General features: G+C 44.7%; 34 protein-coding genes, 1 pseudogene and 1 CRISPR repeat array. Of the genes and pseudogenes, 27 read left to right on the forward strand and 8 right to left on the reverse strand.

Annotated features, from left to right (window positions below):
- Both AAFP11_RS19535 and glcD read left to right on the forward strand, forming a co-directional pair.
- Nucleotides 1-240, forward strand: a pseudogene (locus tag AAFP11_RS19535) (hypothetical protein); the annotation flags it as partial.
- Nucleotides 241-332: 92 nt separating this feature from the next.
- Entirely contained in the window at nucleotides 333-1817 is a 1485-nt protein-coding gene (glcD, locus tag AAFP11_RS19540; protein ID WP_341738559.1) for a glycolate oxidase subunit GlcD, read from the forward strand.
- Between the two features lie 228 nt (nucleotides 1818-2045).
- Here the strand turns inward: glcD and AAFP11_RS19545 are convergent, their stop codons facing one another.
- Nucleotides 2046-3962 (reverse strand): PAS domain S-box protein, encoded by a 1917-nt coding sequence (locus AAFP11_RS19545; RefSeq protein ID WP_341738560.1) that lies wholly within the window; start codon nucleotides 3960-3962, stop codon nucleotides 2046-2048.
- Between the two features lie 405 nt (nucleotides 3963-4367).
- Here AAFP11_RS19545 and purH point away from each other — a divergent pair, with 405 nt between their 5' ends.
- A complete protein-coding gene (gene purH / locus AAFP11_RS19550; RefSeq protein WP_341738561.1) occupies nucleotides 4368-5912 on the forward strand; it encodes a bifunctional phosphoribosylaminoimidazolecarboxamide formyltransferase/IMP cyclohydrolase in 1545 nt (514 codons plus the stop codon).
- Between the two features lie 173 nt (nucleotides 5913-6085).
- On the opposite strand, the gene AAFP11_RS19555 is transcribed toward purH, so the two are convergent.
- The 3 genes from AAFP11_RS19555 to AAFP11_RS19565 form a co-directional block, all read right to left on the reverse strand.
- The gene (locus AAFP11_RS19555) at nucleotides 6086-8407 is read right to left on the reverse strand and encodes a DNA phosphorothioation-associated putative methyltransferase (protein WP_341738562.1); all 2322 of its coding nucleotides are present in this window, start codon (nucleotides 8405-8407) and stop codon (nucleotides 6086-6088) included.
- A gap of 80 nt (nucleotides 8408-8487) precedes the next feature.
- On the reverse strand, nucleotides 8488-11904 hold the full coding sequence (locus tag AAFP11_RS19560; protein ID WP_341738563.1) for a response regulator: 3417 nt from the start codon (nucleotides 11902-11904) through the stop codon (nucleotides 8488-8490).
- A 182-nt stretch (nucleotides 11905-12086) separates the two neighbouring features.
- Entirely contained in the window at nucleotides 12087-12515 is a 429-nt protein-coding gene (locus AAFP11_RS19565; protein ID WP_341738564.1) for a response regulator, read from the reverse strand.
- A 263-nt stretch (nucleotides 12516-12778) separates the two neighbouring features.
- On the opposite strand from AAFP11_RS19565, the gene purC reads away from it, so the two are divergent.
- From purC to AAFP11_RS19630, 13 genes are all read left to right on the forward strand, one after another.
- Nucleotides 12779-13507 (forward strand): phosphoribosylaminoimidazolesuccinocarboxamide synthase, encoded by a 729-nt coding sequence (purC, locus tag AAFP11_RS19570; protein ID WP_340518404.1) that lies wholly within the window; start codon nucleotides 12779-12781, stop codon nucleotides 13505-13507.
- 186 nt (nucleotides 13508-13693) lie between these two features.
- The gene (locus AAFP11_RS19575; RefSeq protein WP_341738565.1) at nucleotides 13694-16105 is read left to right on the forward strand and encodes a BamA/TamA family outer membrane protein; all 2412 of its coding nucleotides are present in this window, start codon (nucleotides 13694-13696) and stop codon (nucleotides 16103-16105) included.
- Between the two features lie 245 nt (nucleotides 16106-16350).
- The gene (gene lpxC / locus AAFP11_RS19580; protein ID WP_341738566.1) at nucleotides 16351-17193 is read left to right on the forward strand and encodes a UDP-3-O-acyl-N-acetylglucosamine deacetylase; all 843 of its coding nucleotides are present in this window, start codon (nucleotides 16351-16353) and stop codon (nucleotides 17191-17193) included.
- A 48-nt stretch (nucleotides 17194-17241) separates the two neighbouring features.
- Nucleotides 17242-17772 carry a 3-hydroxyacyl-ACP dehydratase FabZ gene (gene fabZ, locus AAFP11_RS19585; RefSeq protein ID WP_341738567.1) on the forward strand — a complete coding sequence of 177 codons (531 nt, stop codon included), beginning with the start codon at nucleotides 17242-17244 and terminating at the stop codon, nucleotides 17770-17772.
- A gap of 130 nt (nucleotides 17773-17902) precedes the next feature.
- Complete coding sequence (gene lpxA / locus AAFP11_RS19590) at nucleotides 17903-18697, forward strand: acyl-ACP--UDP-N-acetylglucosamine O-acyltransferase (RefSeq protein ID WP_341738568.1); 795 nt, start codon at nucleotides 17903-17905, stop codon at nucleotides 18695-18697.
- 94 nt (nucleotides 18698-18791) lie between these two features.
- A complete protein-coding gene (gene lpxB, locus AAFP11_RS19595; RefSeq protein ID WP_341738569.1) occupies nucleotides 18792-19964 on the forward strand; it encodes a lipid-A-disaccharide synthase in 1173 nt (390 codons plus the stop codon).
- A 23-nt stretch (nucleotides 19965-19987) separates the two neighbouring features.
- Nucleotides 19988-21271: a DNA cytosine methyltransferase gene (locus AAFP11_RS19600; RefSeq protein ID WP_341738570.1), complete on the forward strand. Its 1284-nt coding sequence runs from the start codon at nucleotides 19988-19990 to the stop codon at nucleotides 21269-21271.
- A gap of 196 nt (nucleotides 21272-21467) precedes the next feature.
- Complete coding sequence (locus AAFP11_RS19605; RefSeq protein ID WP_341738571.1) at nucleotides 21468-21812, forward strand: BON domain-containing protein; 345 nt, start codon at nucleotides 21468-21470, stop codon at nucleotides 21810-21812.
- Between the two features lie 284 nt (nucleotides 21813-22096).
- Nucleotides 22097-22495, forward strand: coding sequence for a DUF4278 domain-containing protein (locus AAFP11_RS19610; RefSeq protein ID WP_341738572.1), 399 nt, complete (start codon nucleotides 22097-22099; stop codon nucleotides 22493-22495).
- A gap of 367 nt (nucleotides 22496-22862) precedes the next feature.
- Complete coding sequence (locus tag AAFP11_RS19615) at nucleotides 22863-23171, forward strand: DUF4258 domain-containing protein (RefSeq protein WP_341738573.1); 309 nt, start codon at nucleotides 22863-22865, stop codon at nucleotides 23169-23171.
- A 2-nt stretch (nucleotides 23172-23173) separates the two neighbouring features.
- Nucleotides 23174-23404 carry a YgiT-type zinc finger protein gene (locus AAFP11_RS19620; protein ID WP_340518426.1) on the forward strand — a complete coding sequence of 77 codons (231 nt, stop codon included), beginning with the start codon at nucleotides 23174-23176 and terminating at the stop codon, nucleotides 23402-23404.
- A gap of 161 nt (nucleotides 23405-23565) precedes the next feature.
- Nucleotides 23566-23883, forward strand: a complete 318-nt coding sequence (locus AAFP11_RS19625) for a DUF433 domain-containing protein (RefSeq protein ID WP_340518427.1) — start codon at nucleotides 23566-23568, stop codon at nucleotides 23881-23883.
- Between the two features lie 14 nt (nucleotides 23884-23897).
- Complete coding sequence (locus tag AAFP11_RS19630; RefSeq protein WP_341738574.1) at nucleotides 23898-24227, forward strand: DUF5615 family PIN-like protein; 330 nt, start codon at nucleotides 23898-23900, stop codon at nucleotides 24225-24227.
- Between the two features lie 180 nt (nucleotides 24228-24407).
- On the opposite strand, the gene AAFP11_RS19635 is transcribed toward AAFP11_RS19630, so the two are convergent.
- The 3 genes from AAFP11_RS19635 to AAFP11_RS19645 form a co-directional block, all read right to left on the reverse strand.
- A complete protein-coding gene (locus AAFP11_RS19635; protein WP_341738575.1) occupies nucleotides 24408-26606 on the reverse strand; it encodes an RtcB family protein in 2199 nt (732 codons plus the stop codon).
- Nucleotides 26607-26870: 264 nt separating this feature from the next.
- Nucleotides 26871-30092, reverse strand: coding sequence for an efflux RND transporter permease subunit (locus tag AAFP11_RS19640; protein ID WP_341738576.1), 3222 nt, complete (start codon nucleotides 30090-30092; stop codon nucleotides 26871-26873).
- A 172-nt stretch (nucleotides 30093-30264) separates the two neighbouring features.
- Nucleotides 30265-31446, reverse strand: coding sequence for a WYL domain-containing protein (locus tag AAFP11_RS19645; RefSeq protein ID WP_341738577.1), 1182 nt, complete (start codon nucleotides 31444-31446; stop codon nucleotides 30265-30267).
- Nucleotides 31447-31637: 191 nt separating this feature from the next.
- On the opposite strand from AAFP11_RS19645, the gene cas10 reads away from it, so the two are divergent.
- The 9 genes from cas10 to cas2 all read left to right on the forward strand — a co-directional run bounded on the left by cas10 (nucleotide 31638) and on the right by cas2 (nucleotide 43006).
- Entirely contained in the window at nucleotides 31638-34757 is a 3120-nt protein-coding gene (gene cas10 / locus AAFP11_RS19650) for a type III-B CRISPR-associated protein Cas10/Cmr2 (protein WP_341738578.1), read from the forward strand.
- Nucleotides 34754-35926: a type III-B CRISPR module-associated Cmr3 family protein gene (locus AAFP11_RS19655; protein WP_341738579.1), complete on the forward strand. Its 1173-nt coding sequence runs from the start codon at nucleotides 34754-34756 to the stop codon at nucleotides 35924-35926. Before cas10 ends, AAFP11_RS19655 begins: the two co-directional genes overlap by 4 nt.
- The gene (gene cmr4, locus AAFP11_RS19660; RefSeq protein ID WP_341738580.1) at nucleotides 35923-36801 is read left to right on the forward strand and encodes a type III-B CRISPR module RAMP protein Cmr4; all 879 of its coding nucleotides are present in this window, start codon (nucleotides 35923-35925) and stop codon (nucleotides 36799-36801) included. The genes AAFP11_RS19655 and cmr4 overlap by 4 nt, the downstream gene beginning before the upstream one ends.
- Entirely contained in the window at nucleotides 36802-37194 is a 393-nt protein-coding gene (locus tag AAFP11_RS19665; RefSeq protein WP_341738581.1) for a hypothetical protein, read from the forward strand.
- Complete coding sequence (locus AAFP11_RS19670) at nucleotides 37191-39191, forward strand: RAMP superfamily CRISPR-associated protein (RefSeq protein WP_341738582.1); 2001 nt, start codon at nucleotides 37191-37193, stop codon at nucleotides 39189-39191. The genes AAFP11_RS19665 and AAFP11_RS19670 overlap by 4 nt, the downstream gene beginning before the upstream one ends.
- Before the next feature lie 97 nt (nucleotides 39192-39288).
- The gene (locus tag AAFP11_RS19675; RefSeq protein ID WP_341738583.1) at nucleotides 39289-40572 is read left to right on the forward strand and encodes a hypothetical protein; all 1284 of its coding nucleotides are present in this window, start codon (nucleotides 39289-39291) and stop codon (nucleotides 40570-40572) included.
- Nucleotides 40573-40895: 323 nt separating this feature from the next.
- Nucleotides 40896-41180: a CRISPR-associated protein Csx18 gene (gene csx18, locus AAFP11_RS19680; protein WP_341738584.1), complete on the forward strand. Its 285-nt coding sequence runs from the start codon at nucleotides 40896-40898 to the stop codon at nucleotides 41178-41180.
- A gap of 551 nt (nucleotides 41181-41731) precedes the next feature.
- Nucleotides 41732-42721 (forward strand): CRISPR-associated endonuclease Cas1, encoded by a 990-nt coding sequence (gene cas1 / locus AAFP11_RS19685; RefSeq protein ID WP_341738585.1) that lies wholly within the window; start codon nucleotides 41732-41734, stop codon nucleotides 42719-42721.
- 3 nt (nucleotides 42722-42724) lie between these two features.
- Entirely contained in the window at nucleotides 42725-43006 is a 282-nt protein-coding gene (gene cas2 / locus AAFP11_RS19690; protein WP_341735128.1) for a CRISPR-associated endonuclease Cas2, read from the forward strand.
- A 187-nt stretch (nucleotides 43007-43193) separates the two neighbouring features.
- Nucleotides 43194-45301: a CRISPR direct-repeat array (repeat unit 36 nt; unit sequence CTCCCCACTCGTTGGGGAAACTAATTGAATGGAAAC).
- 517 nt (nucleotides 45302-45818) lie between these two features.
- Here the strand turns inward: cas2 and AAFP11_RS19695 are convergent.
- Entirely contained in the window at nucleotides 45819-47873 is a 2055-nt protein-coding gene (locus tag AAFP11_RS19695) for a S8 family serine peptidase (RefSeq protein WP_341738586.1), read from the reverse strand.
- A gap of 105 nt (nucleotides 47874-47978) precedes the next feature.
- Between AAFP11_RS19695 and AAFP11_RS19700 the strand changes: the two genes are divergently transcribed.
- Both AAFP11_RS19700 and AAFP11_RS19705 read left to right on the forward strand, forming a co-directional pair.
- Nucleotides 47979-49028 carry a UPF0104 family protein gene (locus tag AAFP11_RS19700; RefSeq protein WP_341738587.1) on the forward strand — a complete coding sequence of 350 codons (1050 nt, stop codon included), beginning with the start codon at nucleotides 47979-47981 and terminating at the stop codon, nucleotides 49026-49028.
- A gap of 239 nt (nucleotides 49029-49267) precedes the next feature.
- On the forward strand, nucleotides 49268-52342 hold a 3075-nt coding region (locus AAFP11_RS19705), incomplete at its 3' end, for a DUF4347 domain-containing protein (RefSeq protein ID WP_341738588.1).

Here is a 52342-nt window from a genome sequence, read left to right on the forward strand (position 1 = left end):
TTCCGTTGGGACCGAGATTGGCCTGGTGCTTTTCAATTGCTGGCGGGAATTTGGGAAGCAATTTTTGTGTTATTTTTACTCAAAATTGTCGGTTTACCGGGCATACCTCCGCAGGATTTGGAATTGGGTGCTTTTGGTTTGCACTACAGTTTTGTCTGGCTAGCGATTTATTTGGCTTCCCAAACATTAATGCGGATTTTGTTTCCCTACTGGCGTTTTCGTGGCGGCCAGTGGCTGTGACTATCTAGGAACACGGGCAACTGCTATATTTGCACAAAACTCCTAAAATTTGCCACAATATGATAGAGAGCTACCTAATTTTATAATCACTAATGATCGCCATAGAAACAGAACGAACAGAACGCAACTGGAAACCCGTTATTCAAGAATTTGAGGCTATACTGGGCAAAAACGGCGTTGTCAAGCGCCGGGAAGAATTGCTGGTTTATGAGTGCGACGGACTCGCTAGCTACCGCCAGCGACCGGCCTTGGCGGTATTGCCGCGAACTACGGAGGAAGTGGCAAAGGTGGTCAAAATATGCGATCGCCACTCAATTCCCTGGGTAGCCAGAGGTGCTGGTACGGGGCTTTCTGGCGGTGCTTTACCAGTCGAAAACTGCGTGTTAATTGTCACCGCGCTGATGCGAAAAATCCTGAAAGTAGACTTAGAAAATCAGCAAGTAGTCGTACAACCAGGAGTAATTAATAACTGGGTAACTCAAGCAGTGAGCGGTGCCGGTTTCTACTATGCACCAGACCCTTCTAGTCAAATAGTTTGCTCCGTTGGCGGCAACGTTGCCGAAAATTCCGGTGGCGTTCATTGCCTCAAATACGGAGTCACAACTAATCACGTTTTAGGATTAAAATTGGTACTCCCCGATGGTTCCATTGTGGATGTGGGCGGCGAAATTCCTGAGATGCCCGGTTATGATTTAACTGGTGTATTTGTCGGTTCCGAAGGCACTTTGGGTATAGCCACAGAAGTTACTTTGAGAATTCTGAAAGCCCCGGAATCTATTTGCGTTCTTCTGGCTGATTTTTCCAGTATTGAAGCCGCGGGAGAATCGGTTTCAGATATTATCAGCGCTGGGATTATTCCGGGTGGTATGGAAATCATGGATAACATCAGCATCAATGCTGTAGAAGATGTTGTAGCTACAGGCTGCTACCCCCGTGACGCGGCGGCAATTTTGTTAGTAGAAATCGATGGTTTAGAGGTAGAAGTTGCAGCAAATAAACAGCGAATTACTGATATTTGCAAGCAGAATGGAGCGCGGGAAATCACCACAGCCCATGACCCAGAAACCCGGATAAAAATTTGGAAAGGACGGAAAGCTGCCTTTGCCGCCGCAGGTCATTTGAGTCCTGATTATTATGTACAAGATGGTGTAATTCCCCGCACACAAATGGCATTTGTTCTCAAGGAAATTGAGGGTTTAAGTGAAAAATACGGCTACCGGATTGCGAATGTTTTTCATGCGGGAGATGGGAATTTACACCCGCTGATTCTGTACGATAATTCCGTGGAAGGAGCGCTGGAAAAGGTGGAGGAATTGGGCGGAGAAATTCTGAAACTTTGTGTGAAAGTCGGAGGTAGTCTTTCGGGAGAACACGGTATTGGTGCTGATAAAAAGTGTTTTATGCCGGATATGTTTTCGGAGGTAGATTTGGAGACAATGCAGTGGGTACGCGAGGTGTTTAATCCGAAGGGTTTGGCGAATCCGGGAAAGATGTTTCCCACTCCTAAAAGTTGCGGAGAGGCGGCGAGGGCTAAGGTGGAAACTGTGAAGAATTTGGATGGTGTTGAGGTGTTTTAATATCAAATCCGTTGACATCGGAATTATTATTTCTCTCTTCTCTTTCTCTGTGTCCTCTGTGTCCTCTGTGGTTTAATAATTCCGATACAACCGGAATTAATATAAGTTGTGATTCCTGCTATTTGTAGTGAGGACTTTCGTCCTCTCTCTCGGTGTTGAATTACTCAGGACTAAACTCCTGAGTAAAAACCACTTTGACCATCGTAATTGTTTTTGGTCTTGCTTGATTTATTGTTTAATGGGAATGCTGATAATAAAGGTTGTTCCTTTCCCTAACTCGGAAATACAATCTAATTCTCCTTGGTGTTTTTCTACTACTATTTGATGGCTAATTGACAAACCCATGCCCGTGCCTTTCCCAATGGGTTTTGTAGTAAAAAAGCTATCAAATATGTGCTGTTTGACTTCTTCGCTCATTCCTGGGCCACTGTCGGTAATGGTGATTTCTGCAAAATTGGGTGCAGGGAAGCGATCGCCAACGGTATCCCTCAATTTTGTGCTAATCTTAATCTGGCTGGGATTGCCTCGGCTTTCTGCTAATCCTCGCTGTTGATTCCAATCATCTAATGCATCGATCGCATTACTGAGAATATTCATGAATACTTGGTTGATTGGTCCCGAAAAACATTCGACAGCGGGTAAATCTCCGTATTCTTTGATGATTTGAATCGGTGGTATTTCTCCTTTTCCTTTCAAGCGGTGATTGAGAATTAACAGCGTGCTGTCAATTCCTTCATGAAGATTAATCGGTTTCATTTCTGAATTGTCGTTTCGCGAGAAGTTTCGCAGGGATTGGACAATTTGGGAAATGCGCTCAACTCCCACATTCATGGAAGATAGTATTTGCGGTAAGTCTTCAGCTATAAAATCAAGTTCAATCGCCTCTGCTTCTGCTTGAATTTCTGCTGCGGGTTCGGGATATTGCTGCTGGTAAAGTTCGAGAATGTGTAGCAAGTCTTGAGTATAGTTATTCAGATGACCGAGATTGCATGAAATGAAGCTGATGGGGTTATTTATTTCGTGGGCGACACCAGCAATGAGCAATCCCAAACTCGACATTTTTTCGCTTTGTACTAATTGGGTGTGAGTTTCTTTTAGTTCCTGAAGTGCGGCGGCTAATTTAGTAGCTTGTTCTCTACTTTGTGCTTCAGAAATATGCAAATTTTCTTCGACTTTTTTGCGTTCTGTGATGTCTCTTTGCACACCAATAAAATGAGTTAGTTTCCCAGTGCGATCGCGCACTGGAGATATGGACAAAGCATTCCAAAAAGCCGTTCCATCTTTCCGATAATTTTTTAAAATTACTTGACATTCACTTTGGGTTTGTAAGGCTTGGCGAATTATTTCTAAGGCTGCTGGATCGGTATCAATTCCCTGCAAAAAACGGCAGTTTTTGCCCAGGATTTCCTGCCGTTGATAGCCTGTGATGCTTTCAAATGCGGGATTGCAATATACTATTGGATGTTCGGGTTTAGTCGCGTCAGAAATCACAATGCCGGTGCTAGTAGCCGCCATAGCCCGATCGTACAACCAGAGGATTTCTTGTGTGCGTTTGCGATCGGTAATATCCCGCAACGTAGCCAAATAAGCCATTTCCCCTTCCCATTCCGTTTCCACCACCCGCATTTCTACCACAGCATTTTCTTTGTCCTTGCGAATAGCTTTCACTTCTGTCTGCACGACACGCATTCCTGTGCGATCTGTATTTCCAACTTGGGGAATAATATCTGCCTCCATCTCAATATCGCACGCAGAACCTTCTACTACCAAAACACCAAAAAACTCTTTCCCTAAAAGTTCCTCCGCCTTGCAGTTAAACAGTGCTTCTGCTGATGGGTTGACAAAGGCAACAAGTCCTCGTTTATTGACAATTGCCATGCCATCTGCATTTTTTTCGATCGCATTCCTAAACCTAGATTCACTAGCTTTTAAATCTTGCTTTAATTGTTCCATTGCTTTTTCCATCTGCTGCAACTCGCACAAATTAAAACTATAAGCTTCTGACATTTGACTAGATACTGAAGTATTTCCTACACTTTTTGAAAGTAAATATTGGGAAGTCAAGTCGCTATTTTTAGGTACTGTGTTTGATAAAATGGCAACGTTATTGCTTGGATTTCCTTGTTCTATATCTTTAGAAAACATCTTTAATACCTCTCATTTTTTAAACTAAATTAAGCTTTTGACATTGCTTGCTGCTCAATATTCTTGATAAGTACAACAATGTAACATAGATGCTAACACACGGATTCGAGTAATCATCTAAAATTATTATTAAATAAAATTAAGGTGAAATTTTAACTTTGACGGTGTGCTCATTATCTATCATCACTCATTAGCTATTTTCCAGACTATTCAAAAAACTACTCAACATAAATTAATATAGTTTTATGAAGATCTTATGAAGATAAGTAGAAAGATGAGCAAGCTCAGCTTTACAAGATAAAAATAAAAAATAATCAGAAATTGGTAATGATTAAATTCTAGCGATGCAGCCAAAGTTGATCTAGAATGTAACCTGTCTATTTTTGCGATCGCAACTTCAAACCAATGGCACGTCTAGCACTTCTGAGCGTCTCCAACAAAACCGGGCTAATTGAGTTAGCACGGACTTTAGTAGCAGAATTTGAATTTGACATAATCAGCAGCGGCGGAACAGCAGCGGCTCTCAAAGCAGCAGGAATCCCCGTCACCAAAGTTGCAGAATATACCGGTTCTCCCGAAATTTTGGGAGGGCGAGTCAAAACCCTCCACCCACGCATCCACGGCGGTATTTTAGCACGTAGGGATGTATCAGAAGACCTCACAGATTTAACCGAAAATCAGATTCGCCCCATTGATTTAGTGGTTGTCAATCTGTATCCATTTGAACAGACAATTGCCAAGGATGGAGTTACCCTAGCAGAGGCCATTGAGCAGATAGATATCGGCGGACCAGCCATGCTGAGAGCATCGGCAAAAAACCACGCTCATCTCACAGTTTTGTGCAATCCAGACCAGTACAATACTTATTTAGAAGAACTGCGCCAAAACGGAGGCGCAGCTTCCTTAGAATTTAGGCAAAAATGCGCCCTAGAAACCTTTAAACATACAGCCAACTACGACAGCGCGATCGCCGCTTATTTCAGCAGTCAATCCCCTGAAAATTCCTCGCCAATCACCGAGTTTAATGTTTCAGGAAAAGAGCTGCAAACTCTGCGCTATGGCGAAAATCCCCACCAAGCCGCAAGCTGGTATCAAAGCGGAATTACACCCACAGGCTGGACTACTAGCACTATCCTACAAGGTAAAGAATTAAGCTACAATAACCTAGTAGATTTAGAAGCAGCAAGGAGACTAATTGTCGAATTTCCCAACAGTCCAGCGGCGGCCATTCTCAAACATACAAATCCCTGTGGTACAGCCTTGGGAACCACTATTTCTGAAGCTTATCAAAAAGCATTTGACACGGATTCAGTATCGGCTTTTGGTGGCATTGTGGCACTAAATCGCCCGATAGATGCAGCTACAGCCACAGCATTAACTCAGACATTTTTAGAATGTGTTGTCGCTCCTGGATGCGAACCGGAAGCCGAAGAAATTATCAAGAAAAAGGCAAAAGTGCGAGTGTTAATTTTGCCAGACTTGACCCAAGGACCTCCGCAAACTGTTAAAATAATTGCTGGTGGTTTGCTGGTGCAAGACTCCGATAATGTAGTAGAAAATACGAGTAAATGGCGCGTAGTTACTGAGAAACAGCCGACAGCACCAGAGTTAGCAGAATTGCTGTTTGCTTGGAAAGTCGCCAAACACGTTAAATCAAATGCGATCGTGGTGACGCGAAATTGCACGACAATCGGTGTTGGTGCGGGACAAATGAATCGTGTCGGTTCGGTGAAACTAGCTTTAGAACAAGCGGGAGAACAAGCTAAAGGAGCAGTTTTAGCTAGCGATGGTTTCTTCCCCTTCGATGATTCGGTAAAAACGGCGGCGGCTGCGGGAATAAGTGCGATCGTCCAACCGGGAGGAAGTATGCGCGATCGAGATTCGATCGACTGCGCCAACCAACTCGGAATCACAATGGTTTTCACCGACGTGCGCCACTTTTTGCATTAATATGGCAACCTCCAAGGCTGTTAAGACGCCAGTGATATCAATTTCGGTTGTATCGGAATGATTTAACCGCGAAGGCGCGTTCCCCGCAGGGGTTCCCGTAGGGTAGGACGCGAAGGAAGAGAAGAGAGGATTTTATATGATATCAATTTCAGTACCACCGGAATTGATATCAATCATTCTCTCTCTTCTTTCCCATCCTCTGTGCTCTCTGCGTCCTCTGTGGTTCCTTCCATCTTTCCCCCATCCACATCAACTTTGGATGAGTGACGTTGCGAGGCAGCTTTTTGCAACATTTTCAACTTTTCTGGGTCAGCATTCGATCGCCAAAACAAGCTATGACCCTTAATTTTTACACAATTTTCCTCCAAACACTTCTGCCATTCCTGATGCTTCTGAACTAAGCAACTATCCAGAATGCCTAATTTTTGTTCTTGGCGAGTCAGTTTATCGAACTTGGCGTAATGGGGATAATTAGGAGTGACAAAGGCTTCTTTTCTCACTAAAATAGGCGGGTTAGATAAATTATAAAATTTCTGATATTTTACCGAAAGGTCGCGTAAATCTATGTGCATGACAGTGTGCAATGCGGGATGGGGATTAGCATCAAAATCCGGATAAAATAAATAGGAAATCTGAGGTTTGTCAGCGTAAAATTTGATAATTGTAGCACCGTCCAACCGACCAATGGTACGGTTAGCTAAGCCTTCATAAAGTCGCAATAAAGGGTCTAGTTCTGCTAATGCAGAGACGTGAACTGAAAGGGAACCTGGTTGTTTGTAGCCGATCGCACTATCTTCGCAACAATCACCAATAATCTCACTTTTCCCCAAACTATATAGCATTAAATCTGCCAAAATGCAAGCTTTTTGATAATTATCAAATAAACCTTTGATGTCGTTACGAATTTGAGCGGGGAGTTGACGAAGAGAAGGTCGATCGCCCAAACCGTTGAGAGCGAGATATACTAACAAATCCTGGCGGCGTTTGTCGGCGATTGTCTCCCAATCATCCGCATCCGTAGCTTGCAAAATCACCCTCCAAGCCCGATTAAAACTGTGAAATTCCCCCTTAATCGCCGCTTCTGAAGCTAATTCGCCTTTGACGGGAAGGCGGCCGCGATCGCTCACAAAAGCCATCAAAGGAGCCAGAATATCGGCGTAATCTTCAAAACGCTTCACTTGCGATCGCACTCTAGGTGTCAATAAGTGCGATCGAAACCGAGAAGCCCGAAAACCTTCACCTGTAGCAACATCCCGAAACACAAAATAAATCCCCAAAGCCACAGGAATTGCATCAACATTCAAAACTTGATCGATATAAATTTTCAACTCTTCCTGTTCATAATACTTCTGAAAAGTATTGCGAGAAGTAATCACCCCATCCCCATAAGCAATTTGACCTCTATCCGTATCATCAATTAATACCTGAGCCGCCACCACCAATATTTTTTTAGTCAATTCCCAAGCATTCAGCAAAGCTTCTCGCCGTTCCCCCAAAGACTCAATGACATTAATTACATAACCAATATTCACAATATCTGCCTGAACTAGCACAGTATCTGGTTGATAATAAGGGTCCCATCCCGAAGCAGCATAACCTTCTTCAGTAATATGTTTAATATCCCCACCGTAACCACAACCATAATCAAAAAAAGTATCGCCATCAATAAATAAATCAGATTCTAAAACCAAACGCACAGGTTTAGAAAGAGAATTTCGCAGCATCGCAGCCTTGTGTCGCTCAATCTTCGGCATTGATAACTGACTATTCTCCTCTTTCTCACGTTCAACCACAGCATGATCTTGAATTTTCACACCGCAATAGCCCAAATATTTCAGCCAACCTTCGCGAGTTCCAATAACGCTAGTATTGTCAAGGAGTCCCCATTTTTCTTCGGATTTAGTCAGTTGAGCAAACTTCTGATAATGGGGATAATCCGCCGTCACAAAAGTTTCTTTACGGTGCAAAACTGGTGGATTTTCACTAGCGCTGTAGTCCATACATTTAACTTCTCCGGTTTCCAGATTAATTTGGATACTTTTTTGTAAAGCCGGGTGAGCATCCGTATCAAAATCTGGGTAAAAAAGATAAGAAATTTTCGGTTGACGAAGCTGAAATTTAATTACAGTTGCTTCATCAATAATATTTGGGAGATTTTGTCGGGCACATTTTTCATAAATTCTCACAACAGGATGGAGTGCTGCTAAAGCCGAAACATGAACATAAAAAGCCGTGGGTAATTTTTTCCCAACTGGGCTTTTCTGACAACAGCGAGTCACTTCTTCCACCAGAAACTCCACCCCAACTCCCTCGTTACCCAGAATCACCTGATTTTCTTGATTACCAGGCTCTACCTGCTCTTGATGCAGCAACAATTCCCGATAAAAAGCCATGAGAGGTAGAGGTGTCAGTAATTCGGGATTATTTTCTAAGGGTGCGATCGGGGAAATAATGTTGAGTTCGGATTCATAAGTCATAGCTAAAATTAATGCCATTGCTTAATTTTGAGCCTATTGTATACCAACTTCATCAAATTTCTGGATAAATTAGAGTTTGAGATAGAGTTTGAGAAGCTTTAAATTTCATCTCCTTTTAACATGATACTTTCTATAAATTGCTGAACTCGTAATAAGTAATTTGACAAACTCCCTAGGATGTTATCAATACCATCATTTTTTTCCCATTTGACATTTGGTTGCTGAGATTGAAAACTGCGAGCATGAAGCTCTAATTGTGCTGCTAAATCAGACATCAAGGTAACTCCCACATTGGCAGAACTTCCTTTAATACGGTGAGCTTGATATTCCACAACCTGCCAATCTTTAGCTAGGACGGCATTTTGGGCAGACTCTAAATCTACTTTTACATTTTCCACAAATGATTGCAAAATTCGCTGAGGCAATTTAATATTAACTCGTCCAAGTTGCTCCAATCTTTGCTTGTCAAACAGTCCGTCACAGTCTCCATGTTCCCAAGTTTGAATTGCGATTTGCTGTTCTGGCGATACAGCAGAAACTAGCTGTTTTGGCAATGGGTTGGTAAATATTGTGGTTGAATTATCGTTGTTTTTGCGATCGATATTGTTATTTTTCGAGAGATTTGTTTCTACTTCATAAGTGTTGATAGCAGCCGCTAAAGCAGCCAAATCTACTGGTTTGCTGAGGTAATCATCCATGCCGATCGCCAGACACTTTTCTCGTTCTCCCGGCATGGCATGAGCAGTTAAAGCAATCACAAAAGTGTGTCGATCGCCCTTTTCTTGTTCCCGCAATTTTTGGGTTGTTTCATAACCATCCAGTATGGGCATTTGACAATCCATCAGTACCAAATCGTAGCTGTTAGCAGCCAGCAACTCCAGTGCTTCTTTCCCATTACTAGCGCAGTCAGCCTGATAGCCTAAAACCGCCAATTGTGCAACAATAACTTGTTGGTTTATCTGGTGGTCTTCCGCTAGCAAAATCTTGAGAGATGAGGGGGAATTAGTGGAAGTAAAAAATTGAGAATTCACCACAGGCAAATCGCAACTATTAGTTGCAAAAGTGCTCCCAAATTCTCCTCTACCATTCACTGCCCACAGCAGAGCCGGCAGCAGCAGAGAAGCCCTGACAGGCTTAATTAAATAGCCGCTAAAACCTCGATCGCAAAGCGCTTCAGCTTTGGGTTGTTCGCCCAAAGATGCGATCGCGATTAACGGTCCAATTGCCGAGAGCGATCGCACTTGGGCAACAAATTCCTCCGCCTCCAAATCCGGCATTTGTAAATCTACAAGCACCACATCGCAACAGTTTTCTCCCGCTTCCGACTGCGAAGACATCCGGCTATTGGCACTTTTTAACCAAGTCAAAGCAGCAGCAGCAGTTTCTGCTTCATCGCAGCGAGCTCCCCAAGTTTGAGCAAAGGCTCGTACTGCGGCTCTCATCAAAGCGCTTCCAGAGACTACTAACAGCTTTTTACCAACAAGTTCAGGATGAGTTGGCTCTGCTTGCAACTGTTTTTCCAAAGGTATAGAAAACCAAAAAGTCGAACCACTACCGATGGAACTCCGCACCCCCATTTCACCTTCCATCCTATCCACTAACTGCTTGCAAATAGCCAAACCCAAACCCGTGCCACCATATTGTCTAGCCGCCGAACTGTCTACTTGAGAAAAAGATTGAAACAGCTTTGTCTGCCCTTCTGGCGAAATTCCAATGCCAGTATCCCGCACTGAAAATAATAATTTATCTCCTTGCCGATGATCTTTATTTTGTTTATCGCGTTTAACGTTTACATAAATTAAAATTTGACCGCGATCGGTGAATTTAATTGCATTTCCGGTCAAATTAAGCAATATTTGCTTCAATCGGCTAGAGTCTCCCACCAATTTTCTAGGTACTGAACTTTCAACTACAATATTGAATTCAATACCTTTTTCCTCGACTAAAGATGCCACCATTTCTATCACGGATTCCAGGCAGTTATCCAAATCGAAATTTTCTTTTGCCAACCGCATTTCTCCCGCTTCTATTTTAGAGAAGTCGAGGATGTCATTAATTACCATCAGCAAATGTTCTGCACTGTGGTAAATAGTTTGAGCGCGCTCTCGCTGTTTTGGTTCCAGGGGATCGCGTACCAACAATTCAGCCATCCCCAAAACTCCATTCATGGGAGTGCGAATTTCATGACTCATATTTGCCAAGAATTGCGACTTAATCAAGCTGGCTTTCAGAGCAGTTTCTCGCGCTTCCACCAACTCATTAATCTTGTCAGCAACCATCACCATTCCCCCGACTTTGCCATCGGCATTATACCAAGGGTGGGCGGCCCAACGCAGGATTAAAATAGAGCCATCGGCTCGTTCCCAAGCATCTTCGCTACGAGAAACTATTTCGCCTGTTAGCACTTGTTGATACAACATTTTCCACCCATCGGGGATATCGGGAAACAAGTTGTAATGGCTTAATGTACTCAGGGATGGTAAGTTTAAATTAAATTGAGTCAGCCATCTGTCAGAGTGAGCTAAATAGCGCATTTCTGTATCGAACATCGCCATTGCTACAGGCACGCAAGTAATAATTTGTCTCAGTTGCTGCCGTTCTCTTTCTAGAGCATCTTCTGCGTTTTTGCGATCGGTAATGTCGCTAATCATGCCAGCCATCCGCACTGCTTTTCCTTGGGAATTCCGTTGAGCTTTTCCTTGGGAAGTGCAGTAACGGTAAGCACCGTTGGAGTGCAGCAGGCGAAATTGTACGTTATAGTCTATTTCTGCTTCCAAGTGAGCTTCGATCGCCTGGATAATATCTTCTTTGTCTTCCGGGTGAAGTCGCGTGTATAGAGCTTCCATGGTATGACCAAATTGCGATCGCCCCAAACCGATCATCTCCAAAAGGCGATCGTTCCAATAAACTTCATTTTTAGTTAAATCCCAATCCCAAATTCCATCGTTAACTCCATCTAAAACTAACCTGTAGCGTTCTTCACTTTCCTTGAGTTTTTGATTGCTATGAAACGCATGAGATTCGGCGCGATAAACCCGAAGCGCATTGTACAAACTGTGGGATAAACTATCTGAAGACAGCTTGCCTTTAACGATATAATCAGAAGCTCCTGCCTTCATCAATTTCACAGCAATTTGTTCATCACCTTGACCTGTAAGCACAATTAAGGGAACTTTGAAACCCACTACCCTAATATCTTCTACCAACGTCAGTGCGTCTCCATCTGGCAATCGGTAGTCGAGGAATACACAGTCAAATTTACAGTCAAATATCTGATTGGAAAACAGGGAATTTTCTGTATTCTCAACCTCCATCTGGTTTTGAGATTGCTCCTGTTTAGAGAGTCTGGCAGCCGCGATATCATTTTGGTCGATCGATAATTTTTCTAGGGCTGAGGCGCAATTTTCTGCTTCCGAAATTTCCACCACAATCCCGGCAGATTTGAGCGATCGCCTCACTTTCATCCGATCGACTTCATCGTCATCAACTATCAGAATTTTGATCCCTGTTTTCATAGCAACTCCATTGTGGATTACTCAGAAATGACTGCCTGGTAAATAATAATTTAAAATGTCAATCTAAAATATAAAATTTATATAGCAGTTATCAAGAAAATGAAGTATGCCCTAGGCTTTAGGCACTAGCTCCTAGAGCACCTAATGTTACTGAGAAATGGTATGTTTTTTCATTAATTTATTTATGGTATCTCGTTTAACATCCAGTATTTGTTCAGCGTAGACATAACATCCACAAAATTAGAAAAAGTGACTGGTTTAAGAATATAACCAGCCACATTTAAATTATAAGCTTCTACCTTATCTCTATCTTCATTGGAAGTTGTGAGTACGATCACAGGAATCGACCTCAATTTTGTATCGAGTCGCAATTCTCGCAAAAATTCAATCCCGTTCATTCTCGGCATATTCAAGTCTAACAAAATCAATCGGCGGGCTTGAGGCATTACAGGATCTATTTTAGCTTGTCCGCGCAAAATAGCAAGAGCCTCTAATCCATTCCCAGCTATATAAAGAGGGTTAGGGATGTTATTTTTTTTGAAGGCACGGCGGACATTCATCACATCAACCTCATCATCTTCAACCAAGAGAATATTAATTTTTTTTTCCATAAATCAGCCTTTTTATAGTTTTTTTGTGTGCAGTATGTGCGAGAGATGAATTTAATTGTACCCTGTGCTTTCTGTATTGTGTCGCGCGGTAGGCCAGAATCCGTGCGATCGAAATCAAATCATGGGTCAGTCCCCGATCGCATCTATCGGCGGGTGTAATCTGCCAAATGGATGATTCATATCAACTGCTATCGGAAACGAGCTCGTAAGTGATTAGGCGCAGATGATGTAAAATCTAAAACTCATCTAAATTATTCATCGCCATGTCAGCCGATCGCAAACTCTACGAAGGCAAAGCCAAAATCCTCTATTCCACCGAAGACAGCGAAATTTTGCTGACTTACTTCAAAGACGACGCCACAGCCTTTAACGCCCAGAAACGGGGTAGCATCATCGGCAAAGGCGAAATCAACAATGCCATATCCGCCCACCTGTTTCGGATGCTAGAAGCCAAAGGCATTCCCACCCACTTCATCGACACGCCAGCCCCCAACCAGATGCGAGTTTGCCGCGTCCAAATCTTACCCTTAGAAGTCGTAGTCAGAAACATCGCGGCCGGTAGTCTGTGCAAACAAACAGGATTGGCGATCGGCACAATTGTCAATCCCCCATTAGTAGAGTTTTATTACAAAAACGACGATTTGGGAGACCCGCTGCTGACACGGGACAGACTGCTGCTGATGCAGCTAGCCAGCCCAGAACAAGTAGACCAACTCGATCGCGCCGCCAGAGAAATCAACGAAATTCTCAAAGAATTTTTCAGCCAGTGTGGCATCACCCTGGTAGACTTCAAACTGGAATTCGGTATAGACCAACATCAAAACCTGATCCTTGCCGACGAAATCAGTCCCGATACTTGCCGACTTTGGGACAACGCAGAAACCGATCCCGATGCCCGTGTGATGGACAAAGACCGATTCCGGCGCGACTTGGGTTCAGTGGAAAGCGCTTACCAGCAAGTTCTCCAGCGGGTTCTGGCTCAGAAAGTCTAGAGGCCTTGGCAATGCGCTAAAATTGCACAGTTTGTCATCTTTCTTCCATGTCAGCAATCAACAGTCAACAGTCATCAGTTAGTGGGAGGCCTGCAAATTCAACCGACTCAATGACGAAGGACTAATGACGAAGGACTAATGACTGATGACTAATGTGGTGTGTGGATTCCAAACAAGTGAACAAAAATGCGTTTATCTGCTGTATTGGTGGCAGTTTTAACTGTCTCAGCAACATTCGGACTCTCAAATTCTGCTTCCGGCCAAACATCCTACTCTGAATCTACAGAGAAAATATCGGCCGCCATTCCTCCCGTGGAGGCGATCGAATCGCCCGATCGAAACCAGGGAGAATTAACAGAAAATCCTCCTCAAAACCGGGCTGTGGCCAAAGCCACTAAAATAGAAGCCCTCAAAATAGTGGCGGCCGCCCCTGGGAGGGGAGAAAACGACCACGAACCCCCAAACCGACTCACAGAACCGTCGCCCCCCATGGCGACTCCCAGCTTAGACCCCAAAGCCGATGGAGAATCCAATCCCGGACTCCCATCTAGCAGCCAAAATCAAGGGGCAGAGGCGAAACAGGAACCCAACCAACTCCCCCCCTCGCAAGCAGCGGTTTCGCAAGCCTCAGTCGCAGTAGACCAGGTGAAACCAGAGAAATCGGGGGGGATAGAAAACGCCCAAATTCCAGCTAGACCAGCCCCGGCCAGACCGACCCAGACCAGGCCAGCCCCAGCCACACCAGAACCTAACAGAATTCCTGCTTTGCCCCCCGGCGCACCCCAGCCAAGACCAACCCCTGCGCCCACAGGGCCAGCCCAGCCCCAGGTGCTAGTGGCAGAAGTGCTCGTCAGCGGGGTGACTGGAGACCTGCAAAGCGAGATTTACCGAGTCATCACCACTCAACCGGGACGGACGACCAACCGTACCCAACTGCAACAAGACATCAACGCTATTTTTGCCACAGGCTTTTTCAAAAATGTGCGTGCAGTACCGGAAGACACCCCTTTGGGCGTGCGAGTGACCTTCATCGTCCAGGCGAATCCAGTGCTGCGAGGAGTCACCATCGTCGGTCAGCAAGTGCTCCCCCAAAGCATTGTGGACGAAAGCTTCCGGGATCAGTACGGCAAGACTCTCAACCTCCGCCGCTTTGAGGAGGGAGTCAAAAAAATTAATACCTGGTATCAAGACAATGGCTTTGTTTTGGGCCAAATTACCGAAGCACCCCAAGTCGCAGATGACGGGACAGTCACGCTGCAAGTGGCAGAAGGTCAGATCGAATCCATTGATGTTCGCTTCCTCAACAAGGAAGGAGAAGCCACGGATGCGACTGGTCAGCCCATTGGTGGGAATACCCGCCGCTATGTGATTACCCGCGAAGTAGAACAAAAACCTGGAGATATATTCAACCGCACCAAGGCGGAAAGGGATTTGAGAAGGGTGTTTGGTTTGGGGATTTTTGAAGACGTCCGGCTGGCTTTGGAACCGGGAACGGCTGACCCCCGTAAGGCAAGGGTAATTGTCAATGTGATTGAGAAAAATACTGGTTCTCTCGCCGCGGGTGCGGGTTTGAGTTCCGCTACGGGTTTGTTCGGTACGGTGAGTTACCAGCAGCAAAATTTGGGCGGTAGGAACCAGAAGTTGGGGGCGGAGGTACAAATCGGGGAACGTCAAAATCTGTTTGATGTGAGTTTTACAGACCCCTGGATTGCTGGCGATCCTTATCGGACTTCTTACACGATTAATGTGTTTAGAAGACGATCGATCAGCGTGATTTTTGACGGTGGAGACCAGGAAGTGTATCTACCCAATGGCGATCGACCCCGGATTAATCGCACCGGTGCCGCCATCAACTTTACCCGTCCCCTGTCGCGGAATCCTTTTGCCGACTCTGAATGGACGGCTTCTGTGGGCTTGCAGTACCAGCGGATTGCCATTACCGATCGCAAAGGCCGACGGGAATCGAAGGACGAACTAGGCAATCTGTTGAGTTTTAGCAATACCGGTTCCGATGACTTGACAACATTGCAAGCAGGTGTGGTGCGCGATCGACGTAACGACCCCCTGCGCCCCACCAGCGGTTCCCTGCTCAGATTTGGGGTAGAACAGTCAATTCCTGTCGGTTCCGGCAGCATCCTGCTCAACCGCCTGCGAGCCAGTTACAGCTTTTACCTCCCAGTCAAGTACACCAACTTTACCCCAGGCCCTCAAACCTTGGCATTTAGTTTTAAAGCCGGCACCATCTTCGGAGATTTGCCTCCCTACGAAGCCTTTGCCTTGGGCGGCGCTAACTCTGTCCGGGGATACAACGAAGGGGACATGGGGGCTGGTCGCAGTTTCCTAGAAGCCAGTGTTGAGTACCGTTTCCCGATTATTTCGTTCATCGGTGGTGCCCTATTTATTGACGCGGGTACAGACTTGGGAACGGGTAAAGATGTCCCCGGCGATCCGGCTGGTATCAGGAGAAAACCCGGTAGTGGCTATGGCTACGGCCTCGGCGTGCGGATTCAATCTCCGTTAGGTCCGATCCGGATCGATTACGGTATCAATGACAGTGGTGACAATCAAATTCACTTTGGGATTGGGGAAAGATTCTAATTAGTCATTAGTCAGTAGTCATTAGTCAGTAGTCATTAGTTTAACTGGTTCCCCGGCTCTGCCTGGGAACCGATGTCTAGAGGCTCTGCCTCGCGTTGCTAAGGGAAAATGGAGGCAGAGCCGACCGATCGGCGTTACCAGGCAGAGCCTGGTAACGAGTAGAATGCCAATGCCCAATTCCCAATGCCCAATGCCCAATTCCCCATTCCCCATTCCCCATTCCCCATTCCCCATTCCCATCACTCATGACTCAAAGTACCTTAGCCTCTGAATTTGAACTGTCGGGAGTTGGTTTGCACAGTGGCGAACAGACTCGCGTCCGAGTGTCGCCCGCCAACCTTGGGGAAGGCCGCTATTTTGTCAGAACTGACTTGCCCGGTGCTCCGATCATTCCTGCAACAGTTGAAGCCGTATCTCAGACTGCTCTTTCGACAGAACTGACAGGTACAGGTGATGCTCAAATTCGTACTGTAGAGCATCTGTTAGCGGCTTTGGCTGGCATGGGAGTGGATAATGCTCGAATTGAAGTTGATGGCCCGGAAGTGCCTCTGCTGGACGGTTCTGCCCTGGTTTGGGTGGAGGCGATCGCCCAAGCTGGATTAGTCGCCCAAGAATTGGTGCATCCTCCAGAAAACCCCCAACTTTCACCCGTCGAGAATCCGGTTTGGGTGCGTCATGGGGATGCTTTTGTGGCTGCTTTGCCTGCTGCGGAAACTCGGTTTAGCTACGGGATTGATTTTGAGGAACCTGCGATCGGCAATCAATGGTACAGTTGGTCGCCAGAGGCAGAAAGTTTTGCTAGTGCGATCGCCCCGGCTCGGACTTTTGGACTGGCCCGCCAAGTTGACCAATTGCGACAAGCAGGTTTGATCAAAGGTGGTAGCCTAGAGAACGCCTTAGTTTGTGATCGCTCCGGCTGGCTCAACCCGCCCTTGAGATTTACAAATGAACCAGTACGCCATAAAATCCTAGACTTAGTAGGCGATCTCAGTCTGCTGGGAACTTGGCCAACAGCTCACTACTTGGCTTACAAAGCCAGTCACAATTTACACGTCCAACTTGGCTTAGCCCTGAGATTGCCAGCTTGATCCATGCTCAATATCTCCGTTACTACTCACCATCTAACACGCGATTTAATGTCTACGTTCACTGAAATTAACGAAATTAACACCCCAAATCATACTAATTCTGCATCTGTTCTCACCGAGAATGGTCAGGATTCTGCGATCGTTAAATCCACTTTTACTGTGGAAGAAATTCAGCAATTGTTGCCTCACCGCTATCCTTTTGCACTGGTAGACAAGATTATTGATTACGTGCCGGAAGTGCGGGCTGTAGGGATTAAAAATGTCACTTTCAACGAACCGCATTTTCAAGGGCATTTTCCAGGAAGACCGGTAATGCCGGGGGTCTTAATTGTGGAAGCGATGGCTCAAGTGGGCGGTATTGTTCTGGCTCAATTGCCTGATGTTGAGCAAGGATTGTGGATGTTTACTGGCATCGATCAAGTTAAGTTCCGCCGTCAGGTTGTACCGGGCGATCGGTTGCTGATGACTGTAGAATTGTTGTGGGTAAAACGCCGACGCTTCGCCAAAATGCAGGCGATGGCTGAAGTGGACGGACAAAAAGCTTGTTCAGGAGAATTGACGTTTTCGATGGTAGATTAAATTTGTTATTAGTTATTTGTTATTAGTTATTGGTTATTGGTTATTAGTTATTTGTTACTACTGCCAACTGCCAACTACCAACCGCCAACTGCCAACTGCCAACTACCAACTGCCAACTGACTAATAAAAAATGCTGACATTGATTCACCCAACTGCTGTGATTCATCCCCGCGCTGAACTTCACTCTACTGTAGAAGTGGGAGCTTATGCTGTAATTGGGGAAAGAGTGAAAATCGGACCCCAAACTAAGATTGGCGCTCATGCAATTATTGATGGGCTAACAGAAATAGGTGCTCGTAATCAAATTTTTCCCGGCGCAGCTATTGGTTTGGAACCTCAAGATTTAAAATATCAGGGTTCTCTAACTAGGGTGGAGATTGGGGACGATAATTTAATTCGGGAATATGTGACTATTAATCGGGCTACCCAACCGGGAGAAAGCACGACCATCGGCAATCATAATCTATTGATGGCTTATGTTCACGTTGGGCATAATTGTTCGATCGCCGATCGAGTAATTATAGCTAATGCCGTGGCTTTGGCCGGACACGTTAAAATAGAGTCTCAGGCTCGATTGAGCGGTGTTTTGGGGGTTCACCAATTTGTCCATATCGGCCGGCTGTCTATGGTGGGCGGATTGAGCAGAATCGATCGAGATGTCCCTCCTTATATGTTAATCGAGGGGAATCCTTCCAGAGTGCGATCGCTTAACAAAATTGGTCTCCAACGGGCTGGTTTGACACCAGAAGATTTGGAACTTTTGAAGAAGACTTTTCGGATTTTATACCGATCGGGCTATACTCTGAATCAAGCTTTGGCAGAGTTGGATTTATTACCAGAAAATCAGCATTTGCAGCATCTGCGGAAATTTGTGCAAGAGTCTGTCACCAAACCCAGACGCGGTTTGATTCCAGGTAAAAAATGAATGAGGTAGAATAAGTCTATGAACTAAGCGACTATCGCCCTATGATGCTGTTACGGAGTTATTAGCGAACATCTCACCTGTTTAAATTCAGAATATGAAAATTTTTATTAGCACTGGTGAGGTTTCGGGCGATTTGCAAGGGGCTTTGTTAATTAGTGCCATAAAACGTCACGCAGCTACCGCTGGTTTAGAGTTAGAGATTGTCGGATTGGGCGGCCAGCGGATGGCGGAAGCTGGCGCTACTATTTTAGCCGATACTGTGGCTATTGGTTCCATGGGACTTATAGAATCAGTCCCCTATATTTGGCCAACTATCCAAGTTCAAAAAAAAGCTAAACAATACCTAAAAGATTCTCCGCCCGATGTAGTTGTATTGATTGATTATTTAACTCCAAATTTAGGTATTGGTAGCTACATCCGCCGCTGTTTGCCTTCGTTGCCGGTGCTTTGGTATATTGCTCCTCAAGAGTGGGTTTGGTCTATTTCTCCTCGCAATACTTCTTTGATTGTCAATATTTGCGATCGCATATTAGCCATTTTTCCCGAAGAAGCTACTTATTTTGAAAAAAAAGGTGCCCAAGTCAGTTGGGTTGGTCATCCTTTGGTGGATAGAATCCAGGCTGCGCCCAGTCGCGAAGTTGCCCGCAAAACTTTGGGAATTCCATCGGAACAGGTGCCAGTGGCTCTAATTCCTGCCTCTAGAAGCCAAGAGTTGAAGTACCTGATGCCTGTCATATTTGAGGCTGCTCAAATTATTCAAGCTAAATTGCCGGCAGTTCATTTCTGGATTCCTCTGTCTCAATCTGCTTTCCGCAGCAAAATCGAAGCAGCTATTGCAGATTTTGGTTTGCGCGCTACTTTACTAGAAAATCAAACTCTGGAAGTTTTGGCTGCTGCGGATCTGGCGATCGCTAAATCTGGTACTGTTAATTTGGAGTTGGCTTTGCTGGATGTTCCCCAAGTTGTCCTCTATCGCGTCAGTCCAATTACGGCGATTATTGCCCAGTATTTGCTGAAATTTTCGATTCCTTTTATGTCTCCGCCCAATTTGGTGCAAATGAAGCCGATCGTCCCTGAGTTGTTGCAAGACGAGGCGACTGCGGAAAATATAGTCTTTCACGGGCTGGAATTGCTGCAAAATGGCGATCGACGACAGCAGACTTTGGACGGTTATCGGGAAATGCGGGAACATTTGGGAGACGTGGGGGTGTGCGATCGCGCTGCTGCGGAAATTATGAAATATCTGAAATTAAACGTAGCAAATTAACATAAATTTGGTTCTAAAAGGTTATGCCAAGCAATCGGAAAAAGCGACCGATCGCTGTTGATTTATTTGCAGGTGCCGGTGGCATGACACTGGGTTTTGAACAAGCAGGTTTTGATGTACTTGCCTCTGTGGAAATTGACCCTATTCATTGTGCTACCCACCAGTTTAATTTCCCTAAGTGTTCTATTTTGTGTAAAGATGTAGCACTATTAACCGGAGCGGAAATTCGGAAAAATTCTCCCATTGGTAAGCGCCAGATAGACGTAGTGATCAGTGGTTCGCCCTGTCAAGGATTCTCAATGATGGGTAAGCGCGATGTAGATGACCCGCGCAATTCTTTAATTTTTCACTTTCAACGCTTGGTTTTGGAACTAAAACCCAAGTTTTTTGTCATGGAAAATGTACCGGGAATCAAGGCGGGAGAACATAAGGAACTTCTGCATCTTTTAATTAGTTCCTTTATAGAAGCAGGCTATCAAGTAGAAGAAAATTATCAAGTTCTCAATAGCGCTCACTACGGAGTTCCCCAAGCTCGAAAAAGATTGTTTCTCCTGGGTTCTAAGGCTGGTTGTGAATTACCACAATATCCTCCACCGATTACTTTACTTCCCAAATTAAATCAGAAAATTGAGCCTAGCAATCGAAAAAGAAAAGGTAAAAATAATCCTGATTTGCCTCTTGTCCCAACAGTTATGGAGGCCATTGGAGATTTGCCAGAAGTGGAACTATACAGCGAGTTGCTGTACCGAGATTGGGTAATGGCGGAGTATGGAAAATCTAGTAACTACGCGAGTATCATGCGCGGCATTGATTCTTTCGATGATGATTATTCCTACCCTCGCGAGTACGATAGACAAATCCTCTCTTCTAGTTGGCGCACCAAACATTCCCAGGAATGTATCGAAAGGTTTATGGCGGCAAAACACGGGGAAAAAGAGCCGATCAGCCGTTTTTACAAACTGCACCCCGACGGAGTTTGCAACACTCTCAGAGCAGGAACAGACAGGGCTAGAGGGGCTTATACTTCGCCGAGGCCCATTCACCCGATCGCGCCGAGGTGCATTACGGTTAGGGAAGCAGCACGACTACATTCTTATCCTGACTGGTTTAGATTTCACGTCACCAAATGGCACGGTTTTCGTCAAGTCGGAAATTCTGTACCACCACTATTAGCCAAGGCTGTGGCGGCCCAAATTATTCGCGCTTTGGGTGTTCAGGTAATTAAACCCACTGCTAAGCTGACATGGGGAGATGATAGTTTGCTAAAACTGAATTGGTTGGAAGCGGAAAAATATTATCAAAATTGAGGGGGGTAGACTTGGAGAGTGACTCACGCGCTTGGTATTCAGGGCGTAGCGATCGTCGTCCCCTACATAAAACAGCAACATCAACATAATTCAAAAACCGAAAAAATCAGTCCAAAGGTGAGTTTTAGCAAATTTTTTGGTTTTTGGTAATTCTAAAGTTATCTTATAAAAAACTGTATTTTCAGGAGAATCTACAATGGGTTGGTTCAAAAGACTGTTCGGACTTGAAAAGCCTGAACCCCAGGCTCAGCCGATGACACAAGTAGTACAGCAAGCGGCACAGTCCCAATCGATCGCTCCTGCGAAGGTAGGTCCAGACGGGAATTTTGACGAAAGCGGGCTCGCAAAGCGAGTTGCTTTAGCTTTTGACGAAGACTCCGAAGTTGCTGATATTGACTCCGTATGGGTGGCTCAACTCAGCGGTACGGTGGTTCTCAAGGGCCAGGTTCCCAGTCAAGAAATTCTCGACAAGTTAGTGAAGATCGCCTCTGCCGAAGAGGGCGCCACGGGCGTGCAAACCGATCAAGTAACAGTGGGCTAGAGGCTTTTCTCTGAGCTGTGTTACCCCTAACTTCCTATTTTAACGAAACCACTAGGAAGTCACCTATTGATTGACTGAGGGTCGATCGACCCCCAGCAAACCCTTAGAGCCCGCTACAGCGGGCTTTTTTTTGCGGTTTGGTAGCTTAAATATTAAGTTTTGTTAATTTTCCTGGTTATTTAGGAAAACGGTAAAATACAATACAGAAAGTAAGATTTTTTTGAATAGCAAAAAGCAAACCAGAGCTGACTACCCTTTTTATCGACCTATAAGGATCAAAAAATATGAAACTCGCTTATCGCGGTGCTAACTACGACTACGACATTCCGACAGTTGACATGACGGAAGGCGAAGTAGCGGGCAAATATCGGGGTCAAAACTGGAACTATCGTTATCCAAGACATATTCCGATGCCTCAGCACCCCCAGGATTTGCAGTACCGTGGGGTAGGCTACAGGAGCGATCGACCATCTCCGAAAATTGAAGAGGACGTAGCGGTTGATACCGCAGCAACGATGGCGATCGCAGCGGCTCCATCCTATCCAAAAGCTGAGGAAGTAGCGACAGTCCACCGGGCGAATATCTGCAATATTCTCGATCGCAGACAGCAAGTAGCCAGAGTCAAAGGTGATGAAAGACTGCTGCGCTTGCTAGAAATTGAGTGGAAGCAGATGGCTTGCTAGAGAAAAAGCTCAGAAAGTCGAATATTTGTCAAGAGGGGGAAGTTGAAAAGAGTTCAATTTCCCCTTTTTGGTGTTGTTTGTGCGATCGAATTTGTAGCCTCGAAGCGATATCAATAGTCGGGATTTGGGGTGATGCGATCTTTTTTAACGATCGCTTTCCTTAATACTCTTTTGGGTGCGATGGGTTTTGACAATTAACTCAATACCCTGAAATATCATTCCCTGAATCACATCCAGGATGGGTTTACCAGATTGCACGTCGAGATTTCCCTTGATGCCGATAATGGCGGCTTGTGTGAGAAATGCAGTTGCGATCGCATGGCGGATGAACTTGTGTTGATTACTAAAGTAATAACCGAAAATTGATGTGAAAAAAATAGAAGAAATTCGCCATCAACTCCAAGCTGGTCAATTTGAATTTAGCCGCCATGCTTTTAGGCGTACTGTAGAACGAAATATCAGCGAACAGGAAATTAGAGAAGTCGGTGAAAATGTTATAATCATTGAAGATTACCCAGAGGATAAATATTCGCCAAGCTGCTTACTCTTAGGATTTACTCGATCGGGCAAAGTTCTGCACATCCAAGTTTCACGCCAACAATCAGAAACATCCAAAATTATTACTATTTATGAGCCAGAGCCCGATCGATGGATTGACTATTCACAACGGAGGTAACAATGTTTCAATGTCATGTTTGCAGTGCAACCGAATCTCATACAGAACAAGTCAACGAAGTTTTCCAAATCAATGGAAAATTCTATCTGGTCGAACAAATTCCCGCTCAAGTATGTTCCAGGTGCGGTGAAGTTACATTTAACCGCGAAACAACAGAGCGAATCAGACAAATGTTACATGGAGAATCACAACCTGTGAAATCTATTAATGTTGATGTATTTGCCTACCAATAGCAAGAAATTCATCAATCTCGATCACCCTGGGGAGTAAGAACTTCGCTGCAAGATGCGATAGGATAAAACTAATAGACTGAGGGACTAACAATGCTAAATCAAACCGCATACAATCGAGCCTGTAAAAACTTTGAGCAAACTTCTGAATTAAAGCAATAACTATGACACTTACAAAGACCGACTATAAATATATAGAACTCAATGAAAACAATGTTCCCATCATAGCCGGAACTACGATGAAAGTCGTTGAATTAGTCGAAGCTCAAATAGCTTATGGTTGGAGTCCAGCAGAATTACACCTCAATCATCGCTACTTAACTATGAGCCAAATTCTTTCTGCCTTAGCTTATTATTGGGATCGTAAACAAGAACTCGATGCCGAAATCAAGCGACGAGAAGAGTATATTAAACAGGCAGAAATTGAAGCTGGCGAATCTCCTTTTGCTGCTAGACTACGCGCTCAAAGGCTATTGAAATGAGTCTAGCACTTTATATGGATGAACACATCCATTCAGCTATTACAGTTGGTTTACGTCTTCGAGATGTAGATGTTTTAACTGTTCAAGAAGATGGACGTGCTGGTACACCAGATACTATTTTACTCGATCGAGCTATGGAGCTTGGGAGAGTTATGTTTTCACAAGACCAAGATTTTTTAATTGAAGCAAAACGTCGTCAAGCTGAAGATATAAACTTCTCTGGTGTGATCTTTGCTCGTCAGTCTCGCGTTTCCATTGGTGATTGTATCCGCGACTTGGAAATAATTACTAAACTTGGCGAACTGGAAGAATTTGTTAATCGAGTTCAATACCTACCTTTGTAGCTTACCTTACTCCTCAAGATGCGATCGCCTCTCCGTCTTTGTTGGTCAGATATTCAATATTTACCATGCCTATTTTCCTCAAGCTTGAATTTATATCGATTCCTGCCTATAAGTGTATCATCAGAAATGCGCTCCTCTTCGAGGGCTCCGCTAACGGGCGATCGTACCAAACTCTCCCTCTCACCCCTTGACACAAAGTACCTGCTTCAAAGTCGCCACAACTTCCACCAAATCCGACTGCTGACTCATCACCTCCTCGATCGGCTTATAAGCCCCCGGAATCTCATCTAAAAACTGCTCATCTTTACGACACTCAACCCCCTCAGTCTGCCGCACAAAATCATCCAGAGTAAACACATTTTTAGCTTGAGTTCGAGACATCAACCGCCCCGCACCGTGAGAACAAGAACAGTAACTTTCCACATTACCTTTACCCTTAACAATGAAAGACTTCGCCCCCATCGAACCCGGAATAATCCCGTAATCCTGTACATTTGCGCGTACAGCACCCTTGCGAGTCACATACACATCTTCGCCAAAATGCACCTCTTTTTCCGCATAATTGTGATGGCAATTCACCTTTAACAATGGCTTAGTAGGTTTGCCGCCCGCAACGTGCTTTTCCACAATGTGCTTAAACCGATTCATCATCACATCACGATTAAAACGAGCATAATCTTGCGCCCACTGCAAATCGTGCCAATAAGCAGCAAACTCCGGCGTACCCGCTACAAAATAAGCTAAATCTTGGTCAGGCAGACTAATTTCTGCCAGTCTAGCTAAATCTTTTGCAGTGCTGATATGTTGTTGGGCGAGCAAATTTCCAATACCACGAGAACCGGAGTGCAACATCAACCAAACAAAGTCTTCGGTATCAACGCAAACCTCAATAAAATGATTGCCGCCACCGAGGGAACCCATTTGTTTGAGGGCTTTACTTTCTTGGTGTTGTACGCCTTGATGAAGTTCCTTAAACTCGCGCCATTCTTGCCAGTTGCTGACTGTTCTTTCGACTTCTTTGTTTTCCGCAAATCCGACAGGAATTGCGGCTTCGATATCGAGGCGAATTTGTTTGAGCTTGCCTTCTAATTTGTGAGCCTTGAATGGCATTTTTAGCGCAGCCATCCCGCAGTTGTGAACAAAGACTCCCGCAGTTAAAGCAAAGTTGCCGTATTCGGGAACCGTTAGGCAATAGACATCTTGCTTTTCAACTAAAGGAATAACATCAACTACTTTGTGGTTGTAGCCGTGCTGATTTTTTCTGTGATTGTGAAGTCCGATCGGAGTTTTAATTGGCTCTCCACAAGTCTCACAAGTGTATAGCCGATTAGCAATTTCTTTACTCTTTGCTTTACCCTTTTCACTGTGATTGTAATTAATTAGATACTGCTTTCCTCGTTCGCCATTCCCTGCAACAGACTCTTTGAAGTGTTCGGGATTATTCTCCATATACTTCAGGATATTTTTCGTTCCGCGATCGGCGTAATACCTGTGTCCGTCTGAGGTTTGAGCTTTATCAGCTATGGCTTGCTTTCTTTTCTGTTCAAATTCCAGAGATTGCCAATGGGTGTTTCTATCAACTAATGAACGGTGATAAGTAGAGTGGTCATTATTACCCATGAATTCTAAATTTTCTGGTCTATTATCGGCGGCATCGAAGTTTTTGTGATGAATCACAGTTCTCTGATTGTGGAAAGATGGTATGTCTCCTAACAAACCAGAACGAGCAATTATCCAATGAGCTTTCTGCCATCTACCTGAATAATTTTGCTGTACTAAGGTATACCCATCCTTATCTATTTTGGAATAAAAAGGCATCAATGACGTTCCAGTTGTCAAATCCCGCGCTTCTCGGTATTCACCATTCCGCAACATGAATTGATGATCGGGAGTGCATTTGATTTCTTCTCCATTATCGAGTACAACTTTAACCAGTTCGGCATTGTTTCTAGTTAATTTGGCTGTAGCCTTAGCAGCAACAATTCTGCCTGTTTCTGTACAGGAGTAGATCGAAAATTCTTTTTGACTCCTAGCCAATTCCCCGATCGCATAAGATTTGCCATCAACTAGAGGAATTTGTGTATCATCAGTAAAGCAGCCAATATCAACTCCGACAGCCGCTGGAATAATCGCTTCTTTTGTGGCAATTACGGAACCGACTAAAGCGCCTTTGCCTAAGTGTACGTCGGGCATTAGGGCGACGTGTTTGAATACAAATGGCAAAGATGCTACATTTTTTGCCATATTGGTTTCTTTGGGGCCCAGGGCGTGGTTTGCCCAAGATAGGACGGGTTTTGGGGTTGATATTTCTAATTTTTCGTAGGGCATTTTTGTTTGAGTTTGTTTTGTCAGTTTCTCTGTAGTATTAGTGTAACACATATTATTTCTAATGTCAAATGTACCTGACTGACTAATTCTAGGCTTGTCAACTTAACATTAAATGCAGTACCGGTATTGTTTGTGAGTTACTCAGTCCGACAGGGGTTGAAAACCCCTGTCTCATAGCTAAAGTCCTCTGAAAGAGGACTGAAATAGATCGTATTGTCCCTGAAAATCTACAGTCGGTTTTAACCGACTTTCGCTTTGAGGCAGGGGTTTAAACCCCTGCCGGATTGTGGCAAAGCGCGTGGAAATATAACACTTTTAATTCGCATTCTTTCTCCCCGCCTTCTGCACAGGAATAGCAACTGTCTGCGGCTTCTGCTTCGCCCCAAACATATCAAAAAAGTCGTGCAGCAAAATATAGAAACAGGGAATAATAAACAGCGTCAGCAAAGTAGCCAGCGACAAACCCGAAAACACCACAACCCCCAAAGGTTGCAGAAACTCCGAACCCTCTCCAATCCCCAAAGCCAGGGGAAACAAACCCAAAACTGTGGTAATAGTTGTCATCAAAATCGGACGCAAACGTTGAGGTGCAGCCCTGAGAATTGCTGTTGTGCGATCTACTCCTTCCTCTTCCCGAATTTGGTTCGCCAACTCCACCATAATAATGCCGTTATTCACGATAATTCCCACCAGCAAAATTGCCCCGATCATCACCGTCGCCCCGATCGCAGTTTTGGTCACATACAGCCCGAAAATACCCGCACTCAACGCCAGCGGTACTGTCAGCAAAATCACCAGCGGGTCAACCAGAGAATTGTATTGTACCGCCATCGCCACAAATACTAAAAACGTCGCCAACCCGCCCAAAAGTTTCAGCGAAGTTTGCAATTGATTGTTAGTTTCCGCAGCCGAACTAGGCACAATTCTCACTCCCTGCGGCAACTTCAATTGTGACAAAGCTACATCGACTTGTTTGACAGCATCTCCGAGACTTGCACCCCGATTTAAGTTTCCGACAACTAAGAAAACTTGCCGCTGATTAAGACGCTGAATTTCTCCCGGCGCTTTGCCGATCGCAATTTTTGCCACATCACTCAAACGGACAATGCTATTATTGCCAGATAAGGGAATTTGTCCCAGTTGGGCGATATTTTTGACAGAAGTGCGATCGAACTGCACGCGCACATCTACCAAGCGGTTTCCCCGCTGCAATTGAGTTGGAACAGTACCTTCAATGGCTGTCTGAATTGTCTCCCCAATGTCTTGGGCACTCAGCCCGTACAAAGATGCCCTTTCCCAATCTGGACGAATTTGGACTTCCGACTGCGGCGCGTCTCCATCCGGCCGAAACCGGGCTAATTTTACCTTCTCATCTAACTCTTTTAATATCTTACGGCCTGCTTCCTGCAATGCTTGTTCACTTGGGCCTTGAATTATGACATCAATTTCGCCGCCCCTGACTGGAGAATTAGTTAAAACTAAACCTCTAATCCCTTCTGGAACTAAGCGCAGGCGAGTTCCTTTCGGAACGTCTATTTTCTTTAATTCCTCAGTCATTCTTTCGGTAAAGGCGATCGTACTCGTACCTTTTTTTAGGGTAATCGTGCTGCTTCCCCTGAGCAAATTCTCGATCGTATTGTTGCCGAACAGCAGCCCACCCGCTGTGGTTAAAGTGTACTCGGTTTCTGGTTGTGCTAACAGCAGCTTATCGGCGGCGGCCACTACTTTTTGATTGGTTTCCAAGTTAGTGCCGGGAGGAAACAAAGCAAATAATCTGGCTTGACTTGTATTAACTCTTGGCAATATTTCTTGGGGGATTTGACTAGCCATCACCCAAGTTCCGCCGCCTAAAATCACAAAAGCGAGTACAATAATAATTAGTCGCAAACCTAGCACTTTTGACAGCATCGAACTGTAGGCGCGCGTACCGTTTTCAAAGCCTCGATTGAAATATTTAATCGGTCCGAACTTATTAATGCCACTGGAATAAGACATTCCCATCAAGCGAGAAGTGAGCATCGGCACTATAGTTAAAGCTACTACCAGAGATGCTGCTACTGCGAAGCAAATTGTTAAAATTAATTCACTAAATAGCAGCGAAAAAAAGCCACCGATTAGCAAGAATGGCAGCACTGATACTAAGTTAGCGGCAGTGGAAGCAACCATTGCTGATTCTACTTCTTGACTCCGCATTACTGACTCTTCGATTGTGCGTTCTTTTCTATCTCTAATTCTGCCTTTTTTGAGATGAGGGTTGCTGTCTAGACCGACTACAATATTTTCTAAAATAACGACGCTGGTGTCGATCGCCTGACCGATTCCCAAGGCTAAACCACCTAAACTAAATAAGTTCAGCGATAAGCCGAATAGCCGCATTAAAATAATGGCTGCTAGAGTACACAGGGGAATAGTCAGAGAGATAATCAGGGTTTGTCTCAGGGAACCTAAAAAGAACAAAACGGCGATCGCAGCCAACACTGCCCCGGAAACTCCCGCATTGGCCACATCGGCTAGGGAATTGCGGATAAATCGGGATTCGTCTAAGGTAGTAACTACTTCCATGTCTGCCGAAATCAAGCCGGATTCCTGCATTTCTTTGAGGCGATTTTTCACTCCGTCCACAACCGTAATCGTGTTGGCATCCGGCTGTTTCAAGATGCTAATTTTAACGGCTGGTTTTTGATTCAGAAAAACTTTAACTCGCTGTTCTTTCGTGCCGTCATTGACTGTGGCAAAGTCGCGCAGGTAAACTCGTTTTGGCGGGTTGGAACCGGATATTTGAAAGGATAGGTTTTTGATATCTGCTGCTGTTTTAAAGCGGCCGACTGTGCGAGTCAGCGGTTCGTTGGATTCTTGGCGCAGTCTGCCGCCGGAAGTGTCTAAATTGCGCGATCGCAAAGCACTAAAAACGTCGTTAAGATTAACTCCTAAACTTTGCAGGCGATTCAAGTCAATATTCACTTGAATTTCTTCTTGAACGCCGCCGGAAACGTCAACAGAAGCTACTCCGGGAATCACGTTAATTTCCCTGGCTAATTCGTCATCGGCGAATACTCGCAAATCTACGCCTTGGCGCGAGTCTGAAGTCAGCGCAAATTCGTAAACTGGCTGTTGGGAAGGGTCAAATTTAAACAGATTGGGGGATTCAACTGTGTCTGGGAGTCGGTTACGGATGCGGTTAACTGAGGCTGTGGCGTCGTTGAGGGCTTGGTTGATGTCTCCGCCCGGTTTGAAGAATAAATCGACGCTGACTTGTCCTTCGCGGGTGCGGGAGAACACTTGGGTGACGCCTTCTGTCGCTGAAAGTCCTTGTTCGAGGGGGCGGGTAATTTCGTCAACTGCGACTTCTGGAGAAACTCCGGGGGCGTCTAGGCGCACGCTGATCCGGGGATAGGTGATGGAGGGTAGCAAGTCAACGGGTAGTTGGGTGATGTAAAAAATGCCCACTACGATAATTGCTAGTGTCAGCATCAGGGTGCCGATGTGGCGGCGAATGGCGATCGCGCTAATGCTAAATCCGGTTTTATCGGCTGTCATGTGATTTGATATTTTAGAATATTTACTGACCCAGATTACGAGTAGTATAATAAATTTAAATAAATTCTCAAAAACTTTTTTTTGAATATGCCTTAAGAGGTAGTCGATCGCCCAAAATGGAGAACGATATCAGTGGCGATCGGCTTTTTTATCCTCTGTCAACAATTTGGATTTACAAATTGTAGCGATCGCACAAATCTTTCGCTGCTTGTCGGTGTTTTTCCACCAAACTCGGCGGGGAAAGCACTTGGGCGTTTTCCATATATTTGTTAACCCACAGACTAAATTCGTTCAAAGAGCGATCGGGCAAATCGATCTGATAATCCACATATAGCAGATTGCCAAAACTATCCCTTGGGCCTTCCTTAATCTTTTTTTGTCGCGGATGTCGCCGATCGCCCTCTAGAATAAATCCCACTACCTTCTGAAAAAATCGCACCTTCACTTTTTGCAACTTCAGCGTTCCCTCCAATTCTGCCTGCTGTTGCTCTAGATTGCCCAAGAACAGCCCCCAGCCGTTTTTTAACAATTTGTGAGCTATTTTCAGACTTTGTAACTGTGGGGCTAAACCACGCCCTTCTACATCAATAATTTCGCAGTAGTCGGTAAAGCGATTCACCCGTTCTACTTTCAAATGCCCGTTTTCGCAATATTCGGAAATCAGGTACCAGGCGATGTCGTGATAAATCAGTTGCAGGGGCCAGATTCGCCGGAAACCGACATTGCCTTTACCATAATAATCTTTTTCGCGGTAAACTTCGATCGCCTGGCCTCGAACTATGGCTGTTTCTACCATGTCTAGTTTGTGAAATAGGGTATTGCGATATTCTTGGCGATCGACCATTTCGACAGGATCGGTGTAAATAATCGCGCGATTCAGGTGTTCGCGAACGGGATAAAACAATTTGCCTTTGAGTTCGATATCTAATCCCCGCAACAGTTTAGTGAGTTTTTCACAAATTCTGCGGGCTTGAGGATTTCCCTGATATTTGGCTTGAGATGCGATCGCTTGAAATGCGAATAGTAGTTCTTCGCGATTCATTGCACCGGTGCCGAGATAGTAGCCGAATCGATACATTCTTTTATCCAGTATGCCGTAGTGGCGCAAAGTTTCTAAGTCTTTACGAATGGTGGGAGTTGCGGGATAGTTTTCGGGAAATTCGATGTTGTATTCGGCGGCAATTTTCTGCAATTGAGATTGGACTTCTAGTAAAGCATCGTGATATTTACTGTCGGAGGTTTCGGTGTCAGAGTGTCCGATTCCGGGATGGTTTACTAATGTGGCGATGAGGAGCATGATGCGATCGAACGTTAGTCGATCGGCGTAGGGGTGAGGGGTCGGTTTTTTGGCCATGATGGGTGTATATCAGTAAGTTGCTGAAATTTCAAGTAAAAGACAATATTGACATAAAAATATAGAATTGTCTGGAAGCTATTATTTGGAAAGCTTTGTGGCTGAGAACACGTTTAATGAATATTGCGAAAATTGAGACATGAAGCTGGCTCGGCTGGTATATTGAGTTTAATCGTTAGCGAATAACAGCAATGTCAACATTCTGGCAAGCCAAGATTTGGGGATTGATGCACGATCCAGTCCTCAAGTCGCTGCATCGAGACATGAGTCGGGAGGGGGGATGGGAACAGTTGCAGTGTATGGAGGGCTGGAAGTCTCCGAAAGAACCAGCAACTCATTCCCAAACCAATTTGAATGGAACTTGGCTGAAGTATGTAGGATTGTGTGATTTAATCGCAGCCGCAAGCGATCGGACTACTGTTGGTAGATTGCCACCGGAACACAGTGCCGTACTCTATGACAGTCAAGGGTTACAGCTACGCCACTTGTTATCGGGAAAAGCACAAACTCTGATTTTAGAACAGTGGCATCACCGAATTATCGATCGCGATCGCGCGAAATTTTTAGATTGGGTTGAACAAACTGCACTCGATCCTATTAAAAAATGGAAAGATCCGCAAAAAGTATTTTGGTGGTTGTGGCGGTGCTATACACAGGCACTTTCTACCTCTTTGGGAGCAGCAACAGATGAGCCGTGCATTCATTTATTGCCCGCAGAAACGCGCATTCCCGATGCTTCTTTATGGAGTCACGTTACTATGACTTCTGCTTTAGCTGGAGGATTAGCAGGGTATTCCGACAATCCAGAAGATTATCCCAAAAAAGGCGATCGCAATTGGTCGCGATCGCGCCCTTATGTCGCTACCTTCAGTTTTACCCCCGTACAAGAATTAATCAAATCCAGCCGCAAAATGCGAGATTTTTGGGCTGGTTCCTGGCTGCTACACTATCTTTCTGCCAAAGTTTGTTGGGCGATCGCCCAGAAATACGGCCCCGATACTCTGCTTTACCCTTGTTTGTACGCCCAACCGCTAATTGACCACTGGCTATTACAAAAATATCCCGATTTTCAAGAGTGGATTAAACAGCCGCCCCAGTCAGTTTGGGAGCAACAATTACTCACAGCAGGATTTCCCAATGTCTTAGTAATGATCTTGCCTAATAATGGTCAAGGTGCAGAAACAACCAGCGGCAATCCAGTTCGCGCAGCGATGGCTTATGCTGAAGCAACGCTGCACCAAGAATGGAAAAATATCGGGCAAAAAGTATTAGCTTTCCTGCAAGCAGACAAAACAGAAGGCGGCGAACAGTGGCGCAACATCAAATCCCAAACTTGGGAGGGCTGGTTAAAAACACAGTGGCAGACATACTGGACAGCAGTGCCGATCGGTTCTTCTGATGCTGAATTACATCATTCCCCCCGCAAAGAAACTGAGTACAAAGCATGGATTCAAAAGCAAAATGACTTTGCTAATCCGCATCCAAAATTATTTATCGAGCCAGAATACAAGTTTCTGGAAGCTGTATTTAGAAACACATCTCCCAAGTCCCAAGAAAACCTCTCTCAACCGGAAACCAGAGCCGAGTTTAGAGCAAAGCAGCCTAATATGAATGCAGGCTCTTGGTGGGCGAGTATTTTTGACTCCCTTCGCTTCAGTCTCAATGCTGTTAAAAATTCTAGAACTTGGCAACTGCCTACTGCCTTTGGCCCCCGTTCCACGGTTTCAGGAATAGGATCTGCCGTGCATCCCACCTATAATTCCAAACACAATGATTGGGCTACGGAGGAACAAACTAGGGAATTTTGGTCTTATGATATGGGGTTATTCGACGGTATTGAACAACTCAATGCCACCGAAATCATCAAGCGCGGTTTGCACCAAATTTTGCTCAAAGAACTATTTCCAGGGGAAGCCGAAAATCACCGGGGGAAAATACCTGTTCTTTATCCCGATTTGAGTTCGGGTGTAGCTGGCTGGCTGCGAACAATGGAAGCAGCAGGGAATCAGCAAGCTATTAACTACTTTTTGGCATCTTGTGCAAAAGTTATCGGTGATTTTAAATGGACAAATGACGGTGAATATGCACCAGCAAATTTACCTTGGGGTATTCCTTGGATTGCCAAAAATCACACTAAGTGGCACAATCCGCGCTTGCTGAATGCTGGCTGGTTGATTGATGACTATTACCCAAAAAGTGATAATCCTGACCAACCATTTACTCACACTAAAAAACAAAAAGCTAAACAAGAAGAGTTGAGGAAACTGCGAGAATCCATTTCTAAATTATTTGCTCCGGGCAATAATCCAACGGATTGGTACGTTTTAGCTGCTGGCGATGGCGACGGTATGGGTGAGTGGCTCAAAGGTACAAAGCTAGAAGCATATAAACATTATCTTCCTGATGCTTTGCACCGCAATATTAATCAAATGCCGGAGCAGTTTCGGGAGTCCTTTAAAGAGTTTCTGGAAGTGCAAAAGCGCATGGGGCCTTCTACTCACAGCGCTTTGAGTCGGGCTTTGTTAGATTTCTCAAATCAATTAGTTCCTTATCTCACTGAACAGCGCTACGCTGGACGGCTAATTTATGGCGGTGGCGATGATGTTTTAGCCTATACCAATCTTTGGGAATGGGATAATTGGCTGTGGGATATTCGCCAATGTTTTAAAGGTGTTAATGACCCCAAAAATGAGTTTATTAGTGAGGGAGATTACTGGCGGTGGAATGGGGATAAATTGCCGGATAATTTATCTGAACGTCCCTTATTTACAATGGGACACAAGGCTACGATTAGTTTTGGCATTGTTATCGCTCACCATTCCGTACCGATGGCGATCGCTTTGGAGAATTTGTGGAAAGCAGAAGGAAAAGAAGAAGGAGCCAAAAAACATAAATCGCCTGATGGCAAACAAAAGGATGCTGTGCAAGTTCGCATTCTCTACGGTAATGGCAACATTTTGCAAGCTACCTGTAAGTTTGATGTGTTCCATCAATGGCAAGAATTGATTGCTATTCCCGATTTAGACAGCGCAATTTTTGAGCAAGCTGCGACTATCTGGAGTCAGCATCCTGCACCGATATATGAGGCAATTGAACCGTGGACTAATGCCTTTTGCAGTCGCCGAGAAGCTTTGAAAGGCGATGAATTAATGCTGCAAGAATTTCAAAGATTGTTGCTACAGTTTTTGCAAGGATTATGGCTGAAAACTGAAGCTGGGACAGAGTGCGATCGGCAAATTAACAACTGGCTGAAACTCGCCGCCTTTCTCATCCGCAACCGCGATATCAAACTAGGAGGTGAACGTCAATGAATTGGTACACAATTACCCCTCTCGATATTTTATTGTTCAGGGATGCCAAACCCTTTACACCAGGAGAAAGAGCCTGGGCAAGCAGCAGTTTTCCTCCCAATGGACACACCATTGCTGGGGCTTTGCGGAAACTGCTAGGAGACAAGATAGATTTGCGAATTACTGGCCCGTTTTTGTGCCGAGATGAAACCCTTTATTTCTCTCGTCCCATCGGGTTTGTCGGCTCAATTCCCCTTGTACCTTTAGCCTGGGATGACAACTCTAACTTGCACCAAGCATTGTGGGATAAACAACAGCCTTGTCCTTTGGTGAAACCTTCGGATCGCAACAAGGATAATGAACGCAAAGATGAGGAAATTGGTAATTACAAATTCAGGGAATATTTGCCATTTACCACTGTACAAAACTATCTAGACTCTGGTAAAATTAACAGAGGTGACTGGCTGACAGAAGACAAAACAAAAACAGAAATCGAACCTTGGTTAGTTGAAACTCGATCGCACAATGCCCTTCAAGAAGGCACGCGACAAGTCAAAGACGCTGACGGATATTTTGTCGAAAATGCCATTCGTTTAAAGGAAGGTTGGAGTTTGGCGATCGGTCTCGATCAAGCCATCGAAACACCAGCGATAATTCAATTAGGCGGTGAAGGACACCGCGCCATTTTGCAGCGGGTAGAAGTCTTAGATAACCAATGGCAAAAACTCCAAGAATTATCTCATAAAAACTTCACGAAAGGTCAGGAAAACTTTAAAAAAGGCGACAAAGAACATGGCAAATCAATTGCCTATCTCGTCACTCCCGGAGTATTTGAACGCTGGGAAAGTAACAATGACCGTCGATCAGTGTGCCGTGCGTGGCCGTCGGAATGGAAATTAGCTCATGCAGTTAATAGCAATCAAAAAATTGGGCCATTAGTCAGCGTTTCAACAGCCAGCGCACTGCCAATAAGTTGCCGCATTCGAGACAAAGATGCACCAGAAAAAAGTATTCCAGCACCCCAAGTGTTTGTCGCGCGGCCCGGTAGTTTGTATTACTTGAATCAACCGAAAGAGTTGTTTCAGGAGGATAAAGAAAAAAAGGTTCGCCTTTGGCGGCAGTTAGGTTACTCGGAATTACTTTGGGTTCATTTTGAAAGTCAATCAATTAACAAGGAATCACAACCATGAATTATCTAACTTACACTTATCTCTTGACTCCGCTGCATACAGGTGCAAGCGCTCAAGCTGGTAATATGATGGGAATTGCCCGCGAGAGTTTTAACGAACTACCATATATCCCTTCTTCTTCTTTGCGGGGCAAAATTCGTTCCGTTTTAGCAACGATGCACCCAGAGGAAGCTGGAACTTTGTTCGGTGAAAAAATCAAGGATGGCAGTCAACCAACCGAGGGCGAAGTCTGGTTTGCTGATGCCACGTTGTTGCTATTTCCTGTAGCTTCTTTCAGCCATCAATTTGTGTGGATAACTTGCCCTTTGTGGCTGAGTCGGTGGAACCGCTGGCTGCAAAATGAAGATTTAGGCAAGGTGATTGAAGAGTGGCGATCGCACCTCGAAGAGGAAAGTAGCACCAAAAAAGCAATTACTTCTGTTTCTGGCAATCAAATCTACTTGCAAGGGGCAATTTTGAAAGAAGCAGATGTAGAACGGATTGATAAAAAAGCTGCTGTCTGGGAATGCTTAAAACAAATTCCAGATGGCAGCGGCATTCTTGATTTAAAGCAAAAATTAGTGGTTCTTTCAAATCAAGATTGTGCTTCATTGGTAGAAACTGGTTTGCAGCGAGAAGTCCGCATTGCGATCAAAGACGGTGAAAAAACTGCCTCTGATGGTTCTTTCCGCTCAGAAGAAGCGATTCCCTCAGAAACCATTCTGTTTTTTCCTTGGGGACTCAAACCAGGGAAAAATGAACAGGTAACAGAAAAGATTCGCCAATCTCTCCAAACTATCTTGAAAGACAAGCTGCAATTTGGCGGTTTAGAAGGACTTGGGCGGGGTTGGACAGACAACAAAACTGTAGAAATTAAATTCAGCAAAGGAGAATAGATGATGTTGAAATTAGACACGCGAGATTTTAGTCATGCGGCATATAGTGGCTTGCTGGAAGTCAAAAAGACAGTTAATTTTGCCAATCACAAAAAGGCGAGTTCAGTTGTGCAAAGTTTGCCTTCTTACGTCTCTACTTGGGGATTGCACCGCTTAGCAGGGGACGGACTCAAATACCAAACTGGAGAAACTAAGTACAAAGGTCAAGTTTACCAGCAGTTCTTGAAAACTTTGCAAAGTTTAAGTCAAGTGGCTTTTGCTCCCGACGATCCGCGCACTTTGTTTGGTATGGAATTACAGGCTTATGCGGGATTAAACCGTTTGGCGATCGAACTATCGCGAGAGTGGTCATTTTGGGCAACGCCAATTCTAGGAGAAGCGGAGGAAGGATGAATTTTAAACCAAATCAATCTCGAAATCCCGGCGATATTTGGCAGGATTTCATAGCGGCAGAGCAAAAAAGTAACTCGAAATTGGGGAAACAATTTGCATCCGCAATTTACGGCGGTTATGACAATAGTGTACTGACGCTATTCTTTGCTGACGAGGCAACTTGCAAAGCAGCTAAGGGGCAAATTCAACCGCTGAGAGATAAACTTTTTAAATTTAAGTTGTGGTGCGATCGCATCGACTGTCGCATCGCCAGTGGTGCTCCTCCTCCATCGCCATCCAATCAAAAATCGGATGCAAAACCGCCCAAAACACCCCGGAATATGGGCAACCCGTTACAAGCGCTTAATTTCGCTGAATTTGGACGCGACAGACAGGGAAAACCCCTCCCACAACCCGTACTGGAATCTGCCGTCAATGCTGAAAAAGATTGCAGCTATTTGTATGAGAAACTCAATCAACGCACTCTCAATTTAGCTGGCGGAGAAAGCAATACTTTCAAAATTTCTTTTAGCTGGCGAATGCGAGTAGGAGGAACTCGTGGCTTTGCTGAGTTACTTTTACCCGCGCTGCATCCCGTTTTCGGCATTCCCTATATTCCCGCTTCCAGTCTCAAAGGGGCCGCACTAGCTTGGGCTGAGAAACACCATTCAAACAAAGGTGAAATTCAGGAATTATTGGGAATGCTAGAAGGTAAAACTGCCAAAGCTGCAAAAATTGAATTTTTGGATGCTTTCCCCACTAAGCCTTGTCTCAGCGTGGATGTAGCAACTCCTCAATGGCATTGGCAAAATCCTGAGCAAAAAGTTATCTACAACCCCGAACCGCATCCTTTGCTTACTCTCGAACAACCTCAATTTCTGATCGGGTTCTGTCCGACAGGAACTCAATATGCTGACAAAGTTGAGGTTGTAAAAAAATGGCTAGAAAATGCGCTAAAGACTGGCGGTATTGGTTCTCGTGTCAGCGGTGGTTACGGCCGCACTGTCAGCCAAGAAGCACAGTTAGCCCACAGCAAAAGCTTTGATTTTGAGCTTTGGACTCAAGGGATGTACGGCAGTAACCCGCCCACAAGAGAAAACAATTACCAAGGAAATATTGAATTTAGACCGACAGCTATTCGGGGTATTTTGCGCTATTGGTTTCGGGCTGTAGCTTTGGGTTTGTATGATGCTGAAACTTGTGTAACTTTAGAAGAATTAATGTTTGGCAAGTTGGGGCAACAAGGCAAAATTTCAGTAAGCACTCGCATTAACCCATCTCAACGCCAAGAGCCTTATTTGTATACAGGCAAAATTATTCTGGAGGCTACAGAAGCCAAGTATTTGAGCTTAATAGAACGTTGCCTGATTCTAGGTTCTCATCTTGGAGGAGTTGGACGCGGTTCTCGCCGCCCTTTGCACCTGTTAAATCGTCGGATGCGCGGCTGTTATTGGTTCGTAGATGGTGATAGTTTACCGCTTGTTGGCAATGAGCAGCAGTGGCGGACTTTTTTTAAAAGTGTTACCGATGCTTTTAAAGCTGTACAGCCTTCAACTAAGAATTATACCAGCAGTCCTGGTCAACCAGGAACCAAAAAACGCCAGCAAGATGTGTTGGATAGTAATGCTCAAATTTGGCTCTTAAAAGATACTGTTTTGCTCAATCCAGAGAAGGTGAAAAACTGGCAAAATGAAGGCGATAGCGCCAATGTAAAGGGTGCTGCTTTGAATCTGCTGTACGGCGACCCTCAATTTAAGGGAGTCAGCAACGGCGGCGGCAGTGGCAATGCCAATGTCGGCGGAGAATTAGGAACTCCTTCTTTTGTGTGGATTAAGTCAATTTTTACAGCAGATTCGCCTTATCAAGTTGTAACTATTTTTGGTAGCAATCATCCTGACCGTTTGAAGTTAGCCACAGAACTTAAAAAACAAGGAGCTATTTTAGTTTACGGTCAAATGTCTTCAAGCAGTCAGCCACCACCTTCAAATTCACCTAAGCCCGGCCCTCGACGCAGATAAAAATGCGATCGCACCTTTTTTCTCTTGTCTGTTCGGGTAAGCATCCGGCTTGCCCATTTCTCCCTAAAACTTCTCACAAATCATCCAGGTAACAACAATGGCAAGCAGCATCGTCCTCTCCTTCGTCGGCAGCCAAGACCCCTACTCCGAAAAGAACAACGAACAAGGTTCCATAGCCACCCTAATCCGACACCTTCTCGACCAAAAATACAGCATTCGTCGCGTCATTCTCCTTCACACTGAAGATATGCTTGAAAAAGCTAGCGATACCAAACATTGGCTGCAAGGCAAAGATTTTCACATCCCAGAAGAAAGCATCGAATTAGTCCCAGTCGGTGCAGAACTTTCTAAAGATCCAGTCAGTCTCTTATTAGCAGTTCAAGAAGCTCGAAAAGGTCTAGAAAAAGCAATTCCCTTCTTGAGCAAACAAGACAGATTGGAATTTAATGCTTCTTCTGGAACCCCTGTGATGAAAACTTCCTGGAGCCTTTTACAAGCTGCTGGATATGCTCCCCACAGTTCGGTTTGGCAGGTGCGAAATCCTAGAGAAATGAAAGAGGGACAGCATCGCGTTTTTCAAACTAATGTCGATACTTTGAAAAATGAATTTGATTTCAAGGTTGTCAAGAAACAAATTGAAGATTATAATTACAGTGGCGCTTTAGTAACTCTCAAAGATAGCAATCTCTCCACCAACCTCATTATTGCTTTGCTTAAGTACGGTCAGTACCGCCTTGCTTTTGACTTTAACCGCGCTTTCAACGCCATCCAGCCTTTTGCTAATCTTGTCGAACCTGAATTCATCTCAGAAATCAGCAGTCTCCGGCAAAAAAATAGAATAGCCCTGTTCAAAGAAGTTTATTTCAAAGCTATAATCAAACTAAAAAATCAGCAATATGCAGACTTTTTGGTGGATGTATTCAGATTTCAAGAGGGATTTCTCCGCTTTTTAGTGGAAACGAAGCTGGGCTTTGATTTACCGGAAAAGACTACAGAAACTCAACATTTTTGGCATCGACTTAAAGCTTTTGATGACGGAAATCTCGAACATTTTCTGAACAACTACAAGCTTCAGAATGGTCAAAAACTTAGGTTTTCAGAAGGATTTCCCAGTCGGTTCGTGTTGATTGCAATTTTGGAATGCTACGAGCAAGAGTTTGATAGCTTATTGAAACCCATTGAACAATTAAACGAATATTGCGAACAGCGGAATCGTTGTGTCCACAGTTTTGAAGGTGTTTCGGAACTAGAAGATGGAGGAAAAATCATTAAAATTTTGCGGGATATTTTGCGTCTAAAAACAGTAGTACCAGACAAGAATCCCTTTAATGTTATCAATAGTAAAATCTGTGATTTACTGAAAGAGGTGTTGGAGAGTTAATGATAGATAAGTGGGAGTCAATTCATTACGAAATGCAAAAATAAGCCAAGAAATCTACCACTCTTTCACCGATCCGCCGGGGGTTAAAAACCCCCGTCTCATAGCAAAAGTCAGTTGAAACTGACTGCACAATCTTACTCATAAACTCCCCAGTCCTCTTTAAGAGGACTTGAGCTTTGAGCCTGGGGTTTTTAACCCCTGGCGGACTTTGAACCTAGGTTTTAAACCCCAGGCAGCCTCACAAACTTAACTAAAATTTTTACCTTCAGCGTGCATCTACAACCAAACTTGACCATCCATATTCAACCCAAAATAACACAACTATGTACATCACATCTCGCGCATCCACAATCCGCAACTTTTCCCTCGCCGCCGTCAACGGCACCATCACTCTCATCATTCTCCTAGTCGCACCCCTCGGATTAGCGGCCGTAATTTCTAATACATTCCTAGTCACAGTAGCCACTTTTTTTGCATCCACCATCGCCGACCAAATTGTTCGCTACCTCCAGCCTTCTCGCGCCAAAGAAATAAAAAATCCCTTAGATTATGGCTCGGAATCATCGCAAATTCTCCCGCAAGATTCGCAAGATTTAGAACGAAAATAAATTTATATATCTCCATTCAAATGCTGTAGGGGCGGGTTTCACCAACAATATTTGAAACCCACCAACCATCTACATAAACCCGCCCCCACACAACCAATAATCTCCATCAACCTTGATTTATCGGGATTTGGGTCAAAACTAAAGAAACCGCGTTTTTCGGGGTTTTTGGGTGTTGTAATGAATATTGTCGCAAAAACCCGGTTTCTGGGCTACACCAAAATCTAAGAAACCGGGTTTTTCAGGGTTTTTGGGTGTTGTAATGAATATTGTCGCAAAAACCCGGTTTCTGGCTACCCCAAAATCTAAGAAACCGGGTTTTTTGCAGTTATTGAGTGCTGTGACGAAGTATTTCGCAAAAACCCGGTTTCTGGCTACTCCAAAATCTAAGAAACCGGGTTTTTCATGGTTTTTGCGTCGGTAACGAGTATTTTCGCAAAAACCCGGTTTCTGGGCTACCCCAAAATCTAAGAAACCGGGTTTTTATGGGTTTTTAGGTGGTGTGACTAAGTATTTCGCAAAAAACCCGGTTTCTGATTACCTAATTATTGCTTATGCGTACTGTTTACGTTTCTCAACCTGGTTGTTATGTTTCTTTGCACCAAGAAATGCTGGTCATCAAAAAAGGCGAATCTGTACTCGGTGAAGTTCAGCTTCCTCTCCTCGAACAACTGCTGATTTTTGGTCAATCTCAAGTCACAACTCAAGCAATTAGGACTTGTCTGTGGCGGAATATTCCCATTGCCTATCTTTCCCGCATGGGTTACTGTTATGGGCGGATTCTTCCGATCGAACGTGGTTATCGGCAACTCTCTCGCTATCAGCAACAGTTGTGTTTTGCAGAACGTTTGCAAGTAGCCAGACGCATTGTGCAAGCTAAGCTGAAAAACAGCAGGGTGATCCTGATGCGACAGCAGCGCCGACAAGCTTCTGATGTGATTGTTTTTGCGATTAACTGTTTGGAACATTTAATTAAGAAAGCTGGGGAGGCTGAAACTATTGAGAAGTTGATGGGGATGGAAGGTGCGGGGGCGGCTCAGTATTTTTCGGCTTTTGAAGAGTGTTTGAGCAATCCTGATTTTGTGTTTGTGGGTAGGTCGCGCCGCCCTCCGGGTAATCCGGTTAATGCTATGCTCAGTTTTGGCTATCAAGTTCTCTGGAATCATTTGTTGAGTTTGATTGAGTTGCAAGGGCTCGATCCGTATTCGGCTTGTTTGCATCAGGGAACTGAACGCCATGCGGCTTTGGCTTCGGATTTGATTGAGGAATTTCGGGCACCAATTATTGATTCGTTAGTTACTTATTTAGTCAATCGCCGATTTGTGGATGCTGGCAATGATTTTGTCTATAGTAACGGCGGATGTTTCTTAAATGATTCTGGGAGACGCAAATACCTGAAAGCTTTTTTAGAGCGTATGGAGGAGGAAATTGAAACGGATTCTGGTAAACAACCTAAGTGGGATTTGCTGAACCAACAAATCAAAGATTACAAACAGTTCGTTTATAACCCAACCGAGCTTTACAAACCTTACCAAATTCGCTAAGCCGTGCTTTTTTATGTGGTGATTTACGATATTCCTGACAATAAACGGCGCTGTAAAGTGCATGATTTGTTGGAAGGTTACGGGACTTGGGTGCAGTATAGTGCTTTTGAGTGTGTACTCAGTCGAGCTAAGTTTGATGAATTAAGATCGCGACTTGGGAAAAAGGTAAATCTGGAAGAGGATAGCATCCGGTTTTATCCGGTGTCTCGTCATACTTTGGGACAGGTGGAGGTTTTGGGAGTGGGAGCACCGGTGACAAAAGCACCTGGATCAGTGATTATTTAGCTGGTGTTGCGAGGCTGGCGATAAATTGGCTGAAACGTCATTTTTGTGTCGGGAGCCTCGCAGCATTACTGGGTAAGGGTTTCAGGATTTTTGTTTAGCGGGCACAGGTGTGATTTCTAGAAAAAATTCCTGAGCCTCGCAAATGGCCTCTAGACATCTTGCGCTGTATGAGGTTTAATATAGAGGACTCCCCACTCGTTGGGGAAACTAATTGAATGGAAACGTATAATCACGAACAAAGTCCTCCCAAGTCTTGCAATACATCTCCCCACTCGTTGGGGAAACTAATTGAATGGAAACTGGCTACACCAGTCTCTACTCCCCACTGAACATACCGAGATATCTCCCCACTCGTTGGGGAAACTAATTGAATGGAAACATAGTCTTAAGCTTAAATACTCCCAAGGTAGTTGTTACCTCTCCCCACTCGTTGGGGAAACTAATTGAATGGAAACCATCTTGTAGTACAACCGATACGAGCGATCGGGGTCAATCATTGCTCCCCACTCGTTGGGGAAACTAATTGAATGGAAACTTGGATGTCCATGTTGCCAGGGATGAATCCCACGCAGGCTCCCCACTCGTTGGGGAAACTAATTGAATGGAAACTCGAAATAGCCGTTGTCGTCTGGGCGATCGCTCAATGACCATGCAGCTCCCCACTCGTTGGGGAAACTAATTGAATGGAAACTGCCACCGACAGTGCTACATATTGCAGCCCTCCGGCTGGAATCTCCCCACTCGTTGGGGAAACTAATTGAATGGAAACGGAAGGTATTTCAGCACGGTATTCAAAAGCCTTTTGATAGGCCTCCCCACTCGTTGGGGAAACTAATTGAATGGAAACCTTCTATCAAGGACTCTAAATCCTCGATGGCAACTTCGATTGTAATAACTGACCTCCCCACTCGTTGGGGAAACTAATTGAATGGAAACTTTTCCTTGCCCACCTCGACTGACGCAGATTCTGCGTCGAATAACTCCCCACTCGTTGGGGAAACTAATTGAATGGAAACCTTGCTTACTTTCTTCCAGTTGATTGAACTCAAGAGCTTCTTTCTCTTCTCCCCACTCGTTGGGGAAACTAATTGAATGGAAACCTTCATAAAGTCTTTTGCTTGTGGAACACATGATTTTTTTACCCTCCCCACTCGTTGGGGAAACTAATTGAATGGAAACAGCACCATCGCGACGCCTTTCCGTGCGTGATGATATGCGTTTCTCCCCACTCGTTGGGGAAACTAATTGAATGGAAACATACGTAGTTGATTAGGGTACACCGTATCCCCTGCTTCATTAGCTCCCCACTCGTTGGGGAAACTAATTGAATGGAAACTTCGCCTCGTACCTGTGTGAACCTGAGACACTCCCCACTCGTTGGGGAAACTAATTGAATGGAAACACTTGTCGCACATTACTGCTTCACCCTTTAGCATCACTCCCCACTCGTTGGGGAAACTAATTGAATGGAAACATAGTATGACCAGACCATCTATTAACTGTATACCCTCCCCACTCGTTGGGGAAACTAATTGAATGGAAACTTGTACTATGCGGTGAGGATATCCTTGAATAGGTAATCCTCCCCACTCGTTGGGGAAACTAATTGAATGGAAACGCAATAGGCCGAGCCTTGGTTGAAGGTGGTTGACTCTCTCCCCACTCGTTGGGGAAACTAATTGAATGGAAACCATTCACGGTACACCATGGGTCGGCCCTTGGAGTCAGTAGGGCTACCTCCCCACTCGTTGGGGAAACTAATTGAATGGAAACATCACCGATCAAGTCACTTGTGGGGGATTTAATTAACCTCCCCACTCGTTGGGGAAACTAATTGAATGGAAACGCTAGCGGTAGTGAAGCCAAAGTGGTGTTCAATGCTGCCATCTCCCCACTCGTTGGGGAAACTAATTGAATGGAAACCCAGTGGTGTGGTAACTCTACCCCATACTCTTTACAGACTCCCCACTCGTTGGGGAAACTAATTGAATGGAAACTTCACAACGATATCATTGAGCATCATGTTACGCAGGCTCCCCACTCGTTGGGGAAACTAATTGAATGGAAACCCTCCTTACCCTTGATGATGGACTTCTTGGCAGTCTTATCGCTCCCCACTCGTTGGGGAAACTAATTGAATGGAAACTCCAGGCGATCGTGTTTATATCTTCCGTTGAGGCGGCTCCCCACTCGTTGGGGAAACTAATTGAATGGAAACTCGTACTGTGATCTTACAAAATCTCTAAATTTCTCATTCTTCTCCCCACTCGTTACTGAGGTACTTATGGTTTCTAATGCTCTATTCTTTGGATCTTGCTATGTCGCTACACTTATCTTTTTTGCGATAACTGGTAACATACCTGCTGAGGTTATTGCTGTTATTCCTGGGGTGATGTATATCACACTCCGCTTTAAGAAGAATATTTGATGAATACAAACAATCTAGATCAACCCGCCCCCACACCGCCGATAATCTAGATTAACCTGATTTGTGCGAGGCTTTAAAACATATGTATTTGGATTGTTTGTTGGGTGGGGGCGGGTTTATTATATTCTTGGTTTCTCCCATAGATGGTTGGTGAAACCCGCCCCTACAGGTCATCGTAGGGGCGGGTTTTACGAATAATATTTGATACATATAAACAATCTAGATCAACCCGCCCCACCCCACGCATAATCTAGATTAACCTAATGTGCGATCGCCTTTCAAAAATCTAGATTGGGATTTGTCGTTGGGTGGGGGCGGGTTTTAGAGATTTTTGGTTTTTTCACATAGATTGTTGGTGAAACCCGCCCCACCCCACGCATAAATTCAAACTATGATATCCGATCGATTTGCCGTCTCTGCCAGAATCTGCTTAATTTGGGTCGGAGTCAGATTCGGATTAGCCTGCAACATCAAAGCTACTACCCCAGCGATTTGGGGCACAGCCATGGAAGTACCCGCGAAATAACGATAAGGAATGCCCGGTACGGACAGGGGTACAGTGGAATAAATATCCCCTGAATCGGCTTTACCACCGTCACCTCCGGGAGCAATAAAATAATTAATTAATTCAGTTCCAGCCCGGTTAGAATAATCAGCAAACTGCTTGTTCCGCTCAATTGCACCGACAGCAATTCCAGCCTCATTAGCAAACCGAGCCGGATAATCTGCCTGGGGACGAGCATCATTTCCCGCAGCAGAAATCACAGTTACGCCCTTAGCTTCCGCCGCTCGAATCGCATTCAATTCTGGTTCGTTCAACTGTAAGCCACCCAAACTTACATTAACTATCTTCGCCCCATTAGCAACTGCATAATTAATCGCAGCAATTTCATCCCTAATCCTTCCCGAACCGGATCTATCCAGTATTTTCAAAGGCATAATTTTGGCGGTGGGAGCCACACCTGTCATCCCCACTCCATCTTTTTTCGCAGCTACTAAACCCGCTATATGAGTGCCGTGATTGTTATCATCCATGGGGTTATTATCGTTGTTCACAAAATCCCAGCCGCGGAAATCGTCCACTAAGCCATTCCCATCATCATCAATCCCGTTATTAGCTTTATTTCGACCCTGGGCATCAATGCCGTTTTCCCCATTATTACTCCAAATATTCCCGGTCAAATCTGGGTGATTATAGTCAACTCCGCTGTCAATTACCGCTACCACAACTCCGTCTCCAGTTAACCCTTGGGCCCAAACTTCTGGGGCTTTAATTAAATCTCTGCCCCAGTCGTCGCCGCCTAAGTCTGGAACATCAGGAAAAGTGGGACTGTTTCGGGCTTTAGCAACGGCGGCGGCGGCATTGACTAAACCAAATCCAAAACGAGAGTCAAAACCTTCTAAGTTGTTAAGATTGTTGGCAGAAATAGTTGTGGGTGTTGCAGACAGATTTAGGGTAAAGTTTGTATTACCTTGGGATTGAGAAACTCGCACGTAGTAAGTTCCTGGTGCCAAAGCATTTAGTTGTAGGGATTTTGATGATAAATTAGACTCTTGAGCCGAAGCAATAATATCTGTGAAGTCCACAGCATTGTCGCCATTAATGTCTTTGATTACGGTAAGACCAACATCGGTATTCAAACCATTGAGATTTAAGCTGAAGTCGCTAGTTAGTGATAAGCTAAAGCGGTAAATATCCTCTGGTTGAGCGTTGCTAACCGAGTCTGTAATTGTTTGAGGGCTGCTGAGAATGCCGATGTCGCGGGCTTGGCTGAGTTGGTTGCTCAATACGGGAGTTGCAGAGATGAATTTACCAGTCAGATCTTGTGGCAATTTGTTGGTAACTACGCCTAGAATAGCGCCGGATTGGCGAATTTTGATTATGGTATCGGAAATAGAAGGGCCGATCGCCTGTTGTTCGAGGATTAAGTCTGCTTCGGTAAGATTGTCAGTGAGTCCGATCGCATCCACTGAAGTATTAAAATCAGTAATTATGTCTGCCGCCATCAAATCCATGACTGCGCCATCGGTGCGGAAGACAAAGGTATCGGAGCCCAACCCTCCTGTCAGGGTATCTTTGCCGCCCTCGCCGATCAAAACGTCGGCACCTTTACCGCCGTTGAGTAAGTCAGCTCCTTTACCTCCCTGCAAGGTATCATTACCGGAGTCGCCGAAGAGGATGTCGTTACCGATACCGCCGTTGAGGATGTCATTGTCGGCACCACCGAAGAGTGTGTCGGAATTGGCTCCACCGATGAGTTTGTCGTTACCGTCATCACCGCTGAGGCGATCGGCATCTGACGCACCGACTACAAAATCGTTGCCGCCGAGAGCAAATAGTCCATTTGGGTAAGGAGTTAAAAAGCCCGGTGTTAAAGTGAAACTATTGGGGCTATTATCTAAAAGATAGGAACGACCGTCAGGACTCGGGCCAGCCATAGAAAGATACTCCGTAATAATTGCGATCGATCTAAATTTTAAATTTAAAACATGAGATTGTGGTTAAGAAATCAATAATCCCAAATTCAAAATTGGTATCAGAAAATGGGAAACAAAAATTTACGTCTAATTCAGAACTTTTTCCAGGTGGCAAAATCGCGTCTCAAACCTTATTTACGCTATTGTATTTTGGGGGGGACGTTTTTATTTATCGCCCAAGCTTTTGTCACTCACTGGCAAGAAGTGGCGAATATCCGAATTGCGGCTACGAGTTTTCCCTTATTGGCGATCGCCCTGGGCAGCACTTTATTTTCGCTAATTTTTGTCGGCTGGGTGTGGATGTTGATTTTGCGGGAATTTCGTCAACGTGTAAATGCAGCTTGGGCGATTCAAGTTTTTCTCAAAACTAATATTGCCAAGTATTTACCAGGAAATATTTGGCATTTTTGGGGTAGGATATTGGATGCCAAAAAGGCTGGCATTTCGCCGAAAGTTGCTACTCTCAGCGTGTTGTTAGAACCTCTGCTGATGGCTGCGGCAGGTGTTTTGATTGGCTTGCTATGTTTTGATAAAATTAATTGGTTTTTGCGGATTGTGGCTGCTGCTGCTATTTTTACGGCGATTCATCCGCGAATTCTGAATCCCATCGTCCTATTTGTAGAGAAGTTGAAGTTAAAGAAGCAGGATGGGAAAAATTCAAATTCTGGGGAGTCGGCGGCTGAGGGACTGAATTTACCTACAGAGTCTAGCTCCAATCTAGCGAAAATAACATCGAGTGTCAAGGCTAAACACAAAATAAATTTACCAATTAAACGCTATCCTTTAGTACCGTTAATTGGACAAATGTGTTTTATCGGATTGCGGGGAAGCGGTTTTGTGTTAACTGTGATGGCTTTAACGAGGGTGCCTTTGGGCTATATTCCGAACTTATTTGGTGCTTTTTGTTTTGCCTTTGTGGTGGGTTTAGTGGTTCCTGGTGCACCGGGAGGTATGGGAGTATTTGAAGCTACGGCGATCGCGCTGCTTGGCGATCGCTTTTCTACGGGTATAATTCTGAGTGCGGTGGCTTTGTATCGGATTATCAGTATTGTGGCGGATGTTTCGGGTGCTGCGTTGGCCAAAATTGATCGGAGGCGCGATCGGGGCAGTAAGTAAGTGGGAAAGTCGAAAATATGTATTTTTATTAAAAATTTTTGCCTACGTAAGTAGGCTGGGTATCATAGTCTCAATTAATAAATTTTAAGACTTGAAGACTTGAAAAAAAACCGATTTGTTCTCAGAAATATCACAATTTTAGGTATTTTTACTGTCAAACAAACGGGTATTTTGAGTTCTGGTGTGCTAGTCCTGGATTTATGAAAAATTGTTAACTTGATTCCAGAGGGTGTACAGCCATGATACCAGTTTTATCAGCAGTATTTATCGATGCAGCAGTAACAGACTATCAAACACTCCTGGATGGAGTGAAATCGGGATTAGAAGCAATAATTCTCGACTCCGACAGAGATGGAATCGAACAAATTAGCGAAGTCTTAGCGAATCGCACCAATATTGACAGCATTCATCTAGTTTCCCACGGCGCACCGGGAAGCTTGCAACTCGGTAAAACCCGACTATCTATCGATAACCTAGAAGCTTATAGCCAGCAATTGCAACAATGGCGGCGCGCCTTAACAGTTGATGCAGATATCCTGATTTACGGCTGCAATGTAGCAGCAGCATCCGGCGCTTTCCCGAAAGTCCGCCAGGGAATAAATTCCCTGTCTCAAAGCGAAAGTCGGTTGAAACCGACTGAAAATAACCTCACGATTAAACAGTTCTCTAAAGAGGACTTTTGCTATGAGACGAGGAATTTATTCCCCGGCGGACTCTTCCTCCACCGCATTGCATCCCTCACCGGTGCAAATATCGCCGCATCCAAGCATCTGACGGGGAGTGCAAAATTAGGTGGGAATTGGGAACTAGAAGAAAAAATCGGCAACATTAAATCGCCCCTAGCCTTCGAGTCAGACGCAATGGAAAATTATGCGTCTGTTTTGGCTACCTATAGCGTGACCAATACCAATGATAGCGGTACGGGTTCTCTGCGAAGTGCGATCGACCAAGCCAATTCCAATCCCGGATTAGACACAATTAACTTTAACATTCCCGGTACTGGCCCTTATACCATTACCCTTAATCAAGCCTTACCTGTCATCACCAGCCCAGTTATTATCAATGGCAAATCTCAACCTGGATATGCTGGCAAACCAATTATCGAACTCAATGGCAGTTTTGTACAACAACCAGCCTCATCTGCCAATTATATTTATATTAATGGTTTAGATTTAGGCAAGAGCCCTTTTGGCGGCGCAGAAGATTCCAGTGGTAGCACCATTCAAGGATTGGTTATTAACAGATTTGGAAAGGGTGGAAATTTCAATTTAGGTCACGGCATTTCGGTACAGACTAACAACAATACAATCCAGGATAACTACATTGGCACTGATATTAGCGGTACGATTGCTGTAGGCAACACTTCCAGTGGAATCAGAATCCAAAATTACAATGTAAACAATCCTCCTAACGTTGTCACGCCCATAACAGGTAATATTATCTCCCGCAACGTCATCTCTGGCAACGGCTTTACAGGCATATTTGCTGCGAAGGCAGATGTTACAAACACCAAAATTACTGGCAATTACATTGGGACTGATGCCACGGGGACAATAGCTTTAGGTAACGATGGCGATGGCATTTTGATATTAGGCAAAAACCCGAATAATACTATCGGTGGCACTGCACCTGGAGAAGGTAATATCATTGCTAACAATAAAGGGAGTGGCATTGAGATTAATAATGGTGCACCTTCCGGCAGTAACACCATACAAGGCAATCGTATCTTTAACAACAAAAGATTAGGAATTGACTTGATCGGTAATAATGGCATCACTCCCAACGATTTGGGCGATGCGGATACAGGTAGCAACAACCTGCAAAATTACCCCGTTCTTACCTCAGTTAGCGGCAACACAGTCAAGGGCATTCTCAACAGCAATCCTAATAGCAACTTCCGCGTCGAATTCTTTGCTAATACAAGTTATGACCCCGCAGGTGCAGGTCAAGGTGAAACTTTTCTAGGTTTCCAAGATGTTACTACAGATAGTGCTGGCAATGCTAATATCAACTTCGCCTACACTCCAGTAGCAGGAAAACCTCTTATCGCTGCTACTGCTACTAACAAAACTACAGGCGATACCTCGGAATTTTCCCGTCGCAATCAATCTCCTATTAATTCAATACCGGGAAGAACAACCACCACCACAACTAACCCCAATAACATTACCATCAACAGCGGAGACGCTGTATATAACGTTTTAGCGACACCCTATCCGTCTGCTATTGACGTTTCAGGTGTAACAGGAAAAGTAGACAGTGTTACTATCACTCTCAACAATGTTAAAACCTATGGTCAATCTCCCACTGGTTCACCGCAGACAATCAACCTCTTGCTAGTTGGGCCCGAAGGACAAAACGTGGTGTTAATGTCTCACGTTCCATCTGAACAACCACTCAACAACGTCACGCTGAAGTTAGATGATAATGCAGCCTCTTTTCTTTATGATTTTTCTAATTCTACAGTCCCAACTATCGCTTCAGGCAGCTACAAACCGAGTAACTATTCGTTAAACAATGCTCGCGATATTTATCCTTTCGTTATACCTCAGAATACACCGACAGGGGCACCAGAAGGGCCTTACGGTTCGACTCTTTCTGTTTTCAATAAAACTAATCCCAACGGCACTTGGAAATTGTATGCAGTTGATGCCAACCAATATAATGCTAAAGCTTCCAATGCTACTACTCCTGGAAATATTGCCAGTTGGAGTGTCAACATTGCGACTGATATCGGCAAAGAAACGACGAATCAAAATACTCCTCGCATCTTCTCTGCTAGCAACAGCAATAGTATCTCTGTATCGGATGCAGATAGCGAGTCTGTCGAAGTCAATCTCAGTGTTACCAGCGGCACTCTGAAACTGAATTCGCTGACGGGAATTACCGGATCGGGGAATGGTAGCAACAGCCTGATTTATACGGGGAAACAGGCTGATATTAATGCTGCTTTAGATGATTTAACTTATACGCCGAATCTGAACTTTAGTGGCACCGATACGTTGATTTTGACGACAAACGATCGCGCATCAGCAGAATTAGGCGGTGCTCAAACGGATAGCGATCGTGTGAATATTACCGTCAACCCAACCACTCCGACTCCGACAACTCCGACGCCGACAACTCCGACTCCGACAACTCCGACGCCGACAACTCCGACTCCGACAACTCCGACTCCGACAACTCCGACTCCCACAACGCCGACTCCGACAACTCCGACTCCCACAACTCCGACTCCCACAACTCCGACTCCCACAACTCCGACTCCCACAACTCCGACTCCCACCACTCCGACTCCCACAACTCCGACTCCC

Origin of the sequence: Microcoleus sp. CAWBG640 (assembly GCF_020883015.1) — a bacterium.
GTDB classification, from domain to species: Bacteria; Cyanobacteriota; Cyanobacteriia; order Cyanobacteriales; family Microcoleaceae; genus Microcoleus; species Microcoleus anatoxicus.

Excerpts from the sequence above, each read along its gene's own strand:
- glcD (WP_341738559.1), top strand. The coding sequence starts at position 333 with ATGATCGCCATAGAAACAGAACGAACAGAACGCAACTGGAAACCCGTT.
- AAFP11_RS19545 (WP_341738560.1), bottom strand. The coding sequence starts at position 3,962 with ATGTTTTCTAAAGATATAGAACAAGGAAATCCAAGCAATAACGTTGCC.
- purH (WP_341738561.1), top strand. The coding sequence starts at position 4,368 with ATGGCACGTCTAGCACTTCTGAGCGTCTCCAACAAAACCGGGCTAATT.
- AAFP11_RS19555 (WP_341738562.1), bottom strand. The coding sequence starts at position 8,407 with ATGGCATTAATTTTAGCTATGACTTATGAATCCGAACTCAACATTATT.
- AAFP11_RS19560 (WP_341738563.1), bottom strand. The coding sequence starts at position 11,904 with ATGAAAACAGGGATCAAAATTCTGATAGTTGATGACGATGAAGTCGAT.
- AAFP11_RS19565 (WP_341738564.1), bottom strand. The coding sequence starts at position 12,515 with ATGGAAAAAAAAATTAATATTCTCTTGGTTGAAGATGATGAGGTTGAT.
- purC (WP_340518404.1), top strand. The coding sequence starts at position 12,779 with ATGTCAGCCGATCGCAAACTCTACGAAGGCAAAGCCAAAATCCTCTAT.
- AAFP11_RS19575 (WP_341738565.1), top strand. The coding sequence starts at position 13,694 with ATGCGTTTATCTGCTGTATTGGTGGCAGTTTTAACTGTCTCAGCAACA.
- lpxC (WP_341738566.1), top strand. The coding sequence starts at position 16,351 with ATGACTCAAAGTACCTTAGCCTCTGAATTTGAACTGTCGGGAGTTGGT.
- fabZ (WP_341738567.1), top strand. The coding sequence starts at position 17,242 with ATGTCTACGTTCACTGAAATTAACGAAATTAACACCCCAAATCATACT.
- lpxA (WP_341738568.1), top strand. The coding sequence starts at position 17,903 with ATGCTGACATTGATTCACCCAACTGCTGTGATTCATCCCCGCGCTGAA.
- lpxB (WP_341738569.1), top strand. The coding sequence starts at position 18,792 with ATGAAAATTTTTATTAGCACTGGTGAGGTTTCGGGCGATTTGCAAGGG.
- AAFP11_RS19600 (WP_341738570.1), top strand. The coding sequence starts at position 19,988 with ATGCCAAGCAATCGGAAAAAGCGACCGATCGCTGTTGATTTATTTGCA.
- AAFP11_RS19605 (WP_341738571.1), top strand. The coding sequence starts at position 21,468 with ATGGGTTGGTTCAAAAGACTGTTCGGACTTGAAAAGCCTGAACCCCAG.
- AAFP11_RS19610 (WP_341738572.1), top strand. The coding sequence starts at position 22,097 with ATGAAACTCGCTTATCGCGGTGCTAACTACGACTACGACATTCCGACA.
- AAFP11_RS19620 (WP_340518426.1), top strand. The coding sequence starts at position 23,174 with ATGTTTCAATGTCATGTTTGCAGTGCAACCGAATCTCATACAGAACAA.
- AAFP11_RS19625 (WP_340518427.1), top strand. The coding sequence starts at position 23,566 with ATGACACTTACAAAGACCGACTATAAATATATAGAACTCAATGAAAAC.
- AAFP11_RS19630 (WP_341738574.1), top strand. The coding sequence starts at position 23,898 with ATGGATGAACACATCCATTCAGCTATTACAGTTGGTTTACGTCTTCGA.
- AAFP11_RS19635 (WP_341738575.1), bottom strand. The coding sequence starts at position 26,606 with ATGTGTTACACTAATACTACAGAGAAACTGACAAAACAAACTCAAACA.
- AAFP11_RS19640 (WP_341738576.1), bottom strand. The coding sequence starts at position 30,092 with ATGACAGCCGATAAAACCGGATTTAGCATTAGCGCGATCGCCATTCGC.
- AAFP11_RS19645 (WP_341738577.1), bottom strand. The coding sequence starts at position 31,446 with ATGGCCAAAAAACCGACCCCTCACCCCTACGCCGATCGACTAACGTTC.
- cas10 (WP_341738578.1), top strand. The coding sequence starts at position 31,638 with ATGTCAACATTCTGGCAAGCCAAGATTTGGGGATTGATGCACGATCCA.
- AAFP11_RS19655 (WP_341738579.1), top strand. The coding sequence starts at position 34,754 with ATGAATTGGTACACAATTACCCCTCTCGATATTTTATTGTTCAGGGAT.
- cmr4 (WP_341738580.1), top strand. The coding sequence starts at position 35,923 with ATGAATTATCTAACTTACACTTATCTCTTGACTCCGCTGCATACAGGT.
- AAFP11_RS19665 (WP_341738581.1), top strand. The coding sequence starts at position 36,802 with ATGATGTTGAAATTAGACACGCGAGATTTTAGTCATGCGGCATATAGT.
- AAFP11_RS19670 (WP_341738582.1), top strand. The coding sequence starts at position 37,191 with ATGAATTTTAAACCAAATCAATCTCGAAATCCCGGCGATATTTGGCAG.
- AAFP11_RS19675 (WP_341738583.1), top strand. The coding sequence starts at position 39,289 with ATGGCAAGCAGCATCGTCCTCTCCTTCGTCGGCAGCCAAGACCCCTAC.
- csx18 (WP_341738584.1), top strand. The coding sequence starts at position 40,896 with ATGTACATCACATCTCGCGCATCCACAATCCGCAACTTTTCCCTCGCC.
- cas1 (WP_341738585.1), top strand. The coding sequence starts at position 41,732 with ATGCGTACTGTTTACGTTTCTCAACCTGGTTGTTATGTTTCTTTGCAC.
- AAFP11_RS19695 (WP_341738586.1), bottom strand. The coding sequence starts at position 47,873 with ATGGCTGGCCCGAGTCCTGACGGTCGTTCCTATCTTTTAGATAATAGC.
- AAFP11_RS19700 (WP_341738587.1), top strand. The coding sequence starts at position 47,979 with ATGGGAAACAAAAATTTACGTCTAATTCAGAACTTTTTCCAGGTGGCA.